General features: G+C 43.9%; 52 protein-coding genes and 1 tRNA gene (2 of these 53 cut by a window edge). 19 read left to right on the top strand and 34 right to left on the bottom strand.

Annotated elements, in window-relative coordinates:
• From ACTUJY_RS07960 to ACTUJY_RS07975, 4 genes are all read right to left on the bottom strand, one after another.
• Positions 1-539, bottom strand: the 5' portion of a protein-coding gene (locus ACTUJY_RS07960; protein WP_463615544.1) for a phosphoadenylyl-sulfate reductase. It extends 199 nt beyond the left edge of the window; the window shows 539 of its 738 coding nt (coding positions 1-539); the start codon lies at positions 537-539; its stop codon lies beyond the left edge, outside the window.
• Between the two features lie 33 nt (positions 540-572).
• The gene (cysI, locus tag ACTUJY_RS07965) at positions 573-2,309 is read right to left on the bottom strand and encodes an assimilatory sulfite reductase (NADPH) hemoprotein subunit (protein ID WP_463615545.1); all 1,737 of its coding nucleotides are present in this window, start codon (positions 2,307-2,309) and stop codon (positions 573-575) included.
• Positions 2,310-4,160 carry an assimilatory sulfite reductase (NADPH) flavoprotein subunit gene (locus tag ACTUJY_RS07970; protein WP_463615546.1) on the bottom strand — a complete coding sequence of 617 codons (1,851 nt, stop codon included), beginning with the start codon at positions 4,158-4,160 and terminating at the stop codon, positions 2,310-2,312.
• A gap of 120 nt (positions 4,161-4,280) precedes the next feature.
• A complete protein-coding gene (locus ACTUJY_RS07975; RefSeq protein ID WP_463615547.1) occupies positions 4,281-4,523 on the bottom strand; it encodes a hypothetical protein in 243 nt (80 codons plus the stop codon).
• A gap of 180 nt (positions 4,524-4,703) precedes the next feature.
• Between ACTUJY_RS07975 and ACTUJY_RS07980 the strand changes: the two genes are divergently transcribed.
• A complete protein-coding gene (locus tag ACTUJY_RS07980; RefSeq protein ID WP_463615548.1) occupies positions 4,704-5,807 on the top strand; it encodes a beta-ketoacyl-ACP synthase 3 in 1,104 nt (367 codons plus the stop codon).
• Here ACTUJY_RS07980 and ACTUJY_RS07985 read toward each other — a convergent pair whose 3' ends face one another.
• On the bottom strand, positions 5,808-6,599 hold the full coding sequence (locus ACTUJY_RS07985; protein ID WP_463615549.1) for a TSUP family transporter: 792 nt from the start codon (positions 6,597-6,599) through the stop codon (positions 5,808-5,810).
• Positions 6,600-6,778: 179 nt separating this feature from the next.
• Here ACTUJY_RS07985 and ACTUJY_RS07990 point away from each other — a divergent pair, with 179 nt between their 5' ends.
• Together ACTUJY_RS07990 and ACTUJY_RS07995 are read left to right on the top strand one after the other, a co-directional pair.
• Positions 6,779-7,936, top strand: a complete 1,158-nt coding sequence (locus tag ACTUJY_RS07990) for an IscS subfamily cysteine desulfurase (protein ID WP_463615550.1) — start codon at positions 6,779-6,781, stop codon at positions 7,934-7,936.
• A 180-nt stretch (positions 7,937-8,116) separates the two neighbouring features.
• Positions 8,117-8,192, top strand: a tRNA-Lys gene (locus ACTUJY_RS07995).
• A gap of 230 nt (positions 8,193-8,422) precedes the next feature.
• On the opposite strand, the gene cysE is transcribed toward ACTUJY_RS07995, so the two are convergent.
• Positions 8,423-9,259: a serine O-acetyltransferase gene (gene cysE, locus ACTUJY_RS08000; RefSeq protein ID WP_463615551.1), complete on the bottom strand. Its 837-nt coding sequence runs from the start codon at positions 9,257-9,259 to the stop codon at positions 8,423-8,425.
• A complete protein-coding gene (locus ACTUJY_RS08005) occupies positions 9,256-10,008 on the bottom strand; it encodes an RNA methyltransferase (protein WP_463615552.1) in 753 nt (250 codons plus the stop codon). The genes cysE and ACTUJY_RS08005 overlap by 4 nt, the downstream gene beginning before the upstream one ends.
• A 233-nt stretch (positions 10,009-10,241) precedes the next feature.
• Between ACTUJY_RS08005 and suhB the strand changes: the two genes are divergently transcribed.
• The 12 genes from suhB to ACTUJY_RS08065 all read left to right on the top strand — a co-directional run bounded on the left by suhB (position 10,242) and on the right by ACTUJY_RS08065 (position 21,817).
• Positions 10,242-11,012: an inositol-1-monophosphatase gene (suhB, locus tag ACTUJY_RS08010; RefSeq protein ID WP_463615553.1), complete on the top strand. Its 771-nt coding sequence runs from the start codon at positions 10,242-10,244 to the stop codon at positions 11,010-11,012.
• 132 nt (positions 11,013-11,144) lie between these two features.
• Complete coding sequence (gene iscR / locus ACTUJY_RS08015; protein ID WP_463615554.1) at positions 11,145-11,630, top strand: Fe-S cluster assembly transcriptional regulator IscR; 486 nt, start codon at positions 11,145-11,147, stop codon at positions 11,628-11,630.
• 112 nt (positions 11,631-11,742) lie between these two features.
• Positions 11,743-13,179, top strand: coding sequence for a Fe-S cluster assembly protein SufB (gene sufB, locus ACTUJY_RS08020; RefSeq protein ID WP_463615555.1), 1,437 nt, complete (start codon positions 11,743-11,745; stop codon positions 13,177-13,179).
• A gap of 82 nt (positions 13,180-13,261) precedes the next feature.
• Positions 13,262-14,011, top strand: a complete 750-nt coding sequence (gene sufC, locus ACTUJY_RS08025; protein WP_463615556.1) for a Fe-S cluster assembly ATPase SufC — start codon at positions 13,262-13,264, stop codon at positions 14,009-14,011.
• Positions 14,011-15,303 carry a Fe-S cluster assembly protein SufD gene (gene sufD, locus ACTUJY_RS08030; RefSeq protein ID WP_463615557.1) on the top strand — a complete coding sequence of 431 codons (1,293 nt, stop codon included), beginning with the start codon at positions 14,011-14,013 and terminating at the stop codon, positions 15,301-15,303. The genes sufC and sufD overlap by 1 nt, the downstream gene beginning before the upstream one ends.
• A 26-nt stretch (positions 15,304-15,329) precedes the next feature.
• Positions 15,330-16,577 carry an aminotransferase class V-fold PLP-dependent enzyme gene (locus ACTUJY_RS08035; RefSeq protein ID WP_463615558.1) on the top strand — a complete coding sequence of 416 codons (1,248 nt, stop codon included), beginning with the start codon at positions 15,330-15,332 and terminating at the stop codon, positions 16,575-16,577.
• Positions 16,578-16,597: 20 nt separating this feature from the next.
• Positions 16,598-16,948: a HesB/IscA family protein gene (locus tag ACTUJY_RS08040; RefSeq protein WP_463615559.1), complete on the top strand. Its 351-nt coding sequence runs from the start codon at positions 16,598-16,600 to the stop codon at positions 16,946-16,948.
• Between the two features lie 23 nt (positions 16,949-16,971).
• On the top strand, positions 16,972-17,505 hold the full coding sequence (sufT, locus tag ACTUJY_RS08045) for a putative Fe-S cluster assembly protein SufT (protein ID WP_463615560.1): 534 nt from the start codon (positions 16,972-16,974) through the stop codon (positions 17,503-17,505).
• 89 nt (positions 17,506-17,594) lie between these two features.
• Entirely contained in the window at positions 17,595-18,020 is a 426-nt protein-coding gene (locus tag ACTUJY_RS08050) for a SufE family protein (protein WP_463615561.1), read from the top strand.
• 208 nt (positions 18,021-18,228) lie between these two features.
• Positions 18,229-20,526: an efflux RND transporter permease subunit gene (locus ACTUJY_RS08055; RefSeq protein ID WP_463615562.1), complete on the top strand. Its 2,298-nt coding sequence runs from the start codon at positions 18,229-18,231 to the stop codon at positions 20,524-20,526.
• A 17-nt stretch (positions 20,527-20,543) separates the two neighbouring features.
• A complete protein-coding gene (locus tag ACTUJY_RS08060) occupies positions 20,544-21,020 on the top strand; it encodes a hypothetical protein (RefSeq protein WP_463615563.1) in 477 nt (158 codons plus the stop codon).
• A 23-nt stretch (positions 21,021-21,043) separates the two neighbouring features.
• Complete coding sequence (locus ACTUJY_RS08065) at positions 21,044-21,817, top strand: ferredoxin--NADP reductase (protein ID WP_463615564.1); 774 nt, start codon at positions 21,044-21,046, stop codon at positions 21,815-21,817.
• Between the two features lie 60 nt (positions 21,818-21,877).
• Here ACTUJY_RS08065 and ACTUJY_RS08070 read toward each other — a convergent pair whose 3' ends face one another.
• From ACTUJY_RS08070 to ppsA, 6 genes are all read right to left on the bottom strand, one after another.
• On the bottom strand, positions 21,878-22,657 hold the full coding sequence (locus ACTUJY_RS08070; RefSeq protein WP_463615565.1) for a DUF3050 domain-containing protein: 780 nt from the start codon (positions 22,655-22,657) through the stop codon (positions 21,878-21,880).
• A 77-nt stretch (positions 22,658-22,734) separates the two neighbouring features.
• Complete coding sequence (locus tag ACTUJY_RS08075; RefSeq protein ID WP_463615566.1) at positions 22,735-23,514, bottom strand: DUF3050 domain-containing protein; 780 nt, start codon at positions 23,512-23,514, stop codon at positions 22,735-22,737.
• 217 nt (positions 23,515-23,731) lie between these two features.
• The gene (locus ACTUJY_RS08080; RefSeq protein WP_463615567.1) at positions 23,732-25,783 is read right to left on the bottom strand and encodes an alpha/beta hydrolase family protein; all 2,052 of its coding nucleotides are present in this window, start codon (positions 25,781-25,783) and stop codon (positions 23,732-23,734) included.
• 23 nt (positions 25,784-25,806) lie between these two features.
• Positions 25,807-26,679: a DMT family transporter gene (locus ACTUJY_RS08085; protein ID WP_463615568.1), complete on the bottom strand. Its 873-nt coding sequence runs from the start codon at positions 26,677-26,679 to the stop codon at positions 25,807-25,809.
• Positions 26,680-26,739: 60 nt separating this feature from the next.
• Positions 26,740-28,377, bottom strand: a complete 1,638-nt coding sequence (locus tag ACTUJY_RS08090) for an AMP-binding protein (RefSeq protein ID WP_463615569.1) — start codon at positions 28,375-28,377, stop codon at positions 26,740-26,742.
• A 101-nt stretch (positions 28,378-28,478) separates the two neighbouring features.
• Entirely contained in the window at positions 28,479-30,854 is a 2,376-nt protein-coding gene (ppsA, locus tag ACTUJY_RS08095; protein WP_463615570.1) for a phosphoenolpyruvate synthase, read from the bottom strand.
• A 100-nt stretch (positions 30,855-30,954) separates the two neighbouring features.
• Here ppsA and ppsR point away from each other — a divergent pair, with 100 nt between their 5' ends.
• A complete protein-coding gene (ppsR, locus tag ACTUJY_RS08100) occupies positions 30,955-31,773 on the top strand; it encodes a posphoenolpyruvate synthetase regulatory kinase/phosphorylase PpsR (RefSeq protein WP_463615571.1) in 819 nt (272 codons plus the stop codon).
• A gap of 121 nt (positions 31,774-31,894) precedes the next feature.
• Here ppsR and secF read toward each other — a convergent pair whose 3' ends face one another.
• From secF to ACTUJY_RS08190, 18 genes are all read right to left on the bottom strand, one after another.
• On the bottom strand, positions 31,895-32,824 hold the full coding sequence (gene secF / locus ACTUJY_RS08105) for a protein translocase subunit SecF (RefSeq protein WP_463615572.1): 930 nt from the start codon (positions 32,822-32,824) through the stop codon (positions 31,895-31,897).
• 15 nt (positions 32,825-32,839) lie between these two features.
• Positions 32,840-34,777 carry a protein translocase subunit SecD gene (secD, locus tag ACTUJY_RS08110; RefSeq protein WP_463615573.1) on the bottom strand — a complete coding sequence of 646 codons (1,938 nt, stop codon included), beginning with the start codon at positions 34,775-34,777 and terminating at the stop codon, positions 32,840-32,842.
• A 12-nt stretch (positions 34,778-34,789) separates the two neighbouring features.
• Positions 34,790-35,098 carry a preprotein translocase subunit YajC gene (yajC, locus tag ACTUJY_RS08115; RefSeq protein WP_463615574.1) on the bottom strand — a complete coding sequence of 103 codons (309 nt, stop codon included), beginning with the start codon at positions 35,096-35,098 and terminating at the stop codon, positions 34,790-34,792.
• Positions 35,099-35,273: 175 nt separating this feature from the next.
• Entirely contained in the window at positions 35,274-36,395 is a 1,122-nt protein-coding gene (gene tgt / locus ACTUJY_RS08120; protein ID WP_463615575.1) for a tRNA guanosine(34) transglycosylase Tgt, read from the bottom strand.
• A gap of 1 nt (position 36,396) precedes the next feature.
• On the bottom strand, positions 36,397-37,434 hold the full coding sequence (gene queA / locus ACTUJY_RS08125) for a tRNA preQ1(34) S-adenosylmethionine ribosyltransferase-isomerase QueA (protein ID WP_463615576.1): 1,038 nt from the start codon (positions 37,432-37,434) through the stop codon (positions 36,397-36,399).
• 111 nt (positions 37,435-37,545) lie between these two features.
• Positions 37,546-37,974, bottom strand: coding sequence for a type IV pilin protein (locus tag ACTUJY_RS08130; RefSeq protein ID WP_463615577.1), 429 nt, complete (start codon positions 37,972-37,974; stop codon positions 37,546-37,548).
• Between the two features lie 14 nt (positions 37,975-37,988).
• Positions 37,989-42,140 carry a pilus assembly protein gene (locus ACTUJY_RS08135; RefSeq protein WP_463615578.1) on the bottom strand — a complete coding sequence of 1,384 codons (4,152 nt, stop codon included), beginning with the start codon at positions 42,138-42,140 and terminating at the stop codon, positions 37,989-37,991.
• A gap of 34 nt (positions 42,141-42,174) precedes the next feature.
• Complete coding sequence (locus ACTUJY_RS08140) at positions 42,175-42,702, bottom strand: pilus assembly PilX family protein (protein WP_463615579.1); 528 nt, start codon at positions 42,700-42,702, stop codon at positions 42,175-42,177.
• Between the two features lie 20 nt (positions 42,703-42,722).
• Positions 42,723-43,466, bottom strand: a complete 744-nt coding sequence (locus ACTUJY_RS08145; RefSeq protein ID WP_463615580.1) for a PilW family protein — start codon at positions 43,464-43,466, stop codon at positions 42,723-42,725.
• Positions 43,463-44,008, bottom strand: coding sequence for a type IV pilus modification protein PilV (pilV, locus tag ACTUJY_RS08150; RefSeq protein WP_463615581.1), 546 nt, complete (start codon positions 44,006-44,008; stop codon positions 43,463-43,465). Before pilV ends, ACTUJY_RS08145 begins: the two co-directional genes overlap by 4 nt.
• Positions 44,008-44,499, bottom strand: coding sequence for a GspH/FimT family pseudopilin (locus ACTUJY_RS08155; protein ID WP_463615582.1), 492 nt, complete (start codon positions 44,497-44,499; stop codon positions 44,008-44,010). The genes pilV and ACTUJY_RS08155 overlap by 1 nt, the downstream gene beginning before the upstream one ends.
• A gap of 151 nt (positions 44,500-44,650) precedes the next feature.
• Positions 44,651-45,583: a 4-hydroxy-3-methylbut-2-enyl diphosphate reductase gene (ispH, locus tag ACTUJY_RS08160; protein ID WP_463615583.1), complete on the bottom strand. Its 933-nt coding sequence runs from the start codon at positions 45,581-45,583 to the stop codon at positions 44,651-44,653.
• A gap of 1 nt (position 45,584) precedes the next feature.
• Positions 45,585-46,040: an FKBP-type peptidyl-prolyl cis-trans isomerase gene (gene fkpB, locus ACTUJY_RS08165; protein ID WP_463615584.1), complete on the bottom strand. Its 456-nt coding sequence runs from the start codon at positions 46,038-46,040 to the stop codon at positions 45,585-45,587.
• Positions 46,037-46,555 carry a signal peptidase II gene (lspA, locus tag ACTUJY_RS08170; protein WP_463615585.1) on the bottom strand — a complete coding sequence of 173 codons (519 nt, stop codon included), beginning with the start codon at positions 46,553-46,555 and terminating at the stop codon, positions 46,037-46,039. Before lspA ends, fkpB begins: the two co-directional genes overlap by 4 nt.
• Entirely contained in the window at positions 46,555-49,356 is a 2,802-nt protein-coding gene (gene ileS, locus ACTUJY_RS08175) for an isoleucine--tRNA ligase (RefSeq protein WP_463615586.1), read from the bottom strand. Before ileS ends, lspA begins: the two co-directional genes overlap by 1 nt.
• 26 nt (positions 49,357-49,382) lie before the next feature.
• A complete protein-coding gene (gene ribF, locus ACTUJY_RS08180) occupies positions 49,383-50,315 on the bottom strand; it encodes a bifunctional riboflavin kinase/FAD synthetase (RefSeq protein ID WP_463615587.1) in 933 nt (310 codons plus the stop codon).
• 87 nt (positions 50,316-50,402) lie between these two features.
• Positions 50,403-51,947, bottom strand: coding sequence for a murein biosynthesis integral membrane protein MurJ (murJ, locus tag ACTUJY_RS08185; protein WP_463615588.1), 1,545 nt, complete (start codon positions 51,945-51,947; stop codon positions 50,403-50,405).
• Between the two features lie 103 nt (positions 51,948-52,050).
• Positions 52,051-53,217 carry an OmpA family protein gene (locus ACTUJY_RS08190; RefSeq protein ID WP_463615589.1) on the bottom strand — a complete coding sequence of 389 codons (1,167 nt, stop codon included), beginning with the start codon at positions 53,215-53,217 and terminating at the stop codon, positions 52,051-52,053.
• 178 nt (positions 53,218-53,395) lie between these two features.
• Here ACTUJY_RS08190 and rpsT point away from each other — a divergent pair, with 178 nt between their 5' ends.
• Positions 53,396-53,659 carry a 30S ribosomal protein S20 gene (gene rpsT / locus ACTUJY_RS08195; protein WP_463615590.1) on the top strand — a complete coding sequence of 88 codons (264 nt, stop codon included), beginning with the start codon at positions 53,396-53,398 and terminating at the stop codon, positions 53,657-53,659.
• Positions 53,660-53,846: 187 nt separating this feature from the next.
• Here rpsT and cgtA read toward each other — a convergent pair whose 3' ends face one another.
• The 3 genes from cgtA to rplU form a co-directional block, all read right to left on the bottom strand.
• Positions 53,847-54,959 (bottom strand): Obg family GTPase CgtA, encoded by a 1,113-nt coding sequence (gene cgtA, locus ACTUJY_RS08200; protein WP_463615591.1) that lies wholly within the window; start codon positions 54,957-54,959, stop codon positions 53,847-53,849.
• Between the two features lie 135 nt (positions 54,960-55,094).
• Positions 55,095-55,352 (bottom strand): 50S ribosomal protein L27, encoded by a 258-nt coding sequence (rpmA, locus tag ACTUJY_RS08205; RefSeq protein WP_463615592.1) that lies wholly within the window; start codon positions 55,350-55,352, stop codon positions 55,095-55,097.
• Between the two features lie 19 nt (positions 55,353-55,371).
• Complete coding sequence (rplU, locus tag ACTUJY_RS08210; RefSeq protein WP_463615593.1) at positions 55,372-55,683, bottom strand: 50S ribosomal protein L21; 312 nt, start codon at positions 55,681-55,683, stop codon at positions 55,372-55,374.
• Between the two features lie 307 nt (positions 55,684-55,990).
• Between rplU and ispB the strand changes: the two genes are divergently transcribed.
• Both ispB and ACTUJY_RS08220 read left to right on the top strand, forming a co-directional pair.
• Positions 55,991-56,971, top strand: a complete 981-nt coding sequence (gene ispB, locus ACTUJY_RS08215; RefSeq protein ID WP_463615594.1) for an octaprenyl diphosphate synthase — start codon at positions 55,991-55,993, stop codon at positions 56,969-56,971.
• A gap of 255 nt (positions 56,972-57,226) precedes the next feature.
• Positions 57,227-57,671, top strand: the beginning of a protein-coding gene (locus ACTUJY_RS08220) for an FAD-dependent oxidoreductase (protein ID WP_463615595.1). It continues 1,349 nt past the right edge of the window; the window shows 445 of its 1,794 coding nt (coding positions 1-445); the start codon lies at positions 57,227-57,229; its stop codon lies beyond the right edge, outside the window.

Consider the following 57,671-nt stretch of genomic DNA (forward strand, 5'->3'; position numbering starts at 1 on the left):
ATTTTAAACCGGTGCTCTTGTCGCCTTAATATATCAATCGACTTTCGACTGCGCGATTGCTCTCGACGTAAGCCAGCGTACCAGGTTCCCGCATTTAATTCCTGCAATGCCAACTGCAAGGGTTCCACTTTATTCAAGCGATTGTACTGCTCAATTCCATCCAATCCTTTGTTCCATAACTCACCAAACCGGGCTTCTTGCCAAGCAGGGCTGAGGGGTGAGCGATACACTTTAAGGTTCAAGTTTAAACGCTGAGTCAGTTCGTCAATAAACTGATAGGTTTCTTTGAACAAATACCCAGTATCAACCAGCACAACAGGTATATTCGGTGCGACTTGACTAAACAAATGTAAGCTCACCGCAGATTGAGCCCCAAAACTCGACGTTAAAACATGTTCGCCTGGTAAGTGCTTTAACGACCAAGCCAATCGTTGCGGAGCGGTCATAGTTTCCAGCAACTGATTGGCTTCTTTAAAATCGAATGACTCGATCAACTCAGTCGAATGGCTCTCCGATTGTTTTACGCTGCATAAAGTCATGGTTCGTATCTGCTCAATGGCTACTTAATACACTCAACTCGCTTTCGCTTGTTGTAATTCAAAGTGAAAGTCACTCGCATCAAATTGATGCTTAATAACGCCCGTTCGAACGACAAAATCTCCAAAAAATTCTTCGGCCTGTTTTTCTTTGCTGTATCGTTCAAACAAGTCATCAAGTATGGATAAAATCTCATCTTCACCAATATTATCGCGATAAATAACGCCGAGTCGTTCACCATGATGACCTGCTCCTAAAAACAGGTTGTATTTTCCTGGGCCTTTCCCGACCAAACCAATTTCCGCAATGTAAGGCCGCGCACAACCGTTGGGACATCCTGTCATTCTCATTGTGATCGGTTGCTCAACCAATTGATGCTTTTGCATTAGTTGCTCTACTTTATCGAGCAACGATGGCATGTAGCGTTCTGCTTCGGCCATTCCTAAACTACAAGTGGGTAAACTGACACAAGCCATGGCGTGACGACGTAACTTGGAAACTTCGTCACCAATTTTTATGCCATGATCAGCCACCAGCTTTTCAATGTGCGCTTTATTGCATTCTTCGATGTTGGCAATGATCAAATTTTGATTGGCTGAAAGTCGAAAGTCTCCGTTATGAATTTTTGCAATCTCACGTAAACCGGTTCGCAATCGGTATTCACCTTCGTCTTTAATACGGCCGTTTTCGATGTACAGATTTAAATGCCATCGACCATCGTGTCCTTTGATCCAGCCGTAACGATCGCTGTTACTGATGAACTCAAAAGGTTGTGCGTCCAGTAGCTTCCAACCCAAGCGGTCGTTCAGCTCTTGCTTAAACCATTCGACGCCGTGTTTTGCAATGGTGTACTTAAAACGCGCCAATTTTCGTTGCACACGATTACCAAAGTCGCGCTGAATTTTTACCACTTGCTCGGCGACCGCCAATACTTGCTGTGGAAAACAAAAGCCAATGACATCCGCGGTACGAGGATGCGTTTCTGGATCACCGTGTGTCATCCCCATACCACCGCCGACGGTAACATTAAACCCTAATAATCGCCCTTCTTTGATGATCGCGATAAAGCCCAGATCATGAGCGTAAACATCCACATCGTTATACGGTGGAATGGCCACCACCGTTTTGAATTTACGCGGTAAGTAATGTTTGCCGTAAATAGGTTCATCCGTTTGCTCGAGTTCCGGATCGGCCTTGTACTTTTCGCCATTGAGCCAAATTTCGTAGTACGCCTTAGTTTTTGGTAACAGGTGCTCGCTGATACGAGCCGCCCATTGATACACTTCCTGATGTGCTTTCGATTCCACCGGATTTGGGTTACACATTACGTTTCGATTCACATCACCACACGCCGCAATGGAATCAAGCAACACTTCATCCATCGCCTGCATGGTCGGACGCAAATTATTTTTAATAATACCGTGCAACTGGAACGCTTGCCGCGTGGTCAAACGAATGGTGTCGTTACCAAAATCAGACGCAATTTTATCCATAGTTAACCATTGCGCAGGCGTTGAAATACCACCCGGTACTCGAGCCCTCAACATAAAGCTGTACAGTGGTTCGAGTTTTTGTTTGCGACGTTCATTACGCAGGTCACGATCGTCTTGCTGGTAAATGCCGTGAAATTTAATCAATTGCTGATCGTCTACTGCGACTTGCCCAGTCACAGGATTAGCCAAACTTTCCTTGATCGTACCGCGCAAATACGTGCTGCGATCTTTGATGTACTCATTTTCCGAAAGACCTGGTTTTAACGTGGAATCAGTCATTTAATATACATCCTTCTGGTAACGGCCCGCTTTACGTAATTCAGTTAATCGCTGTAGCGCTTGTTCTGGGGTTTGTTGCCCCTGCTCTTGCAAAATGTCCAGCAATGTTTGCTCAACCGATTTGCCTATGCGATCTTTATCACCACACAAATAGAGGTGCGCACCTTCTTCGATCCATTGGTATACCTGCTCGGCTTTTTCTTGCAATCGATTTTGCACGTACACCTTTTCAGCCTGATCGCGAGAAAAAGCCAAGTCAATATGGGTCAGTTCGCCTTTCTTTAAATATTGTTGCCACTCTAGCTGATACAAAAAGTCAGTTGCAAAATACGGATTGCCAAACACCAACCAACTTTCTCCTGTTGCATTATCCGCAGCGCGCTGTTGAATAAACCCCCGATAAGGCGCAATACCCGTTCCGGCACCAATCATTAAAATGTTGGTATGGTTATCTTTCGGTAATTTAAAGTGTTTGTTTTTTTCAACAAAAACCTTAACTTGGTCGCCGCTTTCTAATTGAGCTAACAAACTACTCGCAGCGCCTAATCGGTGTTCGCCTTCGCGAAGCTCATCTACCAGTCCGACGGTTAAGTGCACTTCGTCGTCTACTTCGGCTTGGCTGCTGGCAATCGAATATAATCTTGGCGTTATACGCCGTAATTGTTGCACAAGTTCTTGTGCCTCAATTTGTAAAGAATGAGGACGTAACAATTCAACCACCTGACTGCGACTGAGCAACGCATTCAATACAGATTTGTCGGTCACGCTTTGCAGTAACTTTTGATCTTGCGTTTTGTCGGCTAACCATTGCACAAAACCGGGTGCCACTTGTGTCAGTTCATAGTCATTGGTTAATGCATCGCGAATCGATTTTTCAACATCATCAACAACAATTTTTTCTGCACCACTGAAGCCCAGTTCAATCAGTGCTTCTTCTACCAATTGAGGGCGGTTGGTTGGCCAAATACCCAGTGCATCACCAGGTTCATAACTGAGCTGGCTGCCCGATAAATCCAGTTCTACATGATAGGTGAGTTTTTCACTCCCTCGACCGGTAATCGGCAGTACATCCACTATTTCAGCTTCAAATGGATTAAATTTATCAAAACGTGAAACACTCGGTGTGACCACACTCAAATGAGGTTTGTGTTCAGCCGATGAGTCGTCTTTCACCGAATCGCTCAGCTGTAATACCTGTTGTTGCCATAGCATTGATGACTGTTGGTAATCCACATCGCAATCGACACGGTCAAGAACACGAGATGCACCGAGTTGTTCGAGTTGTTCATCAAAATCTTTGCCGGTTTTGCAGAAAAATTCATAGGAAGAGTCACCGAGTGCAAGAACGGCAAATTCCAAACTATTCAGATCGGGTGCCTTTTTACTGTAAATAAATTCATGCAACTCGAGTGCATCATCCGGTGGCTCGCCTTCACCATGCGTACTCACCACCACAAATAACCGCTGTTCTTTCTTTAGTTGCTTGGGGTTGTAGTCGGCCATATCCACCAGTTGTGCTTCGGTGTTTTGCGATTGCAACTGTTGATAAAGATGTTCGGCGATACCGCGCGCATTACCGGTTTGAGAACCGTAAAGAACGGTTGCGGTTTGCACTTCTGCCGGCTTTGACTGCGACAAAGACGGACTGGACTGCGTTAAAGGCGAAGCTTTCTGCACGACAGAACTGATGTCTTTAAGCCCAACAGCAGAGCCTGTAGCTGCCAAGCCAGCAAGATAACCGCTTAACCAGTTCACCTGTTCCAACGACAAGTCACCGATTGCATCGCGTATTTTGTTGGCTTGTTCCGTGCTAAGTGGCGCAGCAAATTCCTGAAGAAGATTGGCTAACATGCCCATTTGTGCCTATATGAATTGCAAAGATGGGCCAAGAATAGAAAAGTCACCCGTTAAGCGGAACGAATGACCGGGAATGACTAACTAACTTTTAGGTATAACGTTTTGATTATCGGTTTAGAGCTGATATTTCACACTCATATTCATCATCCATTGATCGGTTTTTGAGTCGACCCCGGCAACGCGAGCGGTGTTAAAAATGTCAGCAAGCACTCTTTTCTCGTCAACATTTATGTCATTATCAGCCAAAGCCATGCTCAATAATTGTTCAAGCTCTTGCCGGTCGTATTTCCCATCATTAATCAGGTAATCGATTGATTGTTTTAGAATTTCCAAATGTGTCTCATCAAATTTCGTCAATTTAGTGCCTGCCCGAGTGGATTTTATGCTTACTTTAAGTACAATGCGCTGCGATCAATAGCGATTGCGTAAGATGTAATACCGGTTTTAATACCCCAGTTTCTACCGCATTGGTCGGAACAGCATTTAATTTCGAGTGGTTTAGAATACCACCCTTTTTCGAGAATGAGTAAATAGGCAATGACAAACGCGGTGATTACAGGTTGGGGTAAATGTTTACCTCCGGCAGTATTGTCGAATAAGGACTTAGCGTCCTTCTTAAATACTTCCGATGACTGGATCACCAGCCGAACGGGCATTCAAGAACGCCGTATTACCCATCAAAACATCTCAGATTTATGTGCCGTTGCGGGCGAACATGCCCTCGCCTGCGCTGGATTAGATGCAAATCAACTGGACGCCATATTCATTGCCACGTCAAGTGGGGACACCCTTATTCCCAACACCGCTGCTCGTGTGCAACAAAAACTGAGGGCTCACGGCTGCGCTGCGGTAGACGTTAACGCAGCATGTACCGGCTTTATCTATGCGCTGACACAGGCAGCCGCACAAATTAAAACCGGAATGATTCAACGCGCATTAATAGTTGGCTCCGATCGCCTCACTTATTATTGTGATTGGACCAAGCGCAATGTCGCTATTCTGTTTGGCGATGGTGCAGGTGCCGTTGTCATTGAAGCCACTGATGACGATGTCGGTTTTCAACACGCCCATTTAGGTTGTGACAGCGAGGGTTTATCAATTCTGGGCGTCGATAAAATGGGAACCAATGTTCCACGTTATCATGACCGACCAGGCTGTTTCGATGTACCTTTTGAGGGACAAGAAATTTACATGAACGCGATCGCTGAAATGAAACAGTCGTCGCAAGCGGTTATGGATAAGTCTGGGTGGCAAGTGGGCGATATTGATTTATTTATCGCCCATCAGGCGAACATTCGTATTGTGGACGCCATTAGTAAACACATGAAGCTGAAACCCGAGCAAGTTTTTATAAATATTGAAAAGTACGGCAATATGTCTGCTGCGACTGTCCCCGTTGCACTTTGCGAAGCGCTGGAAGCGGATCGAATGAAACCCTACGCAAACCTTATTCTCACCGCTTTTGGCGCTGGTTTAACGTTTGGCGCCTGCAGTATTCGGTGGAATGATCGGGTGACGCCAATTGGTTATTCCGATGCGAAGTTGAAACCCGGCCCTAGCGATGCAATGGCGTTATTAAAAGAAGATATAAAACGCTGTTTTATTGAGCGTAATGAACCTGTTCCCGATAGCTTACTGTGATTAAATGATTCCAGTGATCAAGCCTCCGCCAATCAAAATCAACAAACAACCGGTCACCCATCGTATCAGTGAAATTTTTGTTTTTTCCAACAGCTTTTTGCCGATATAGGTTCCCATAAACGCAGCCAAGGTGGCAAAGCTGACCAACGCCACATCAATTTTGGATACAAAGCTTTCGCCATTTGTAGCTGCAAAAAACGCAAAAAGATAAATGGAAAGTCGAATGATGTCGACTAATGATGCAATGATGGCTTGTGTTGCAACAAACTCTTTTGGCGTTAAGTTACACTTTAATAAAAACATCGATCGCAGTGCGCCCTGATGGCCAGAAAGTCCACCAAAAAAGCCCGATAATACGCCGCCTAACGGCAACCATGTTTGTGTGAATTGGAACTTGCTTTTCAAAGGCGATAAATCAAACAAAGCAAACCCCAAAATCAGCCCTCCCAATACGACTTTAAGCAAAGTTGAATGAAATTCGACATTGAGAATTTGCCAAGTGATGTCCATTTCATCGTGTGCCAGGTAATTTAAACTCATTGCACCAGCCACCGCAGCAATCATAGCTGGGATCCCAAAGCGCAAAAATACCTGACGATGAATTGAGTGATGTAATAGGCTCACTTTAAGAAAATTATTCGCACCATGCACAACCGCAGTCGAAGCAATCGCAACCGGTAAGGGAAAAAACAAAGCAAAAGCAGGCATCAGTAACGTGCCAAGACCAAAACCGGAAAACAATGTTAAAAATGCTGTCGCTAATGCCGTAAGGCCAATAATGAGGTAGGTCAATGCTGTATTCCCATTCACTCTTTCGCACAAATCCGCGTAGATTAATGAATATTGGACGACAATAAAAGTGAAGATTCTATGACTTAAATAGATGATTGAAAAACCGCATAAGACAGTTGGTTTGTCCCGATTACCCAATATCCGTTAAAATAAGACTTTTAGCATTACCTTAATCATTCATGAACAAACCCGTTTATCTCGATTACGCGGCTACAACCCCAGTCGATCCGGCAGTTGCCGAAAAAATGGCCCAATATTTAACGCTGGATGGCCAGTTCGGTAATCCTGCGTCTCGCTCCCATCGATACGGTTGGCAAGCGGAAGAAGCCGTAGACATTGCGCGAAATCAAATTGCACAATTGATCAATGCCGATCCTCGCGAAATTGTGTTTACCTCAGGTGCGACAGAGTCCGATAACCTGGCCATTAAAGGTGTTGCCTATAAGTATCAGGATAAAGGCAATCACATCATCACTTCCGCTACCGAACATAAAGCGGTGATCGACACTTGCCAATATTTAGAAACAAAAGGTTTTGAAATTACTTTTCTACAACCGGATTCAAAAGGCTTTATCACGCCGGAACAAATTGAGCAAGCCATTCGCCCAGACACCCTTCTTGTTTCGATTATGGCAGTGAATAACGAAACTGGTGTAGAGCAAGATATTGCCCAGATCGGTCAAGTTTGTCGTGATGCAAAAATACTCTTTCATGTGGATGCCGCTCAGGCAGCTGGAAAAACACCCTTTGATGTTAAGCAACTTCATGTGGATCTTGCTTCGTTTTCCAGTCACAAAATATATGGTCCTAAAGGAATGGGAGCTCTTTTCGTCCGCCGCAGTCCAGACGTGCAACTCGAAGCGTTAATCCACGGCGGTGGTCACGAGCGCGGTATACGCAGCGGTACTTTGGCGACTCATCAAATTGTTGGCATGGGTGAAGCCTTCGCACTCGCTAACGAAAAATTCAAACAAGAGTCGAAAATGCTTTCTCAATTCAAACAGCATTTTTGGCAAAATTTGTCGCAGCTTGAAGGCATTTATTTAAACGGAGATTTTGAACGCTCTGTATCCAGTATCTTAAATGTGAGTATTGAAGGTGTGGATGGCGAAACATTGCTAATGTCACTCTATAATCTCGCCGTTTCTTCCGGTTCTGCTTGCAACTCCGCCAGTGTAGAACCCTCTTACGTTTTAAAAGCAATGGGTGTTTCGGATGAATTAGCTCACAACGCCATTCGAATCAGTTTTGGTCGATTTAGTACTCAACAAGAAATCGACTATGCTTTATCTGAATTGACTCAAGTGATTGATCGATTACGCGCCATGAATGTATGAATTTTCGTCGAAAATAAGCGAATGCGATCACAATTTCGTCAACAATCGCCGATGAATCTTTTTTTTATAAAAAACGCTTGATTTAATTTTTAAAATCCGCATAATACGCGTCTCACCGAGCAGGGCACCCCAAAAATCTGAGAAATCAGTGAGTTGAATGCTCTCAAACGTGATAAAACTGGGTCGTTAGCTCAGCCGGTAGAGCAGCTGACTTTTAATCAGTTGGTCGCAGGTTCGATTCCTGCACGACCCACCAGCATTTCGAAAGGCCGCATTTTTATGTGGCCTTTTTTATTGCCTGTCTGTAACCTGCGATAACTTCCTTTTTGTTTGGTCGCAGGCCGATTCGTCGGACCGACGATTCCAGCTCAACCCACAGCATTCTGAAAGGCCGCATTTTTATGTAGCCTTTTTTATTGCCTGTATGTAACCTGCGATATCTTTTTTGTTAAAAAGTTTACTTTGTATGAGTATTTTTCAACATGTTTACCCTGCGTTTTCGCTTTTGTTTTCGGGATCCACTTTCGTTTCCGTTGACTTCAGATCAACAACTTGTCCTCCATTTTCCTTTGAAAAATCATCCAAAAAATCGGCGGCCTGAATGCCGGGAATATGAACAGAAGGCACATCTATTTTTGCCTGCTCTAGCGCTTCACGACACAATTTCAATTGCTGATCCACGGCTCGCGAATGCTGCAACATACTCGATATGACTTGCGCAACGGGATCATAACTTAACGAACTTTCACCGTAAGCTTCAAAACCTATCAACTGCTCAATGCGTTTTCGATGCTCTGGATTTTTTCCTTCTTTATCTCGCACAACATGTCCTGGAATACCAATCACCGTTGCCCCTGGGGGCACATCTTTAATGACGACTGAATTCGAACCAACCCGAGCGCCATGCCCTATGGTTATCGGCCCGAGAATTTTCGCACCGGCGCCAATAACAACATTATCCTCCAAGGTTGGGTGACGTTTACCAGGATTCCAAGTGGTACCACCCAGTGTTACGCCATGATAAAGCGTACAGTCATCACCAATCACCGCTGTTTCACCAATGACGACTCCCGTAGCATGATCAATGAAAAAACGTCGCCCAATTTGCGCTCCGGGATGAATTTCAACGCCAGTAAACCAACGTCCTAACATGCCTAAAAAGCGGGCCAACCACTTGATGTTTTTTTGCCACAACCAATGCGTAATTCGATAATTCCAAATCGCCTGCATTCCTGGATAACAGGTTAAAACCTCGAACCAGTTCCGAGCAGCAGGATCACGCTCAAATACGCTGTTGATATCTTCTTTGATTCGGTTTATCACGACTTATCCTCTACGTTAGGCGTGTATTTTTTTATCGAAGCAAGAAAGCCTCTAAATAACCGTATTTCTGCATCCGTAAATTGTGCTTTATTAAACAGTCTGCGCAAGCGCATTTGAATCAAACGAGGCTTTTGTGGATCGAAAAACTCAGTATGCACCATCACTTGCTGTAAATGTTGAAACATCTGCTCCATTTGTTCACCTGTGGCCGGAAGCTCCCCAGAGTCCATTTCATTTATAACGGCGTCAATAACATCGCCACAGTGTCTCGCTGCTAATCGCATCTCGTAAGCCATTAATTGAATGGCTGAAGCCACATTCAGCGAGGAGTATTCCGGGTTGGTTGGAATACACACATGATAATGACAAAGCTGTAACTCTTCATTGGTCAACCCAGAATTTTCTGTACCAAATAAAATCGCAACAGGACGTATTTTCTTATCGCTCGCTATTTTCTCTGCCAGTTCTCGTGGCTCTAACATGGGCCAAGGTAAAGTTCGGCTACGAGCGCTGGTCCCAACAATCAGCGCTTGATCAGCAATGGCTTCTTCAATGGACGAATACACTTTAGCTTTAGCTAAAATATCGTCCGCTCGAGAAGCCCGTTGTGTTGCTTCAGCGCTCGGAAACTGTTTGGGGTTGACCAGTCTAAGATGCTGCAACCCCATAGTTTTTAAAGCACGGGCAGCCGCACCAATATTGCCAGGGTGGGTGGTATGAGAAAGTACAAAATGAATGTCGTCGAGCATATCCGTTTCGATATTAAGTTAAGCATGCGGCGTTATTCTACCAGATGATACGCTAATGGTATGAATTCTCTCAGTTTATAGGAACATAAGTGTTCATTCTTAACCAGCTGGCGTCTGGTACAGGTGAATTTTTGGTTCAAAATTCGTTAAGCTTCTGCTAGAATCCGCCGCGTTTGAAAGTTCGATATCTCGAACCGCTGTTATAGCATCCGTTCTTATACAAGGTGATCTCTATGCATCCATTGCAAACCATTGCAGTCCGTGCGGCGCGCGCGGCTGGCGATACGATTATGCGCGCAACCGAAAACCTGGACAAGGTGAAGACTGAAGTTAAAGGACGCAACGATTTTGTAACCGACGTTGATCGAAAAGCCGAGCAACGCATTATAGAGACCATCTGTAAAACCCACCCCAACCACTCCTTTTTAGCCGAAGAAAGCGGCGCACAAGGCGAAGCTGATGTGCAGTGGATCATCGACCCTATTGATGGCACCACCAATTTTGTTCGCGGGATGCCGCACTTTTCAATTTCCATTGCCGCTCAAATTAAGGGCAAAGTGGAAATTGGCGTTGTTTACGACCCCGTTCGGGAAGAGTTGTTTACCGCTTCTCGAGGCAATGGCGCGCAACTCAATGGCAAGCGTATTCGTGTCAGCGAAGTACGCAATCTTGATCAGACCCTTTTAGCTACCGGATTTCCTTATCGCAGCATGAGTCAATTCGATCACTACATGACACTCTTCAGCAAACTCTACCCCAAATGCGGTGATATGCGCCGTGCCGGTTCAGCAGCGTTGGACCTGGCTTATGTGGCTGCGGGCCGCTTTGATGGGTTTTGGGAATTTGGTCTGAAATGGTGGGATATCGCCGCGGGATCACTGCTGGTTTCCGAAGCTGGCGGTATGATTGCTGATATGAAAGGTAACCCCAACTACAAACAGTCTGACTCAATTTTGGCCGCTAACCCCAAGATTTTTAAAACAATTTTGGGCAATATTGGATAAAAAGAGGTTTGTGAAGCTCGGGGCATCTTATTTTCACGTTTGGACATGGTATACTTGAGCATTCCAGTTGGTTATTTACCTGAGTTCTGCACTCAGGTATAATCGCCGCAAGCATCAAAGCGAGGTCTGGATATGAAGTTAACCACCAAAGGCCGCTACGCGGTAACCGCTATGCTGGATCTGGCGATCCACGCGGAAGAAAATCCCATTACGCTGCTGGAAATTTCCAACCGACAAGGCATATCGCTCTCTTATTTAGAGCAGTTATTTGCCAAATTACGGCGTAATCGCCTGGTAAAAAGCATACGCGGGCCTGGCGGTGGTTATCAATTACAAGATCCAGCCAATGTAATTACAATTGCCAGCGTGATCGATGCTGTTAACGAAACTACCGATGTCACGGCCTGTCATGGCAAAGGTAACTGCCATCAGGGTCAACAATGCATTACCCATGATCTTTGGTTCGAGTTGAGTCAGCAAATTCACCAGTTTTTATCCGGGATTTCGCTGCAAACGGTCATCGATCAACAACGTGCCAAACATCGTTTGAATTCCGTACCGGAAACGCAGCAATCGCCTTACGAAAGTAATACGTTTATCTTGTCAGAAGTGAGCTAACCGCTTGCGTTTCTGATATAATTTGCGCCCCTTCGAGCAGGGCTACACGTACAGATAAAGAGTAATTTCAGAAACTTCGACACAATGACAGAAGTTTCGGGAGCCAGGTAAAATGTCAGAAGTCATTCAAGAACGTATACAAAACGACTACAAAGCCGGTTTTGTAACGGAAGTTGATTCCGAAACCTTACCACCCGGATTAAACGAAGACGTAATCCGGGCCATTTCGGCGAAAAAAGGTGAACCGGAATGGATGTTGGAATGGCGTTTAAAAGCCTTTGAAATCTGGAAAACCATGGAAGAACCCACCTGGGCCCATGTGCATTATCCTAAAATCGATTACGAAGCGATTTCCTATTACTCGGCACCGAAAAGCATGGAAGACAAGCCGAAAAGTCTCGACGAAGTCGATCCTGAGCTGCTAAAAACCTACGAGAAACTCGGTATTCCTTTGCATGAGCAGGAAATTCTGGCCGGTGTTGCGGTGGATGCCGTATTTGATTCGGTTTCAGTCGCTACCACGTTCCGCGAAAAACTCGAAGAAGCGGGTGTTATCTTTTGCCCTATTTCCGAAGCGGTTCACAAATACCCTGAGCTGGTAAAAAAATACTTGGGCTCTGTGGTTCCGGTACGCGATAACTTTTTTGCCACATTAAATTGCGCTGTATTCAGTGATGGATCGTTTGTGTATATCCCCAAAGGCGTGCGTTGCCCAATGGAACTTTCCACCTACTTCCGTATTAACGAAGCAAAAACCGGCCAATTCGAACGCACTTTGATCATTGCCGAAGAAGGCAGTTACGTAAGTTACCTAGAAGGTTGTACCGCTCCTATGCGCGATGAAAACCAGTTACACGCTGCAGTGGTAGAACTGGTCGCCCTCGACAACGCAGAAATTAAATACTCGACCGTACAAAACTGGTATCCCGGTGATGAAAACGGCAAAGGCGGTATTTACAATTTTGTTACCAAACGCGGGCTTTGTCATACCAATTCAAAAATCAGCTGGACTCAAGTTGAAACCGGCTCTGCAATTACCTGGAAATACCCAAGCTGCATATTGAAAGGCGACAACAGTATCGGTGAATTTTATTCTGTTGCGCTAACCAATAATCTTCAACAGGCGGATACCGGCACCAAAATGATTCACCTGGGTAAAAACACCCGCTCAACCATCATAGCCAAAGGTATTTCTGCCGGAAAAAGTCAATCCGCTTACCGAGGTTTGGTGCGTATGAGTCCGATGGCCGAAGGTGCGCGAAATTACACACAGTGTGACTCTTTATTGATTGGAGATAAATGCGGTGCACATACGTTTCCGTATATAGAAAGTAAGCACCCTTCTGCCGTCATTGAACATGAGGCGACAACATCAAAAGTCAGTGACGATCAATTATTTTTGTGTCGTCAACGCGGCATTGATCCAGAAAAAGCGGTTTCTATGATCGTTAATGGTTTTTGTAAAGAAGTTTTCAAAGAGTTACCGATGGAGTTTGCCGTAGAAGCTGGCAAACTATTAGAAGTGAGCCTGGAAGGTTCCGTCGGTTAGTAAAGTTTTGATGGGTATATTCTCATCACTAAGGTGTCGAATTGTCGACAGTAAAAATGAGTTTTCGGAGTGAACACGTCATATGCTAAGCATTAACAACCTTTTCGCAAGGGTAGAAGAAAAAACCATTCTCAAAGGTTTGAGTCTTGAAGTGAAGCCTGGCGAAGTGCATGCCATTATGGGCCCAAACGGTGCAGGTAAAAGTACACTGGGTAACCTGTTGACAGGCCGAGAAGGTTATGAACACACCGAAGGCACTGTTACATTCGATGGCAAAGATCTTTTCGCACTGGAACCAGAAGAACGAGCTGCAGAAGGTTTATTTTTAGCGTTTCAGTATCCGGTTGAAATTCCAGGTGTCAGTAATCTTGAGTTTTTAAAAACATCCATGGATGCCATCCGCAAATATCACGGAAAGCCGGAGTTAGACGCCCCCAGTTTTATGAAAATGGCTCGTGAAGCATGCAAAGCGGTAAATCTCGACCAAAACTTTTTAAAGCGCGGTGTGAACGAAGGTTTTTCAGGTGGAGAGAAAAAGCGTAATGAAATTATGCAAATGATGCTATTGCAACCCAAGCTTTGCATTCTCGATGAAACCGATTCTGGCTTGGATATAGACGCATTGCAAGTCGTTGCAAAAGGCGTGAATGAACTTCGCGATCCAAACCGCGCATTTGTGGTGGTCACACACTATCAACGCTTATTGGATTATATTGTACCGGATTATGTCCACGTATTATCGAATGGTAAAATCGTAAAATCCGGTGGTAAAGAGTTGGCCTTGGAGCTCGAGGAAAAAGGATACAGCTGGTTAGAACAAGAGGTTGCGTAATGGAACAAGCCGTAGACTTTATTCGCGAAGCCTCCGAACTGGCACGCTCACTGGAACAACAAAGCCCTACTCCGTGGCTCGCTAATTTTCGTCAGTCTCAATTGGAGCGCTTTAACCACTCCGGTTGGCCGACACGCAAAACCGAACATTTTAAATATAATAATTTAACGGCATTAACACGTCAGTCGTTTAACCAGTTATCGCCAGCGGAAAGCATTGAGCCGTCGCTCGTGACTACCATTGATAATCTGAATGCCGAACGATTGGTGTTGGTTAACGGTCATTTCGATACAAACCTTTCGTCCTTCGAACACAAGGTTACTCAGTTTCGCAATGCCAACGCGGAACAACAAACGTTTATTCAGCAACAATTAGCGCTAAAGAACGACAGTAACAATCCGTTCAGTCTGTTAAATACAATAATGAGTCAGGACGGTATTCTGGTCGAGTTTGATCAAAACAGTGCAAACAAGCCTCTGCAAATTATTCATATCACCACTCACGCAGCGCAAGATAAAACATCCGCACAAAATTTACTGGTAAAATTGGAGCGTCATGCTCAAGCAACAGTAGTGGAGCATTTTATCAGTCAGGACTTCAACGAACACACTGCAGTGGTCAATCAAATGGCTCAGTTTGTGATTGAAGATAATGCCCGATTACATCACTACCGCCTGCATCTGGAAGATGAAAACATCATTCATTTGGGCGAGATTGATTTTTGGCTTAATCGTGATTCAAAACTGAATACCTTTCATGTTGGTCTGGGTGGAAAAATCAAGCGCTTAGATTTAAACGTCTACCATCAAAGTACTGGCTCACATGCCGATGTTAACGGTGTTTACTTAGCTAAAAATCAACAGCAAATCGATTACCACACCAATATTGAACATCGCAGTCCGCACTGTACAACACAAGAAGTTTTCCGCGGTATTGTTGGTGGATCAGCTAAAGCAGTATTTAATGGGCGAATTCATATTTATCCGGACGCACAAAAAACACTAGCGGAGTTGAGCAATAAAAATTTATTGTTATCCAATAAAGCTGAGGTAAACACGAAACCGGAGTTGGAAATTTACGCAGACGATGTACGCTGTGCTCATGGGGCTACCGTTGCACAAATGGATGAAAAAGCATTGTTCTATTTGCTGTCGCGTGGCATTCCAAAAGCACAAGCGGAATTGATGCTGAGTTTTGGTTTTATTAACGAGTTACTCGATAACCTTGAGCATGAAGCCATAGGTGAGTATTTGCGCCCTATTTTGGCAAAACTCTTCGAACAAACGATTTAGTCGAAAAGGTAATCCGAGGATTTGACATGAGCAATGTTGTCGCAGTTAACAGCCCGCACATTGACTTTGCCGCTCTACGCAAAGATTTCCCAATACTTCATCAGGAAGTGAATGGTATTCCTCTGGTATACCTGGACAACGCGGCGACAACTCAAAAACCGCAAAGTGTGATTGATGCCATCAATAATTATTATTGTGAAAATAACTCTAATGTTCATCGAGGCGCACATACGCTAAGTGATCGCGCTACCGCAGCTTTTGAACATGCACGAGAGAATGTTCAAAAGTTTATTCATGCGGAAAGCCGCGAGCAGATTATCTGGACGCGAGGCACTACCGAAAGCATAAACCTAATCGCTCAAAGTTATGCGCGTCCCTTATTAAAAGCTGGCGATGTTGTTCTGGTTTCAGCGATGGAACACCATTCCAATATTGTGCCCTGGCAAATGGTCTGTGAGCAAACTGGAGCGACGTTAAAAGTGATTCCCGTTAACGATGCCGGTGAAATCGAACAAAGTGCCTATCAGCAGTTATTAAGTGTCGATGTAAAGTTAGTTTCGGTCGGTCATGTGTCCAATGCACTAGGGTCTATCAACCCGATTAAGTCCATGGTTGCCGCCGCACATCAGGTTGGTGCCAAGTTTGTTGTCGATGGCGCGCAAGGTGCTCCACATTTAACCATTGATGTACAAGACCTCAATTGTGACTTTTATGCTTTTTCTGGTCATAAAATGTTTGCGCCAACGGGTATTGGCGTACTTTACGGCAAGCAGGAATTATTGGAGCAAATGCAGCCTTATCAAGGTGGTGGAGAAATGATTGAAGTGGTGAGTTTTGAAAAAACCACTTATAACCAACTGCCTTATAAGTTTGAAGCAGGCACACCTAACATTGCCGGCGCCATCGGACTGTCGGCAGCCATAGATTACTTGCAACAGTTTGATCGTTCGCAACTCTTTGCTTACGAAGATCAATTGTTAAACTTTGCCACTGATAAAGCTAAAAACTTTGGCAATATTCGCCTAGTGGGAACCGCAAAAGAAAAGACTGGCGTACTCAGCTTTTTATTGGAAGGCGCTCACCCACACGATGTGGGAACACTGCTGGATCAACAAGGTGTCGCGGTTAGAACGGGCCATCATTGTGCCATGCCCATTATGAAGCAGTACAATATTCCTGGAACCATTCGCGCATCTTTTTCATTTTATAACAATGAAGAAGATATCGAGCGTTTGTTTGCGGCATTAACCAAAGCGAAAACGTTTTTACTTTAACGCTGATTCTTGAGGGTAACATGACTGTAGCCACTTTCTCCACCAACGATATTGAACTGACGATGACCGAAAAGGCCGTGCGTCACTTTCAACGTCAATTGAGTAATCGTTCGGAAACCGCCGTGCGTCTCTGGGTAAAAGAGAGCGGATGTTCCGGTTATATGTACGAAATGGATTTTGTCAGCGAGCCACAACAAGACGACAAAACCTTCGCCTTTGGCACCATTACACTTTACGTTTCGAAAGATGCGCTCCCTTTATTGCAAGGTACAGAAATCGATTACGTAACCGAAGGTGTAAATAGCAACATACAATTTAATAACCCTAATGCTAAAGCCATGTGCGGCTGCGGTGAAAGCTTCACCCTGTAGTTAAATGTTTAAGAGGTTGTAACATGGAACGCAAAATGGTGGTAACGCTGCGTGAATGTCCGGCACGATTGGTTCCGGCAGGTACGCGAATTTCTATCCCTAAAGACACTTTTCTTACCGTTACCCAAGCACTCGGAGGTAATTACACGGTCGTTGTGAACGGAAATATGGCGCGTATTGACGGCACCGATGCCGATGCAATTGGTTACCAAGCACAGGAATTTAACTTTGAATCACCGGCCGATGGCAGTATTCACCAAGAGCAAGTTTGGCAGGCGTTAAAAACCATTTACGATCCAGAAATTCCAGTGAACTTGGTCGATCTTGGTCTTATTTATGAAGTTAATATCGACCAAAACAATAAGTCCGTACAAATTGTGATGACCCTTACTGCACCCAGCTGTGGCATGGGACCGGTGCTGGTCAGCGATATTAAATATCGCGTAGCCAAAGTACCCAATGTGACCGAAGTAAAAATTGAACTGGTATTCGACCCACCTTGGTCACGCGATATGATGACGGAAGAAGCCAAATTGGAAACCGGCCTTTTCTTTTAGAGTTCTTTTGAAACCCTTATTGCTCTAAATACCTTTGTGTCAGTAACCATGCTTAAACACCTATTTATATAAATGAAGTTGACGAACTGATGAATACACCTTTTGGCATAACTGTTTTTAGTGACGACATTATCGAAGACTTGAGCTTTTTTGATAGCTGGGAAGATCGCTATCGTTACATTATTGACTTGGGAAAACAGCTCCCCAGTATCGATGAAAGCCTTAAAACGGAAGATCGACTGGTTCCGGGTTGTCAAAGTCAAGTTTGGCTCGAGCCAGAATATCAAAACAATATTCTTTCTTTTCAGGTTGATAGCGACGCTCATATTGTCAAAGGGCTTCTGGCAATGGTGATGTGCGCTTATAACAACAAATCTCCCGCCGATATTCTTGCTTTTGATATTGAAAATTTTTTTGCCAAAATCGATTTAGTCAAACACTTGAGTCCAACTAGAGGCAATGGATTGCGTGCCATGGTTCAGCGAATTCAATCGATTGCCCAAGAGTATAATTAACCCCAACTTGGTACCACAACGCAACAAGTCAAAAGTAGATAATTGCAATATTTCAAGCCGGGATACACCTATCTTGCGTTTGTATTTTGCAATAACCATATCTTATGTTTTCATCTTCGTACCTCTCAACTAAACTAGTTAAACATTTCTGAGGTGTATAAGCGCATCCTCTTAAAAATACTCATGACAACAACAAACGAGAACGGTCATGGATTTAACCGACTCACGCCTATTTAGCCTAAAGTGGATACTGTTACTGTTATTGCTCAGTTGTGGTTTTGCCAGTCATCAACTGGGCAACTTACATTTAAGTAACGACTTTCGTGTTTATTTCAGTGAAGAGAACCCGGAACTGAAAGCTTTTGATCGATTCGAAAAAAACTTTGCTTCACACGATACTATATCGTTAGTTGCGTTACGCACTCATGGTAGCTGGCTCGAGCAAGATGCCATCACTACTATCGAAAAATTCACGCAAGCGTTCTGGCAATTACCGAAAGTGACTCGCGTTAATTCCATTAGCAATACGCCCTACACTTACGCCGAAGGAGATACTTTAATCACCACCAATTTGCTGGAATTAACACAATATCCATTACAACGACGGCAAGCCATTAACAGCGATATTCAACTCCGCCACACTTACCTTTCTGAAGATGAAAGCTTGACCATTGTTCACGCCGAGCTCAAGCTGGATCCAACACAGTCCGACAGCGCAAAACAGGTTTACCAAGCAGCAAAAAAATTAATCCTACCATGGCAAAACACCAACCCTGAGGTTCGTTTTTATTTAATAGGCTCTGTAGTTTCGAACGTCACACTTGAACAAGCGGTTCAAGGGGATCTGGCACTGCTGGTCCCCATCAGTTACCTTATCATCACGCTGGGCTTGCTATTTTTTCTACGGAGTATAAAAGCAACATTACTCACATTACTGGTTGTTTCACTCAGTATTATTTTCACTTTTTCTTTGCATTCATTGGTGAAATTAGAGCTGACACCGGTTGCTGGTTTTGTTCCTTCCGTTGTGCTTACTTTAGCCGTTGCTGATTGCGTACACTACCTGACCAGTTATCGTTATTTGATTCGTGTAAAAGCGATGGAACATCGCGCTGCTAACCGTGAAGCGTTTCGAATTAATTTTACCCCCATCACCATCACCAGCGTAACAACCGCATTAGGAGTATTATTTTTAAACTTTAGTGACTCTCCACCCTATCGTGATTTGGGAAACATGGTAGCCATTGGCGTCACACTGGCTTGGCTGTTTACCGTTACTTTGTTACCACTGGTATTGAGCCGATTTCCAATTCGTTATTTACCACAACAAACCAAGAGCACAGACATTTTATTAGCTTACTCGACTTGGTTACGTAAGCACCGAATAATTTTAATGGTGGCATTAATTAGTGTATTGATCAGCTCGGTCATCGGTATCACTCAAATTCGAGTGACTGAAAACTGGAGCAAATATTTTTCCACCCGCTTTGAATTAGCACAAGCCATAGAATTAATAAAGGAAAAGTTTAATCGTCTGCATCGTTACGAACTGGAGCTGTTTAGTCCAAATGAGAATCAAGTTAATCGCCCCGAATATTTACAAACATTGGACAAACTACTGCACTACCTTGAGCGCCACCCTTCTGTCGGTCACATTCAAAGTTACGGTTATATCTTAAAGCGATTAAATCAGAATATGCATGAAGACGCATCCGACTACTTTAAAATGCCAGAGAATCAACAACTGGCCGCACAATATTTGCTGTTGTACGAACTTTCATTACCAGAAGGGCTCGGAACCGATGCTTTTGTTACCTTTGATCGCAACGCGTCACGCACCAGCTTATTGTTACGACCTATGGCATCGGAACAGCTAATCCAATTTGAAAATGATCTTCGCGCTTATTTCAATTCAATTAACCAGGAGCCTGAGTTGGAATTGCATATCTCTGGTCTCGACCATATATTTTCTCATATTGCGGAGCGAAATATTTTGCAAATGATCATCAGCAGTGCCATCGCCCTTTTCATTATCAGTTTATTGATGAGTATTGTTCTTAAATCGATAAAATACGGCGCTGTCAGTTTAGTCCCTAATTTATTTCCGGCTCTAATTGCTTACGGGTTGTGGGGGTTTCTAGAAGGTTATATCGACTTGGCGTTGTCAGTCGTGATATGCATGAGCATCGGCATAATTGTTGATGACAGCGTGCACTTTATAACCAAGTATTTGCGCGCCAAGCAGGAACATCAACTCAGTAGTGAACAATCTCTCGACTATGCCTTTCATATTGTCGGTAAAGCGCTCGTTACAACAACCGTCATTCTTGTTGCAGGTTTTGCCACGTTAATCTCATCACCGTTATTACCCACCAGCAGTACGGGTGCTTTAATCAGCATTACTTTATTGGCGGCACTGTTAATAGACTTTACCTTATTACCTTTAATTTTATATTGGTTGGATCGAAATAAGCTGACACCTCAAAAAGTGAATGACTTAACTTGACAACCGACAGCACCTTTATGATAATGATTATCATTACCAATGATAGAGTGCGCAGTATGGATCTTTGGCAACAGATAACTTTACAAGGCAACCGTCAATTTCAAACAGGTCATTTTGACAGTGCCAGCCAACATTACCAACGTGCACTCCAGCGCGCCCACTACTTACTAAAACTACGCACGCTCAATGCAGAATTAGTCAGCTATCTGGTGATTTCTCATCAGAACCTATCGGACTGCCTAATCATGCAACAGAAAGTAGAAGATGCAGGCCGATTGCTGTTAGATTGTCACAGCTTTATAATACGCTTAATCGAAAGTTCACGTTTATTCGATGACACTTATGAGGCCTGTTTAAGGGGTTGTACCGAAATCTCACAATCCATCGCTAATTTGTTACAAAGTTACCCAGACGTAACCATTTGTGACCATTGTTTGAGCCGCGTTTTCGGTGAACAGCCTATTGTAAGCAATAAAGTCGTCAGTATTCATTAACCCGTTGTTTAGTGTTGTAGAAAATGACCCATTTAAATTTTGAAACCGTACTTGATGTTCATCACTGGAATGACAAATTATTCAGTTTTAAAACCACACGTCATCAAAGCCTAAAGTTTCGCAATGGTGAATTTGTCATGATCGGATTACAACAAGAAAATAAACCGTTAATTCGTGCTTACAGCATTGCCAGTCCAAATTATGAAGAGCATTTGGAGTTTTTCAGCATCAAGGTGCCCAATGGCGCTCTCACCTCTCAATTGCAGCATTTAACCCCGGGCAGTCAAATTGTTGTCAGTAAAAAGCCGACTGGAACACTGGTCATTGATGATTTAAAACCCGGTAAACGATTGTTTTTATTTGCCACCGGAACGGGATTGGCACCTTTTATTAGCATCATTCAAGATCCTCACACCTACGAAAAATTTGAACAGGTCATTTTATGCCATGGTGTCCGACACGTAAGTGAGTTAGCTTATCGAGATTTCATCACACAAGAATTGCCTAAACACGAATACATTGGTGATTTCGTCCAGCAGCAAATGATTTATTTTCCAACCGTGACAAGAGAACCTTTTGATAACAATGGTCGTATTACTGACGCCATTGAAGATGGCAGTCTGTTTACCAAATTAGGTATCGAGCCATTGGCTCCATCCGAAGATCGCGCCATGATTTGTGGTAACCCAGAAATGCTAAAAGAGATTTCTGCACTGCTCGATCACCATGGTTTTCATATCAGCCCAAAAACGGGTGTTCAAGGCGACTATGTCATTGAGCGTGCCTTTGTTGAGTAGCCTCCCTGAAGGCCGATCCTTCGGCCTGAAACTCCTCTTTGTTGTTTCCTTTAATTCTGTTTAGCAAACAGACCTCTTCAACGCTTTTTTCGTTTTAATGATGTCACTGTAAGCGCCATCCCAGAGTAAATACCGGCTTTCTAAAACACTGACCGCAATATCAATGCATCGATGGTAAATCCGTTTGTTATTACCGCACATGCGAGTTAGCATTTGAATGGCCAATGGACCATGCCCCTTGCCGTCGACTTCACTATGTCGTTGTAAGTAACGTTGAAGCCTCGCAACACACTCTGTTTTTTGCGAAGCGAGCTGTGGCAATAACGCCATAAACACGGGTGGTATTAGGCTCTCTCTGCCTAAACTAAATGCCGCAGCAATTTCATAATCTTCTCCACTCATTGCAATAGTGAGTGACTTGTCAACAAACTGCTGAATTGAGTAAGACAAAGTATCGAGAACTAACTTAGGACTTTCACCCTCTTGAACGCAATGCAGTAACCGATCAATATTTTTTGATTCTGCACCGCATTCATCCATGGCAAGCAAGTACCACTCGAAGTGCGATAATCCGCCGACTACCTCATCAGACTCTTCACCCAAAACAATCTCATTGATCATTTGCCTTAATGCGGGCTCTCCCTTTGGGAACCAAGGTATTTGAATGTTGGTCAATTTTGACTGTAGCGCTTTGAGTAAAGTCATATAGTCCCAAACGGCAAAAACGTGGTATTGCATAAAAACTCTGAGATCATCAAGGTTTTCAATATTTTGATACAACGGATGGGTTAACAATAATGATTTAAGAGAAGCGACCTCTTTGGTTTCAAAGTTCAGCATGATCTGCTCTCCTTAACGGTGGTTAAATTGGCCCCTTCCCTTTTGAGGTTAACAATAATGGTTACTTTACTCAGAACTCAATGCTGCAGATAAGCTTGCTCCGATGATTTTTCGATAATTTGATAGTAAATTCCATCCCATAACATGTGTTTCAACTCCAGTATTTTTGCAGCAACATGAATACAACGCGCTACATTTTTTGAGTCGTTATTACATAAACGCGTCATAATATTGAGCGCAATGGCCTTATGCTCTTCATTAAATGACTGTGCTTTTTGTTCCAGATAAAAAAGAAAAGAGCCTGCCATACTCGAAAATTGATATCTTAAATGCGATAACATTTTTTTTGCCATAGCGGGTTCGCTACTCCATCGCCCCAAAAAAAATGCAGCCATGATGTCCAAAGTGCTGTCTCCCGACGCAATATCAATGACATTATGTACAAAGCGCTGCGTCGCAAAATCCATCGAATCAACAATCGATTGGTAATTTTTGTATTGCTCCAAGTTATCGAGCATACACTCCAAATAAGCCGTATCAAATCCGCACTCCTTCATCGCTTGTAAATACCATTCGATATAAGACAGACCTCCAACCGCTTCATTAGATTCATATTCCAAAATTAAGTCATTAATGAGTTTTCTACCAATTGGATCTTTCGTAGGAAACCAGAGCACATTTAAATTGGTATATTTTCGCTGCAAAGACTTTAACAGCGTCATGTAACTCCACTCAGCGAAAATGTGTTGTTGGGTAAAAATATCCAGATCGTCAAGTGTATGAATGGATGAAAGAAGCGGATGCTCGGTAAGTAGTTGGCTCAACGATATCAGGCGCTCGTCTTCAAAGGTCAGCATAAAAAACACCTCTACAAGCTCATAAATATAAGCTTATGGTGAATTTTTGTATTCGCAAGAAAAAGGGGCTGAATGGATGACCGAGTTCATTATTTCGACAAATTAATATCGAGGATGAGATTAAGAAAAAGCGGCAGTAAGCATACTTACTTTAGCCACTTTTTCTTTGATTGCAAACGAAATGATTGCGTTTAACCTTTAAAGGTTATTGTACAAATTACTCCTTCTCTTCTTTCATTTCCGGTTTGATTTGATTGGCATGATCCAGTTCATAAGGTGGTAATGTGTCTTTTTTGTTTTTTCCTGTCAGATAGAAAGTCATCCAACGCATTAATCGTTGAGCGTAATCCAGTTGCGCCGCAACTTTTTTGTTGCCATGTCCTTCGTCGGGATAATATACCAATCTTACCGGAGTCTTGGTACGGGTTTTGATGTACCGATACAGTTCCATCGATTGAGCTGGATGCACTCTCGTATCGTCTTTACCATGCATAATTAAAAGCGGCGTTTTCGCTTTATCTGTGTGATAAATTGGGCTCCTTTCCAGCATCCATTCCCACTTATCCCATGGGTAATTACGCGCATGAACGTTGTACATTTCTTTCGGAATATCGGTGGTTCCGAATTTGGAAAGTTGATTGGAAATTCCAACAAACATAACGCTCGCAGCAAAATGTTCACTTAATGCTGTAGCTGCCCACGCTGACGCATAACCACCGTAAGATCCACCGGTAATACCGACGCGTTTTTTATCGATGATACGCAGTTGATCCAAATGATTAATGGCGTCAACCAAGTCATTAAATTCAGCACCCGCGTAATCGGCTTGCCCCATTTTACTGAACTCAACACCGCGACCGGTACTGCCTCGATAGTTTGGCAAAAATACGGCAAACCCATTACCTGCAGCGTGTTTGATCGGATAGGAGTATCGATCCAACCACTCGTTACTGATATGACTTTCCGGACCACCGTGTACCATCATAATTAAAGGGTAACGTTTACCTTTTCGATAATTGGTTGGATAAATTAAGATGCCTTCAAGTTCAAGACCGTCGCGCGCTTTATAGGTTATGGATTCTTGCTTCGGCAGAATAATATTATTAAGCCAGTCATTGGAGTACGTCAGCCTTTTTAATTGTCCTTGATTTAATGCATAGACCTCGCGTGGATGATCAGCAGTACTCATCGTTGCTACAATTTTCGTTCCGGATGTATCCGCATCAATACTGCGTAATGTTGCTTGCCCTACTGGTAATAATGTTTGAGTTGTTTCTGAATCCAAATCAATCACTACTACTTCGCTGGACGTTCCCAAGTGACCCAGATACGCCAATTTGGAATTGCTCAACCAGCGGATATCGCGCACATGACCAGGGTAGTTTTTTAAAATGTTTTGTAGGTTACCACTTTTAGTCCTAGCAACAAAAAGACGCCCGCTAGCGGGATCGTGTTTGTCTTCTGCACCGATGATTGCAACTCGAGCACCATTAGGTGACCAACGCGCAATATCTAACTTTCCCTCCGTTTCAAACTTTTGAGTATAAAGCCCTTTGTTGTTAAGAATTCGGTACTGCGCTTCTGTATATTTATCATCAATATGAGGTGTCGGCGTGATCTTTGCCAAGATTGAATTTTTATTCGCGTGGTATTCTGCCGATATTACATGTCCTTCAACCGCTAATTTTACCGGCGCTTTTTTAAGATCGGTTAAGTCAACTCGGTATAGAAAGTTAAACGCTTTGTCTTCTTCATAAATTTCAGCTTTAAAACCTTTCTTTTTTAACTTTTCTTCATTTTTGTCTTTTGGCTCTTGAGCGATGTACACAAGCGCATTAGCATCTCCACTTAACGAAAAGCCCCTTATGTGATTGCCATGCGTTATAAATGGTGTCGACTCACCTCCATCGATCGGGATTCGATAAATTGCCGTATATTTATCGTCATTGCGTTTAGCTAAATAATAAAGATATTGACTGTCACTGCTCCAACGAATGTGTGAAACAGACACCTTACCACTTACAAACGCACGAGATTTTCCATTACCATCGACAACATGCAGTTCGACATAATCCGCGCCATCATCATCTTTGTAAGGTGCGCGAGGCTTATTTAAAGTATAGGCCGTGTATTTTCCGTCCGGAGAAATATAGCTATCTTCAACTTGCGCCACACTCACTGTTTCTTTTAATGTCATCACATGCTTTTTTTCTGCAAAGCTTGCTTTCGAAAATGAAGCCAAAAAAATCATCAATAACCAGTATTTCATAATACCCTCATTTACTTACCAAATTACTCTGTTGCCAGAAACCCTTTACTTCTGTACCAGCGATCATACAAGGTGACCAAATTAGCCGCAATCACCGCACTCGCTCCAACCATCATTGTCCATGAAATATCTTCTCCATAAAAGATCAGGCTCAATACCATTGCAATTGGAATGTACAAATAGTAAATCATACTAGTAATCACACCTGAGAGTTCTGTTGTTGCCTTCACCCACAACGTATGCGCAAGCAGTGTTGACACAACGCCAAGAAACAAGAGCCCACCCCAATCAAAATAATTGAATGTCCAGGTTTGATTGAAACTAAATGGTATAAATACCATTAAAGCAAAAGAAAACTGCCCCCAAGCTCGCACATTATTTGGTATATCTGATGCTTTTTGGTGAATAATGGGCAAACACGCGTAAAGAAAACCACTGAGTACAGAAACCAGAAGTCCCAAGAAATAGTCTGAATGCCAACTTATCTCCGGACTCACCCAGTAAAGTCCAACTAAGGCTAAACTTAATGCCATGACGTCGATTCTATTAATCGATTGCTTTAAAAAAGCGGCACTTAAAATGACCAAGTGTATTCCATAAGTGGAAACACCAATGGCAGCAATAGCAGGCGTCGATAATTTGATACTTTTAAAATACGCATACCAATGTAGGGCAAAGGTAATACCCAAAATCAATAAGACACGCCACTGCTTTACACTCAGATTCCACCGAAACCGCCTCCAGCCGAGCAGCAGCGACATGCCAATCGCTGCGATAACCAGTCGAATCACTCCAATTTCAATTTCACTGGCAGATATGAGTTTAACCAATACCGGTACACAGGCCATCATAATCACGGCTGAAACCGCAGATGTGACTGCTCCAGTACTCGACATTACGATAAATCCCCAATTGGTTTATTTGACACAATTATAAATTGCTCGTTGCAAACAACTCTAATTTTCCCAAATAATTTTTTTGTTACTCGTTGAATGTTTTTGGATAAAGTTAGCGTATCGGTTTTCAATTGCCTGCCTACGTAATTTCATTGTCGGTGTTAACAATTCGTTTTCTGTGTTCCAGTCTTCATTAACCACAAACAATTGCGCAATGCGTTCATGTTTCTCCAGTTGTTGATTAATACTTTGAATACATTGCCAAGCACTGCGTTCAAACTTTATGCGCTCTTCATTATTCAATTCATCTAATATCACCGCAATCGCAACAGGCTGCGGTAAGTCTGATCCCATGACACATAGATGCTCTACATTCAGCGCAGGCCCTATTAGATTTTCAATAGGTACCGGTGAAACGTATTTTCCTTTTGACGTTTTGAATATTTCTTTCACTCGTCCAGTAATGGTTAAGTAGCCATCCGCATCGACTTTTCCTAAGTCTCCGGTTCGAAGCCACCCGTCTTGAATGACTTGTGCGCTAAGCTCTGATTGTTTGAAATAACCTTCCATTATACTGGCATTTCGTAAAAGCACCTCTCCGTTTTCAGCAATGATGCATTCCGCGCCAGGAAAAGGCTGGCCAACCGTGCCGGGTTTTCGTTTGCCAGGCAAATTGATATGGGAAAAACCGCTCGTTTCGCTCAATCCATAAGCCTCACAAATATCAATGCCTAGCGTTTCAAACCAGTCCAAAATGTGCTCCGGTAAACTGGCTGCCGCAGACAATGCCAAACGTGTTTCTGACAAGCCGAGCAGCTTACGCAACGTTTTCTTGATCCAGTTACCGAAAATTGGCACTTTAAATAAAATAAGAAGTACTTTAGGACCGCCGAGTTTTGCTTCTATTCCTGCCTTTAACTTAAACCATATTCTGGGTACAGCGAAAAATATTGTCGGTTTAACCGCTCTGAGATTTTTTGCAAAATGATCCAGCGACTCTACAAAGCTGACACTGGCGCCAAAATATACGGAGGCCATTTCTACTGCCATGCGTTCAGCGACATGCGCTAGTGGCAAATAAGAAAAAAATCGATCATTCTGATCAATGGCAATAACTTGCTCAACAGAAGTAATGGCAGAGCCAATAGCACGATATGATAACATTACGCCTTTTGGCTCTCCCGTTGTGCCACTGGTATAGATAACAGTTGCAAGATCATTGAGCTCGGGTTGGAAAATAGTTTCAAGTTCTGTTTTTTGTTCAATTACTTCGTCAATAAAACTCATGTCAGATTTACGATTGAACATTGCGATGCATTCTACATCGAAGAAGCAATCTTTCTTGTCATTCCAGTCAAAAAGCTTTCCAATAAAAACCAAAGGTGCTTCGCTGTGTTTGAGTATAAAGCGAATGGTATGCGAGCCAGCTGTCGGATAAATAGGTACGGATACGTGACCCGCCATTAAAATGGCCATATCGGCAATGAACCAGTCAGCACAGTTGAGTGAATAAATAGCAATCTTGCTACGTGCCGGAAATTTTTTTAAATAATGTGCTAAACGAGCTGACTTTTTCCACGCTTCGGCGAAAGTTATCTCGTTCCAATGTCGCCCACTAGGCTGACGCAAAAATGGACGATCAGGCGTTTCGTTAGCCCAATGCAGGAACCGGTCTATTGGTGATTGAATCGAGGCCATTGTCTTTTATTTTTGTTGGTTGTTTGAGCGCGTTGAGCTTTGAATCTAGCACAGTTTAAAAGTTAAAAAAAATCCTGCAATTTTGCAGGATTTTTTTATGCTCAGTCTTGTTCTTCTGCCAAGTAAAGCCAGGTTTCAATAACCGTATCGGGGTTTAAGGAAACACTATCAATCCCCTGTTCCATTAACCAACGCGCTAAGTCGGGATGGTCGGACGGCCCTTGGCCACAAATACCAATGTATTTATCCGCATCGTTGCAGGCTTTAATTGCTCGAGCTAACAACACTTTAACGGCTTCATTACGCTCATCAAACAGATGCGAAATAATACCGGAATCACGATCCAGCCCCAATGTTAGTTGAGTCAAATCGTTCGAACCGATTGAAAAACCGTCAAAGTGCTGTAGAAACTCATCCGCTAATAACGCATTTGATGGCAGTTCACACATCATGATCACACGCAGGCCATTTTCACCTCGTTTTAAGCCGTGCTCAGCCAATAACTCAATAACACGCTCAGCTTCACTTGTCGTACGTACAAACGGGATCATAATTTCTACATTAGAAAATCCCATTTCGTTACGTACTCGTTTTATTGCTTCACACTCTAACTTGAAACATTCTCGAAATTCTTCTGATATGTAACGCGATGCACCCCGAAAGCCGAGCATTGGGTTTTCTTCTTCTGGCTCATATAAATGACCACCAACCAAATTTGCGTATTCATTCGACTTGAAATCTGACATGCGCACAATGACTTTTTCCGGTGAAAAAGCGCAAGCTAATGTCGCAATACCTTCAGTTAACTTACCTATATAAAATTCTCGTGGAGAAGCGTAACCTGCCATGTGATCTTCGATTTGCTCTTTCAAATCGTCATCGTCTAAGTCATCAAACTCCAACAGGGCTTTGGGATGTACGCCAATCATTCGGTTAATGATAAATTCGAGACGAGCCAGGCCAATGCCAGCGTGTGGTAACCGCGCAAAGTCAAACGCTCGATCCGGATTACCCACGTTCATCATTATTTTGAATGCCAAATCGGGCATATTATCCACTTCGTTTTGGCTGATTTCGAAGTCGAGTAAACCTTTATAAATATTACCGGTATCGCCTTCTGCACAGGACACGGTCACTTCTTGACCACTCTGAATGTGATCGGTAGCATCGCCGCAGCCAACAACTGCAGGAATACCAAGCTCACGAGCGATAATGGCCGCGTGACAAGTACGTCCACCGCGATTGGTCACAATGGCCGACGCCCGTTTCATGATAGGCTCCCAATCAGGATCGGTCATATCAGTCACCAACACATCACCCGGTTTCACGCTCGACATTTGACTGATATCGCTGATAACTGCCGCAGGGCCCTTTCCAATACGCTGACCAATTGCGCGTCCAGTGGTTAAAACTTCTCCCTGCTGCTTTAACAAATAACGTTCAATGACATTGTGTGCATCACGGCTTTTCACTGTTTCGGGACGAGCCTGAACGATATAAAGCTGGCCATCGGCTCCGTCTTTCGCCCATTCAATATCCATTGGTCGCTGATAATGTTTTTCGATAATTAATGCCTGACGCGCTAGCTCTTCAACTTCGGCATCGGTAATACAAAACTGCTGACGCTCAGACATAGGCACATTAACGGTTTCAACGGTTTTACCGTGTTCGCTGGAGTCACCGTAAATCATTTTAATGGCTTTACCACCTAAATTACGACGTACTACTGCGGGCCGGTTGGCTTGTAAAGTAGGCTTATGGACGTAAAACTCATCGGGGTTGACTGCACCTTGCACAACGGTTTCTCCGAGACCGAAAGCGCCAGTAATAAACACCACGTCATTGAAGCCCGACTCAGTATCCATAGTGAACATAACACCACTGGCAGCGATATCACTGCGAATCATTTTCTGAACGCCTGCTGACAGAGCAACCAATTTGTGATCAAACCCTTTGTGTACTCGATAAGCGATGGCGCGATCATTAAACAACGAAGCAAACACTTCTTTTAACGCCAACTTTACGTTGTCAAAACCACGAACATTGAGAAAGGTTTCTTGCTGCCCTGCAAAAGAGGCATCAGGTAAGTCTTCCGCTGTTGCCGAAGAGCGAACCGCTACGGCGAATTCTTCATTGGCGCCAGCTTTTAATTTCTGATAGGCAGACTCTATTGCCTGCTCCAACTCTGGCATAAAAGGCGTGTCGATAATCCACTGACGAATTTTGGCCCCAGTTTTTGCCAACGTGTCGACGTCATCCACATCAAGCGTCTCTAACTCAGCGTGAATTCTATCATCGAGCCCACTTTGGCTAAGAAAGCTGCGAAACGCTGATGCCGTCGTCGCAAAGCCATTTGGAACGCTCACACCGGCATTTGCCAAATTGCTGATCATCTCTCCAAGTGATGCGTTTTTACCACCCACCACTTCCACATCGTCCATGCCTAAGCCGTCATACCAGAGCACATAGTCTTGCACTTTCTTGTCTCCTGAGTTTTGATCCGTGCGCCAGAGTTGTTTTCTTGGTTGGTTCTGGCGATACTTTGTGAAACATTATTGTACTTGATGACCGCCAATTATGAAACGTACCGTATTTTTTATTTCTGATCGAACCGGAATAACTGCCGAAATGCTCGGCCAATCACTTCTCAGCCAGTTTGAAGACGCTGAGTTTGAAAAAGTAGCATTACCTTTTACCGATACTGAGAAAAAGGCGATACAGGCACGCGATAAAATTGATCAGGCCGCTGCTGCAAATGGTCATCAGCCCCTGGTGTTTGACACAATTGTCACACCCGAAATTCGCAAAATTATTATGGAAAGTAAAGGGTTGGTATTCGACTTTTTTCAAACCTTTATTGGCCCACTTGAGCAGGCACTCGATATGAAGTCGGGATTTCGCGTTGGAAAAACGCACGCATACGATGAAAAAGGAAAATACGACTCTCGCATTGATGCTGTGAATTTTGCACTGAATAACGATGACGGTGCAACCACACGATATTACGATAAAGCTGAATTAATACTGATAGGCGTGTCTCGTTGCGGCAAAACGCCAACTTCATTGTATATGGCCATGCAGTTTGGGATCCAATGTGCGAACTACCCGTTTACCGATGATGATATGGAAGACTTAAAGCTGCCAACTATGCTCAAAAAGTATAAACATAAATTGTTTGGTTTAACGATTAATGCGCATCGATTGCATGAAATACGCACTGAACGTCGAGCTAACAGTCAGTATGCATCACTAAAACAATGTCAACTGGAAGTTCGTGAAGTAGAAGCACTGTTTCGAAAAGAGCGCATTCCGTATATCACAACCACCAGCAAGTCGATCGAAGAAATAGCGACAAAAATAATGATTAAGACGGGTTTAAAACGGATTTCTTTTTAGATTGCGAGTTGCGAGTTGCGAGTTGCGAGTTGCGAGTAAAAGGATAACTACCTGAGCTCGGCTGTAAAACCGAAACTTGTTTTTACTCGAAACTCGTCACTCGAAGCTCTTGACTGATTATCTAAGGCATCAACGCGTCTTGATCGGCCCCTTCTTTTTCAATTTCTGGGGGCATTAAGTCTTCTTTCGAAACACCCAGAGCTAACGCAGCCGCACTCGCCACATAAATCGAAGAGTAAGTACCAATAATCACACCAACGATTAACGCAATTGAAAAGCCATGAATTAACTCACCACCCAGGAAGAACAATGCGATTAATACCAGTAATGTGGTTAACGATGTAATCAAAGTTCGTGTAAACGTTTGATTCAATGAGCGGTTCATCACTTCCATTGCCGAACCTTTACGCATTTTTAAAAAGTTCTCACGAATGCGATCATAAACAACAATGGTATCGTTCAGCGAGTAACCAATAACCGCTAATATTGCTGCGAGTACGGTCAAATCAAACTCGATTTGGGTAATAGAGAAAAAACCGCTAACGATAATCACATCGTGCGCTAATGCAGCCACCGAACCGAGCGCAAACTTCCATTCGAACCGGATGGCAACGTAGACCATGATGCAAAACAAGGCGGTCATTAATGCCAGGCCACCGTCATCTCTTAATTCTTCGCCAACTGCGGGACCAACAAAAGCTCGACGTATTTTAGTCACATCGGGCCGATCGGCTTTTAATGCAGTCATTACTGCATTATCAAGTTTTTCGTTCTCAACACCAATATCAGCAGGTAATCGAATGGTAACATCTGATGACGAACCAAAATACTGAACGACTCCACCACCTAAGTTGTTTTTTTCCAGTGCATCGCGCACAACACTTAACTCAATCGGTTGTTTGTATTTTACTTGGATGGTTGTTCCACCGGCAAAATCTAAACCAACGTTTAAACCTCGAGAAAACAATGAAACAAGAGATGCAATAATGAGCAGTGCAGACAAAATCACCGCTATATTTTTAAACTTCAAAAAAGGTATATTTAAATTCATCAGTAGTCCCTCGTGTTACACAGCTAATTTTTTCACGGTTTTTCCACCGTAAATCAGATTCACTAAAGCTCGACTACCAACAATAGCAGTGAACATAGAGGTTAGAATTCCAAACAGTAACGTAATTGCGAATCCGGCGATAGGACCAGTTCCAATAGCAAAAAGAATCAGTGCTGCAATTGCCGTTGTTATATTGGCATCCGCAATGGTTGATAACGCAGCATCGTAACCGTTATGTATCGCTTGTGCAGGCGAGACGCCATCGTTAAGCTCCTCGCGTATACGTTCAAAAATCAATACGTTTGCGTCTACGGCCATACCTACTGTAAGAACAATACCGGCCATGCCTGGCAAAGTAAGTACCGCTCCAATTAAACTCATCATGCCGACAATTAAGATCAAGTTACACATCAATGCGAGATTAGCAACCACACCGAAAACTTTATAGCGAACCAACATAAATGCCAGCACAAGTACAAAGCCGATAATGATCGAATACAGGCCTTTTTCTACGTTTTCTTGTCCTAAGCTTGGACCAATGGTTCCATCTTCTACAATGTAAATAGGTGCTTTTAGTGATCCAGACTTTAACGTTAAAGCCAAATTGCTGGCGTATTGTTGTGTAAACTGCCCTGTGATTCGAAAGCTTTTACCTAATGTTGTTGTGATACGAGCAACACTCACTGCCTCTTTATTGATACGCTCATCAATTTTTATTAGTTCACCTTGCTCGTTTTTAACAAAATCACCGTATTCGTTTTTCTTAAAAATAGGCGTAACTTCCGTTAAAACAATGGCCATCATTTTGCCAACATTATCGCCAGACTCTTTCGCCATGATGGAGCCACCGGCACCATCCAGTTGGATGTTTATTTGAGGTAAGCCTCGTTCATCTAAACTGGTGCCCGCACCGGTAACATGTTCACCGTCAAGCATTGCTTTTTTATAAATCAGAACGGGAGTACCGTCGGTTTCATATAACAGTTCGGAGTCATAAGGTACTCGACCAGCAATTGCATCGGCAACGCTGCGTCGATCATTAACCATACGAAACTCTAAAGTTCGAGTATCGCCGATAATACTTCTTGCAGACGCAGTGTCTTGAATACCTGGCAGTTGAACAATAATTCGATCACTTCCCTGACGTTGAACTAACGGCTCAGCCACACCAATAGCATTAATTCGATTATTTAACGTTGTGATATTTTGCTTGATAGCAAAATCTTTAATTTCTCGAATTTTTTCATCGGTCAATGTGAAGAGCAATTGGTATACCCCGCCAACTTCACGATCGCTAATGGTAAAACCTTGCAAGCTATTATTCACTTCACTGAAAGCTCGCTCTTGCAACTCTTCTGTTTTAAATTTTGCAAGTACGGTAAATTGGTCTTTTACTTCAATGCCTTCGTGGTAAATCTTTTTTTCGTAAAGTGATGACTTGATATTGGTAATGGCTTTTTCCTGCTCTTTTTCGAACAACTTATCCATATCAACTTCTAACAAGAAATGCACTCCACCTCGCAAATCAAGCCCTAACTTCATTGGACTCAACCCAAGATTGTCTAGCCACTCCGGTGTTGCCGCTGCCAAATTTGCGGCGACGATGGCATTGTTCTTTATATTTTCATCTTCATGATTTTCAACATATTGAAATGCGATTCGCTTTGCTTCGTTTTGCTGATCCGGATGAACCAGTCGAATCAAACCACGACTGCCCTCTACCTCATGGCTTTTTACTTCGATATTTTCAGCAACAATCGCTTTTTCTATATTTTGAATAAGCTCTATAGGAATATCGTTGCCATTTTTATCGGATATTTGTACGGCGTGATCTTCACCAAAAATATTTGGTAATGCCAGAAATGCGCCAATAAAGATGATGAAGACCACCATTAAATACTTCCATGTTGGAAAAGTATTTAACGGCAGCTGACGTGGTTGACCCAAAATCATGAGGATTCCTTTTTATTCTTTAATGGATTTCAAAGTGCCTTTAGGCAAAGAGGCAGTCACGGAATGTTTTTGCACGCTGATGTTCACATTCTCTGCGATGGTGATCACAATATAATTATCCGTCACTTTATTAACCTTACCCAAAATACCACCAGCAGTAACGACCTCGTCACCTTTATCGATGGCTTCGATCATTTTCTTATGCTCTTTTTGACGCTTTGATTGAGGACGGATGATCAAAAAGTAAAAAATCACCACAAACAATCCCATCATGATCCAAAAGCCCATAGGACTTTGCCCAGCACCTGCAGTTAATAACATAATTTATCCCCTAAACTTTCTATTGGTTATTGTGCCCCTCTAAAAATTGCCTTTTCCGCGATGGCCTCGTTAGCGCTACGCTCGAATCCTCATGTAGCTCTTGTACACTTTGGTTCTCCGCGCAGTACCTCCTTGCTTTCACGAAAAAATCTAATTTTTAGAGGTGCCCTATTGATTATTCATTAGCCAAGGGTGGTACTTCCATCCCTCGACGTTGGTAAAAATCAGTCACAAAGTCGGCTAATGTACCTGTTTCAATGGCCGCTCGCAAACTTGCCATCAGTCGTTGGTAATAGCGTAAATTGTGAATGGTAGTCAGTCGTGCTCCCAGAATTTCGCTGCATTTATCCAGATGGTGTAAATAGGAGCGACTGTAATTCTGACAGGTGTAACAATCACACTCTTCTTCAATTGGACCCGTGTCCCTTTTATGGGGACTGTTACGCAGCCTTACAACGCCATCAGCTGTAAATAAATGTCCGTTACGAGCATTTCGTGTTGGCATGACACAGTCGAACATATCAACACCCCGCCGCACCGCTTCCACAATGTCTTCTGGTTTTCCCACCCCCATCAAGTATCGTGGTTTGTCGGTAGGCAACAACGGTGCGGTAAAATCCAAAACTTTTTTCATTTCTTCTTTGGTTTCGCCTACAGAAAGCCCGCCCAGCGCATAACCATCAAACCCGATATCTTTCAATCCGGTTGCTGAAACCTGACGCAAGTCTTCATACATACCGCCCTGAACAATTCCGAACAGAGCATTGGGATTATCGCCATGGGCAACTTTAGATCGTTCCGCCCATCGCAATGACAGCTCCATTGAGTCTTTCGCTTGCTCCCAAGTAGCGGGGTACGGCGTACATTCATCGAAAATCATGACAATGTCGGAACCTAACTCTCGTTGAACTTGCATGGATTCTTCTGGCCCTAAAAAGACTTTAGAACCATTGATTGGCGAACGGAATTCCACACCTTGCTCAGTGATTTTGCGAAGTTCGCCCAAACTGAACACCTGAAAGCCACCTGAATCCGTCAAAATTGGACCTTGCCAATGCATAAAGTCGTGTAGATCGCCGTGCAGACGAACGATTTCCGTTCCTGGTCGTAACATCAAGTGAAAGGTATTGCCCAGTACGATTTCTGCACCGATGTTTTTAACGTCATCGGGCGACATGGCTTTCACCGTGCCGTATGTCCCAACGGGCATAAATGCCGGAGTTTGAACCGTACCACGATCAAAAGTGAGTTGACCTCGACGAGCCTGGCCGTCTGTTGCAAATAATGAAAACTGCACACTAAACCTCGGGTATTTCGCGGCGCTCAAGAAACATGGCGTCGCCGTAACTGAAAAATCGATAGCGCTGCTCAACCGCATGCCGATAAGCGTCTAGAATGGCCTCTTTTCCAGAAAATGCACTGACCAGCATCATTAAGGTTGATTCAGGTAAATGAAAATTAGTGACCAACGCATCAACTGAGCGGAATGAATAGCCGGGATAGATAAAAATGTTGGTTTCACCTGAAAGGGGCTTTAGTTGCCCGCAAGTGGATGCGGACTCCAAGCAGCGTACACTGGTCGTCCCAACCGCAACCACTCGCCCGCCTTTTTTGCGAGTAGAATTCACCAGTTCAACCACCGATGGAGGAACTTCAAACCACTCGCTGTGCATTTCGTGATCTTCGATATTATCCACTCGCACTGGAGCAAACGTTCCAGAGCCCACATGCAAAGTAACAAAGTCCCACACAATGCCTTTCGCTTTTAACGCAGAAAACACTTCTTCGGAAAAATGCAGTCCAGCGGTCGGTGCCGCTACGGCACCTTCTTTCTCCGCGTAAACGGTTTGGTAGCGCTCTTGATCGAATGAAGTGTCTGCACGATCGATATAAGGTGGCAGTGGTATATGGCCTTGATCCTCAAGTACGTTTAAAACAGGAGTACCAGAAGGCAGCGTAGTTAATACATAAAATGGGGACCGTCGCTCGATCACTTCCAAACAATAATCACCGACAAAGACTTTAACCCCCTCTTTTAAAGGGTTACTTGACTTTACCTGCGCCAGCACCTGATGTTCGTCCAAAATACGCTCAATCATCACCTCAACGCGACCACCTGAGTCGCGACTCCCTAAAAGTCTTGCCGGTATGACACGAGTGTTATTAAAAATAAGACAATCTTCCGGTCGGAGTAAGTCAACCAAGTCAGTGAATTGACGATCGAAGATTTGCGCATCAGCATCGAGATGCAACAAACGGCTGGCATGCCGCTGCTCCGCAGGGAAGCGTGCGATCAGTTCATCGGGTAAATCGAAATGAAAATCAGACAGTTGCATCAGGTTTATGAGCCAGCTAAAAGTGGCGCAATTCTACCTGAAATGGCTTAAGATGACGAGTAGAAGGATAAGAGAAATGTGGCCGCTTTGCGGCCACTTACTTTGTTTGAATTAGCAGCTGCTACCACTTTCAGGCCAGCAGTTGTGTAATGTTCCTGAGTCGTCTGTCCAGGTTTTTTGGCCGGCTTGGTTGATGGTTAAAGGCCCGTCTCTTCCCGCCATTCTGCCTACTGGATTTGCAGTAATGGTATAGGTCGTACGACCTAAGTTACCGAGAACCAAATTATAATATGGTGTACCGCCTTCCATTGGTACATTGGCAGCAAAGGTGGTTCCAGTTTGAGCACCAACATAGGTCATATTAACCGATCTATGACGCTCCAAAGCATTTGAAGCGTTCATTAAAGCCCCCATTGCATCCGCTCTCATGCTCTTGGTAATGTAGCGATCATAGGATGGTACAGCAAATGCGGCAATGACTCCTAAAATGGCGATCACAATCATTAACTCAATTAATGTAAACCCCGATTTAAATTTCATGTTGAACCTCTCGCTTAATTTTGAATATGACGCCACTTAACCGGTATCATTCGAGTAGGAGGGGCGCGTAACAGTTCATCCAAGTCACAGGTTCGGCCTACGCACAGGTTATTACGTGCACCTCCACTACTTGAATCAACCGTTATAATCACTTGAGGCTCTGGAGCAATACCTGAACCGGGTAAGTCAACGTATATATCCCGAGCATCAATTTCACCATCAAAGTTCGTATCGACATAAGGTGAGCCATCGAGAATAGACATCGCGTATATCCGAGAGCTTCCCGCAGGCGGCGCACAACTACCATTATTGTTGGCTCCTGTTGAAGGCGTATAGGTGGTAAATAAAACGGCGTTGTTAAAAGTTAATGAATCCGCTAACACCTTTTCACCTGCGACTGAAAAGTCATAGTACCAACCGTGTTTATTGCTATTGGTGTCAGACAACTGCTCTGTCGCATCGTAAACTCCATCTCCATTTGTGTCAGTAAAGTTTTGCTCGACCAAGTCAGACAAAGAGATATCTCGCGCAAACGTTTTACTTAACACACCGTAATCACGCAATACAAACATGTGTTCGGCAATCTCAGTGTCTAAAGGATGTGCTCTATAACCCGAGCCTATGGCAACAGAAACAAATACTTGACCAGTATTTCCATCCCGTATCACCGCTACATCAGGAGCGTTATAGAACCGACGATTTTCAACAGCAGAGCTTCCCGACTGAAGGCGTGCGATTCGACCCCCGACGATTGAGCCGTTTTCATTATCAACATCAAACCGGAATATTTGCCCGCCTGCATCAGCAACATAAAAATGATCCACCAAATTATCCTGGTTTAAATCAATGGCTGTGATATTAGCAGGTACGGCGTTCATACTTGAAATAGGACCAGCTCCCGTTGCTTGAGTTGCAGAGGAAGAGTCCCATATATGTGCCCCCGTTAACGCATCGGCAATATACACCACATTTCCACTTCCCGCAGCTTGCGATGCTACACCTGCAGTATCATGCACTGTATCGTATCCACCACCAAAAATAAGCACCAATCGGTTTTGGACATTTCCAATATTCATCCGAGCCACAATTGGCTTAGACCAAGTCTCTCCTAAACGAGAAAAGCCTGACGAACTAGAATTAATAGGTTGAAACAACATTTCTGGAGAGCCTGGGCTAGAAATATCAAACCCATAATACGATCCACCTCCGCGTCTCATGCCAACAAACAGGTATGCTTTTTCCTGTTCGGCAGTATCTAAAGCCCCATTACCGTTTGTATCATCTAAGTAAATAGTAATTTCACCATCCAGTCCATAAGAGTGAGTTGGCGTTGCAGCGTTATCTTTTTTTATTTTTAATAGATCAAGCTTTTCTTGAGGAATGAACGACCAAAGCTCACTACCGGAGTTTCCATCAAAAACATGGAGGTACCCATTATTTGTACCAACATATGCGTAAGTTTTAGTACTTGTATCACTTAAATTATAAGTCAGTAGTGTTGGCCTTGAGTGTAAAGGATCACCAATCAATTGATGAGGTGTAGTCCTCCCCGGATCAGCAGTATCGTATCCCAGTGCCCACTCAATGACTTCAGATTTTTCTGCGTCGTTGGCTGTGCCTAGCATCGCATTCGTAATAAGTGCATTATTTGTAGCAATTCGATTACTTGCTGAAGTTAAACTAACTCCTGAATTAAGATTTGAATAAAGCGTTCTTCCGATAGTTTGTTCTCCGGCTACCCCACCTTCCGCAACTTCATTACCGTCGACAGTATCGGACCACCAGCTCGTTGATGTTGCTCTAAATTCGCCTGTTAATGGATCAACAGCCGAGTTACCGTTAACATCAACAACCACGCCATCAACCAATCGGTACCGCTTTAAGTTCCCGTCCCAACGAGCCGTGGCTCCAGGTTGGAACAATGAATAATAAAGTTCATCATTATGGGTCAGACGGTTGTATTGATTCACCGTTAAGCCCGCTGAAACGAACGTGGTATTGGTTTTTAAAATCGAGTCTGCAATTTCATTTAAGGTTGCCAACAAGGTTTCTTTATCGTTCGCCGTTGCGTATACACCGCCACCAGCTGAAGCAAGGCTGCTTAAAAAGGATGACGAGTGATCAAAACCAATAACATGCGTTGTAATACTCTGATTTCCAGGAATACTGCTATTTTGATCGTTTTCAGTATCCGAAAGAAAACCTGCAATTTTTATTGCACAATCCCGACCACTGTTACTGCCACTGCACGTACTACCAGACCATGTGTTATAAGTTGATGCTGTTTGAGTATCATGACTGGTCGGTTCACCATCCGTTAACAATACGATGTGGTTTTTTTGGCAGCCATCGACAATCGGCGAAATGTAGTTTGGGTTTCCTCGAACTTCTTCATTACGACAATTATTACTGTTTGGATCGGTACTTGAGCAACCCGGAGGTGTGTAAACAACCCCGTTATTGTCAAAACTATTGGGGTTACTGATACGATTGTATCGGCTTGGAGGGCTTCCTCGTTGCAAACCATAAAGTACCGGTTCGCCTCTAAAATAAAGTCCTGCTTCCAATAAGGTATCACTGATGGGTGTATTGCCTTGCGCTTGGAAATCTTGCACGACTTGTTTCATTTCATCTCGTTTGGTGTACCCAGTTCCATCATAAGAACCTTGATACTCAACGACCAAACGTGGTGCCCTTACCGGGCTTTGATCAAAGCTGACCGCATCGCGATTGCCTGATGTTGAACGAATAAACACCGACATTGCATTGCCAGAATCCCATCCTCCCAGATTCACAATTTGCTGAACCTGGCTGGTCAATGAGGGTGTTTCATAAATGATATTGTCAACAAAGTTGGGTGGAGACCAGTTAACCCCAGACAGTTTCGGTGCATTCCATATCGTTGCAGGGTCAGGACTTGCATTATCGGAGTTCACAAAATAAATGGTAGAGTTGGCATTGCCATTATCATCGGCGTCTGCCACAAACTCGATATACGCATTGGTAACGGTAACGCCACTTGGAATCAATACATTGTCAAAGTGTAAACCGATTGCACGGTTGGTTTGTCCGCCGATTCTGTAAAAATCCAAAATGGTTCCTGTGTAAAATACGCCACCGCTGCTTGGGTACTCAAAGTCATAATCACTGCGACTGATTTGTCTGAACGTTCTGTTAGTAAAACAACCAACTGGGTTGCCTGCTGCTGTGGCATTGTTAACTGCGGTAGTGTTATTAGCAATGCTACTAGGGTCAGCATCAAATTCAATGCGAATGGTCGGTGCGTATAGGCTGTCACCATCGTGAGAAATAGCGCTCCGTATCGCTGATTGCACAGCCGACGCTTCAATAAAAAACGCCATACTATTACTGCCGCACCAATTTCCATGATTGACAATTTCCTGAATCACAGGCGTCAAATCAGGCGTCGAGTAAAAGTTAGGAGGGACACGATCCCCATTTGCGTCAAACATCGGGTTCGGCGCTCGCCACTCTTCAGGTAACCACTTAATTTCATTGATGGTACTGTTGGCTGCCATACGATCCGACAAACGAACACCTGAAAAGGACGCCGCATCTCCCACGTTTTCACCTCTAATAATATAAGCAGGATTACCCAAACTGGTATCATAGGTTGCAAACGTAATCTTTGCGGAGGTGATAACGGCCCCTTGCGGAATATCCAAGTCGTTAAAGCGCAAGCCTAATAAGTCAGTATCTTTATCGGTGTTAAAGTCCAGTGTGTTCGCAGAATAATCCATTTGGCCATTCGTAGTGTTTTGCGTCGCATCGTCACTATTGTCATTGATTTGAGAAATGGCAACGGGATCGATAGCCGCATCCACATCAACGACAGCGCTTAAAATAGGGCCTCCAGGAACACTGAAACGTGCCATACCGATATTTATACCTTGGATATCGGTTAAAAACTCAAACATAACATCGCGCATCACATCAATTCGAGCTGAGTTGCTGTTACTTCCGGATGCATTTCGGTTCATACTTCCTGAAGTATCAAAAATAAAAAGCACATTCGGCGTCGTGCTTGAGCTCGTATTTCCGTTAAAAAATATTTCCGTATCATCTGCGTACCCGGTGCCCATAGTGCAAAAACTATATAGCGCAACCAAGCAGATTAATTTCAACTGATTAGAAAAATACTTCATTACTGCCTCCCGCCTCTAAGACGAATTCAATAAATTACTTGCACTGTGCGCTAAGTTGATACGCAGACCACTCTACCTGCTCTTGCATTTCAAAACCGGAACCAAAAGCATCAACTCGATAACCCTGACATTTAACGGTTTGCTTCCCTACTCCTGCACTAAACCCAGTACAGCTTTGAGGAGGAAGACAGCCGTTATTAAGAACGGTGACTTGTGCCATCACTGCATTTCCGTCAAGAAATGTACCTTCGCAACCGGTTTGTTCGCTATAAGCCGCTTCATTTCCGTTGCTATCCACACAAAAATTAACGGTTCCTTGCGTACGTGTTCGAAAAAGTATATGGTTCGCATCGCTTACATCATCGCCAGAATTAGCCATCTCATTAAATGCATTGAGCCCGGATTCAGCAGCACCAAACACCCAGTTATTTTGATGGACATTAGCGGCCATTTTTTCTTGAAAACTACTGTTTCTAACCGCGGTCACTCCAACTACCATAAGTACGGCAAGAAAAATTAAAGCAACAAACAACGCTGCACCGTTTTGATTAGAAAAGTTCATACATCTCGTCTCACTAAACATTAACTGCTCTTTGCAGAATTCACCAACACATAGGCTTGATTTGGTATCATAATGGTTTTGGAAAACAATCGACGTACTCGACGATCTTCAAAGTTCATTACTCTGTCCAAAACTTGAAAACTACTCTGTTGATTTTCATCTAATACGTTTTCTTGTGTACTTATCAATACGGCAATTTGTACAGCGATTACACTATTTCGCAGACTGCCTGAAGTCAAACCAGAAGCGGTAAAATATCGATCGATAACAAAATCACCATTAGAGTCCACACCGTACAAAACTTGAAAAGATTCAACGTTTTCGATAACAGGCTGTGCAACTGCACCACCATTCCCCTGGCATAATAAAGTGGTTCCATTAACAAAAAATTGATTTAAAACAATTTCATCTGCAACGACGCTGCCGTTGCAATCAACTCCTGTTCCGTTCAGCGTTTGAAACTGAACCGCGATACTGTCACTCCCAGCCCCACCTTCGGCTGAACCATTAAAGTCTATCGCGGACGCCATCTTTGGCGTCACTTCATCATGATACCAGCCGGCATTTTCAATAATGCGTTCCATAAACATTAAGGCAAACCGTCCATCCGTTTGTACGTTCCCAAGCTCTTGTTGCACTAGATAGGTCTTTTTAGATCCTATAAATAGAGATATCACACCCGCAAGCAATAGCAGACCAAGAAACCCGGCAATCATTAACTCCACTAAGCTAAAGCCCGACTGTTTTTTAAAGCTTAACTTCATGGAATAACCTCCAAAATAACACAGTCTTGCTCAGCAGTGATTGCGTTATTGATTCCTCTGCACTGCTGGTTCACTATTTGAGTTGACTGCCCTAAATCTTGCCTAGCCACAGTCGGGGTCCATACAACCGCAACGCGAGAGCGAACACCACTAACATTCACCACATAAACCTGGCCATCAGGCAACTCTCGATTTGCCATATCACATACTTCCCATTGATCATAAGCGACAACTTCCGCTGGTGAGCAACTACCACTTTGACAAGTGTTTCCAGCACCACCACACGCATATGGAGCTCCTGCATAGGAATCAATAACTTGCTGCAATGAAGTCGTGCCATCATAAACGGCCATACGGGCAGCTCGCATTTTAGAAGCAAGATTTTCAGCAATTTCGGTAGCCTGACTTCTAAAGTATCCTTCTTGATTACTGTTAATACTGGTCATTTGAAGAGCCGCAACGCCCAATAGCCCAACCGCCAAAACAAGTACCGTGACAAGAACTTCGATTAAGGAAACACCTTGACTCTTTTCAAACTTCATCAGCAGCTCCCCTCCGGTGCATCATCCGTAGATATACCACCACCGGTTGTTACCGTCATGTTTTTACCATACCCTACTGAGTTACACGTTAAGAACTGAATCTGCCCTTGTCCATCCGCACGAAAACCGGTAGGACCAAATGATAAAAAGCTAATATTGGGTGTAGGTGTAATCGACAAGCCATCTCCTGAACAAGCAAAAACTTGATTGATATGAGCATCGTCGACAACATTATTGCCGTCAGGATCAAGCCCCACCCTGAAAGCAGGCTGCTGAGCGGAAGCAGCGTCGGCCGCAACGATGACCCTTTGACGATTGGTAACAGCTTCCGATTTTGCCAATTGAATTGCGGCAATCAATTTATTTGCACAGGAAGAAAGTTGGTTTCGTTGAACAGTCGCTTGAAAGGAAGGAATTGCAAAGGAAGCTAAAATCGCTACCAGCGCTACCGCAACCAAAAGCTCCACAAGTGTAAAACCAGAATGTTTCATAACCCAACTTCATTTTGAGAATTTCTAGGTTAATACTAGCGGCAGTTTTGAGACATACAACCGCTTAGCGATAAGCGCCGATTGGCTTCCGATAAGCGGTTAAGTGATTGATATTAAATGCGAAGGTTGTCACAGTTTAATATTAAAGTGTTTATTCTCTGAGTTCTGGTGGCAATACAAATACGATATCTTCTGGTTTTCCATTAAGTTCTTCCGCTGCTTTTCCGCCTAAAGACTTAAGCTTATCAATGACCTGCTTTACCAGTACTTCCGGAGCGGAGGCACCGGCTGTAATGCCAACCTTTTCAATATCTTGCACCCATGCTTGTTGGATTTCTTCAGCATTATCAATGAGATAAGCGTTGGTTCCTTGCTTTTCGGCCAATTCACGTAAACGATTAGAATTAGAACTGTTTTGCGAGCCTACAACCAACACCAAATCAACTTGTTGAGCAATGGTTTTTACCGCATCTTGACGATTTTGAGTTGCGTAACAAATATCGTCTTTACGAGGTCCCTGGATTTCCGGATATTTTATCTGTAATTGCGCAATGATTTGCTTAGTATCATCGACTGAAAGCGTGGTTTGAGTAACAAAGTGCAGGTTTTGAGGATTTTTTACTTGTAAACTTTCAACGTCTTCAACGGTTTCAACCAAATAGATGCCGGCCTCACGGTTATTGTATTGCCCCATTGTACCTTCGACTTCTGGATGACCTTTGTGCCCAATCAAAATACACTCTTGCCCTTTATTACTGGCTCGAGCAACCTCCATATGCACTTTAGTGACTAATGGGCAAGTCGCATCAAAAACCTTCAGGTTTCTCGACTTTGCATCTTCTCGTACTTGCTGAGAAACACCATGCGCACTAAAGATACAAATTGAGTCTGAAGGTATTTCTGAAACATGCTCAACAAATACCGCTCCTTTATCACGTAATCCGTCAACCACAAACTTATTATGCACAACTTCATGACGAACATAGATAGGAGCGCCGAACACCTCCAGTGCTCGATTTACAATTTCGATGGCTCGATCGACCCCCGCACAAAAGCCTCGAGGATTGGCTAGCAATATTTCCATGTTATTTCTCCTCCGGAGGTTGGTCGACGGATAAAACTTCAATATCGAAAGTGATCGACTGTCCAGCTAATGGATGATTGAAATCCACTTTTACGGAGTGCCCACGGATTTCCTTTAAAATACCGGGCATGCTACTACCATTGGGCTGCTCAAACGAAACAACCGTCCCTTCTTTCAACTCGATGTCTTCCGGAAATTGATGCATATCCATAAAGTGAATCAAGTCGGGAATGGGTTTTCCGAAGGCATCCTCAGCATCTAAAGTAAACTTTTTGCTTTCACCAACTTTCATTCCTACCAAATGCTGCTCCATGGCTTCGCTGACTGAGTTTGACCCCATAACGATAACTGCGGGTTTACCATTGGCTCGGCTTGAATCGGCAACACTCCCATCTTCCAGCATAAGTGTCATGTGGGTATAAACCGTGGAACCTTGCGATACAACTTCATTAATCATTTTGACTCTACAGCTTTATCATTCTTAGTAGGTTGCATAAATGAACTTTCGATCACCAACATCACAGCACCAATAAAAATAGCCGAGTCGGCAATATTAAAGGCTGGCCAGTGATAGCCGTTTTTGGATACGTACCAGTCTATAAAGTCGATGACATACCCGTAATTAATGCGATCGAATGCATTACCGATGGCTCCACTCAAAACTAAAGACAACGCAACACCCAGCCAACGCTCAGAAGACTTTAATCGACTCAACCAAACCACTAACACCACACTGATCACGATAGCGAAAATCGATAGTGCCCATTTTTGCCAACCTCCAGCATCAGCCAAAAAGCTGAAAGCAGCGCCATAATTATACGCCAGCCGCAAGTCAAAGTGTGGCAGCACCTCGATGATTCGACCACCGGCCAGGGCCTCATCCGCCCATAACTTGGTCCATTGATCAACCACAAAGACAACCAGAGTTATCCATAACCAGCGCAAACCGCTTCCGGTTATTTTAGCCAGCATCAACCAATCTCCCTTATTTCGCCTTCCCCCTCAACATTGTCCACACAACGTCCACACAATGTTGCGTGTGAATTGTGGGTGCCAACATCTTCTCGCCGGTGCCAGCACCGATCACACTTTGGGTGAACAGAAGCGGTGATTGAAAGCCCGATCTCTTCAATGTCTGTGGCTTCACCGCCCTTATCACTCACAACAACAGCTTGAGAAGTAATAAGAATGAAGCGCAATTCGTCGTTTAATTTATTCAAACTTTCGAAATAATCGCCTCGAGCAAAAACAGTCACTTCGGCTTCTAAAGAACCGCCGATTGTTTTTGCAACGCGCATGGCTTCGATTGACTTATTGACCGCTTCTTTAACACGTGCGATCTTTTCCCAGTCGTTTTTGGTTAAAAGACCGTCTTCATATTCAAATAATCCGTCATACCAGGTTTCAATAAAAATCGTGTCACCCTTGTACCCTGGCAAGTATGCCCAGGCCTCTTCCGCCGTAAAACTTAACACCGGAGCCATCCATCGGACCAAAGCTTGTACGATATGGTACATGGCCGTTTGACAAGAGCGGTGCGCAAGACTGCCCTGTTTGGCCGTGTATTGACGGTCTTTAATGATATCCAGATAAAAACCGCCCATTTCCATAGAGCAGAAGTTCTGTATTAACTGAACCACTTGCCAAAACGTATAGGTTTCATAGGCATTTTTAATGGCATTCTGGACTTGCAGTGCGCAGTCTACCGCCCAACGATCCAGTGGCAACATTTCCTCTGGCGTCACCTGATCAGTTTCTGGATTAAAGCCGTCGATATTGGAAAGCAAGAATCGAGTGGTGTTTCGTATACGCCGATAAGTATCACTGGTTCGCTTTAAAATTTCGTTGGATACCGCTATTTCACCGCGATAATCCGAAGCCGCCACCCAAAGTCGCAACACATCGGCACCTAATTGATTGATCACTTCTTGAGGAGCAACCACATTGCCTTTCGATTTCGACATCTTTTCGCCTTTTTCATCGACGGTAAAGCCATGCGTTAACACCGCTTTGTAAGGCGCATGATTATTAATCGCAACACCTGTCAGTAAGGATGATTGAAACCACCCTCGATGTTGATCGCTTCCTTCAAGATAAATATCAGCAGGCTCTTGCAACTCTTCTCGCACCGCCAAAACACAAGCATGCGTCACACCAGAATCGAACCAAACATCCAAAGTGTCATCAATTTTCATGTATTGATCGACATTCTCTTCAATCAAATCCGTAATCGGCAAATCGAACCAAGCTTGAATGCCACTCTTTTCAATCGCTTGTGCAGCTTTCTCCATAATGTTTTGTGAATCAGGGTGCAGTTCACCGGTGTCCTTATCAATTAACAAACACAGCGGAACACCCCAAGTACGTTGACGAGAAATACACCAGTCTGGCCGACCGTCAACCATACCTTCAATACGCTCTTGACCCCACTCGGGTACCCATTGAACATTTTTGATTTCTTTTAATGCTTGCTCACGTAATCCACTTTTTTCCATGCTAACAAACCATTGCGGTGTCGTGCGGAAGATGAGCGGTGTTTTGGTGCGCCAACAGTGTGGGTAGCTGTGAGTTAGCTTAGTTTTACGAAGTAAAGCTCCCTTTTCAGCGAGCAAATCACAAACTTTGTCTTCCACTTTGTATACATGCTCTCCCGCAAACACAGGAGTGGCGTCTGAATATACGCCATCGGCACCCACATAATTTAAGATCTCGAGGCCGTATTTTTTACCGACAGCAAAATCGTCTGCACCGTGATCCGGCGCAGTGTGCACCAATCCGGTACCCGCCTCAGTGGTCACGTGTTCTCCGCAAATCAAAGGAACACGCTTTTCATAAAACGGATGCTGTACGGTTAAGTTTTCCAGCTCGTGTCCTGTCGCAGTCGCAACGACTTCATACCGCTCAATGTCATAGCGCGACATAATTGACTCAACCATTTCACGCGCAAATACCAACAGTTCTTCCCCTTGGCCCGCATCAGCTTTAACCAAGGCGTAATCCAATTCAGGATGCACAGAAACCGCTTGATTGGCAGGCAAAGTCCAAGGTGTGGTTGTCCAGATCACTACGGAAACAGGTAAATGATGACCGTTAACATAATTGAACGATTCTAATAATGCGGAGTCTGCAACGAAACGAACATCAATCGAAGCCGAGGTTTTATCATGGTACTCTACTTCAGCCTCTGCCAATGCTGAACCACCTACGACACTCCAATAAACCGGCTTAACACCTTTGTGCAAATGACCATTGGCAACGATTTTTGAAAGTGCGCGTACGATATTGGCTTCAAACTTATAATCCATCGTGAGGTAAGGTTTCTCCCAATCACCAAAAACACCCAGTCGGATAAAATCTTGTTTTTGACCATCGACTTGTTTAGCAGCATATTCACGACACTTTTCTCGAAACTTATCAAACGGTACTTTAACGCCCGCTTTACCGATTTTCTTTTCCACATTATGTTCGATGGGCAAGCCATGACAATCCCACCCAGGTACATAAGGTGCGTCAAAACCACTTAAACTGCGCGATTTGATGACCACATCTTTCAGTACTTTATTTACAGCATGGCCGATATGAATATTGCCGTTGGCATAAGGAGGGCCATCGTGCAAAATGAATTTTGGTCGACCTGCACACGCGTTGCGAATTTGTTGATAAATACCTTGCTTTTGCCATTTTTTCAGCATTTCTGGCTCGCGTTGAGCCAATGACGCTTTCATCGGAAAGTCAGTTTTTGGTAAGTTCAGCGTATGCTTGTAATCAGCCATAGTTTTGTCCAAGTATTAACCTAAATTTATTTCGTATATTGCGAAAACATTGCTTTTGCTTGAGCGACATCTGCCGCAATTTGCTTTTTCAATTCTGCTAAAGATTCAAACTTTTTTTCTTCACGAATTTTCTCTAAAAATGAGACCTGTAACATTTTGCCGTAACAATCTCCCTCGAAATCAAATAAGTAAACTTCGAGTCTTGGCTTTACCTGGTTCAGAGTAGGTCGATGACCAACATTAGCAACACCATAAAGCGCTTTATCTCCAATACCCTCAACCCGGACTAAGTAAACACCTCGAACAGGAGACACTTTACGCAACAGCGGAATATTCAAAGTCGGAAAACCGATCGTTCGACCCACTTTGTCGCCATGTGCAACTCGCCCACAAATACTGTAATCTCGACCTAACAACAGTCGTGCTTCTTGCAACTGATTATTAGCCAGCTTTTCACGGATCAAGGTGCTGCTGATACGAGCTGAGCCTTGCCGGATAGATTCAGTTGGTTGAACCGTAAAGTGGTTTCGACCATAGGCCTTGAGTAAGTCAAAATCCCCTTTACGCTCGCTTCCAAAACGAAAATCATCACCAACTATCAAATGATTCACTTTTAATTGCCGAATCAATACTTCATCAATAAACGCTTCCGCCGCCATCGTCGCCAACTTTTGTCCAAATCGCAAACAAATGACTTTATCCACCCCCCGTTTCTTCAATTGCTCCCACTTTTCACGAAAGCGAGTTAATCTTGCGGGTGCTTTTTCGCCTGCGAAATATTCTTGTGGATCCGGCTCAAATAAAATCACCACGGAAGAGAGGCTTCTTTCTCGTGCCTGGTTGGTGACCGCTTCCAAGATTTGCTGATGCCCTAAATGGATACCATCAAACTTGCCAATCGTTGCAACACAACCTGCCGACTGACACTTTAAATTTTGCAGTCCCCGGATCAGCTCCATAACCAACCGTTCATGATATTATCGAATACCCACCATACTTGCGAAAAGCGCCGGATTATAACTCATTGCCCTAACTCACAACAGAGCTCATTGAGAACGTAAATCACTAAGCCGCAGCCCAAGCAACACTAATGCAACCAGATAAACGCCTCCACCACCCAGAATCAACAGGGTTAACTGTTGAATTCGCTCAATAGTAGATGCATTACGCCAATCACCCATGTCCCCCATGATTAGAATGAGAAAAGCCATCATCACTCCAGCTGCCAAAAGTCCGCGTATCAACCACCACAACCACCGTTGATCCATCTTTAACGTTTGATCGCGCACAAGCCCTAACCATAAAAGTGCCGCATTAACGGTTGCCGAAATAGCCGTTGCCGTTGCCAGTCCAACGTGCCCGAAAGGCTTAAATAACAACAAGTTAAATGCCATATTGACGACCATTGCAATAATCCCTATTTTCACCGGCGTTCGCATATTTTGCTTTGAAAAATAGCCTGTTGCCAGCACCTTGATAAACATAAAACTCATAAGACCGACCACATAGGCCTGCAGGCTCAAAGAGGAACAATAAGCATCGCTTAATGAGTATTGGCCATGCTGAAAAACCGTCAGCATAACCGGCTCTGCCAATACAAACAGCCCAATAGCAGCGGGTAATCCAATCAAAAAGACGGAATGCAGTGACCAGTTCAATAGCTGGTTCATACGTTGAGGATTCTTGGCAGCGTGCTCCCGCGACAAGCTCGGTAAAATAACGGTCGCGATCGCAATACCAAATATACCAAGCGGAAATTCCAGCATACGATCCGACAAATACAGCCAGGTAATGCTTCCCGTCACTAAAAATGAAGCAATCATAGTGTCGAGCAACAGGTTTATTTGTGACACAGACACACCAAACATTGCGGGTGCCATTAACTTCAATATTTTTCGGACTCCCGAGTCTTTCCACCCCCAGCTCGGTTTAACCAAATAGCCTTCTTGCCAAAGAAAAGGTAGATGCAGCAACAACTGTAACACTCCAGCAACAAAAATCGCCCACGCAAGCGCTTCAACAGGCTCATTCAACATCGGTGAAACCCAGATGGCTGCAGCAATAATACAAAGGTTTAATAAAACCGGCGCAAACGCAGGAACAGCAAATCGTCCAAGTGAATTGAGAACACTACCGGCAAACGCGGTTAAGCTGATAAAAAATAGATAGGGGAACGTAATTTTGATTAGATCCGATACCAGATAAAACTTTTCCGTCTGACCATCTTGTAAAAAACCCATTCCAAAAGTTGCCCCCAGCACTGGAGAGCCCACCACACCGATTATCGTAACCAGCAGCAATACACCACCGAGTGTCCCGGCTACACGACTCACCAATTGCAATACAGCTTGTCGATCAGCTGATTGCTGATACTCTGTCAGTACCGGTATGAACGCTTGAGCGAAAGCCCCCTCAGCAAAAAGACGCCGTAAAAAGTTAGGGATCTTTTGTGCTACTAGAAACACATCGGTTGCGGCCTGCGCTCCTAACACATTGGCTATTACTATGTCGCGCACCAAACCCAACACTCGTGACAATAATGTCATGGTACTGACGACAATTCCGGACCTAAGTAAGCTGCCTTTTTTCAAGAATATTTCCTATCTTTATCCACTAGCCAAATAAAAAGGGCCTCGATAATATCAGAGGCCCTTGAGCTTGTTTAGCTTTCCGCGTAAAAGCGAAAAGTTTTACTTATTGAGGCTTGGCAACCGTCGCTTCTATCACCGCCTCTACACGGCGATTCAATGCACGACCCGAAGCGGTATTGTTATCCGCAACGGGCTTTGACTCACCATAACCAATGGCTGACACTCGGCCAGAATCGATACCGTATCGGTTTACCAACTCATTGGCGACCGTTTGTGCCCTTTTTTCCGAAAGCCACTGATTGTAGCTGTCTTTACCAATGCTGTCGGAGTGCCCTTCAACGACCACACTGGTATCGGGGTACTCTGTCATAAACTTGGCCAAACGAGAAATATCAGCACTAAACTCGGGCAGTAGTGAACTACTGTTATTTTGGAACTTCACTTCCAGGGTCATGCGCACCGTTTCTTCAAGCACTAAACGGCAACCTCTTTTATCGACTTTGGCTCCAACCGGCGTTGCCGGGCAGGCATCGACCGAATTCAGTACGCCATCACCGTCACTGTCCAGCTCGCAACCACGAGAATCCACCGATACACCAGCACGGCTGCTCGGACATTGATCGACATCATCAAATACGCCATCGTTATCGGCGTCACCACGTGCATGCGTTTTCACTTCTGCGACTTCAACCGGCGCCACCACCACCGGTTTGAAATCGTTGGAGCCGCCACCAAAATTGACACTGAATCCAACCAACAACTGCGTATCGTAACGCTCAGTTGTATCGTCACGAATCACCCCAATTTCACCTCGCCAACTGAAGGCATCCGATAAAGCAGACTCAAACCCCAAACCTAATCGACCAATATCCGACTCTTTCCAACCACCGCCGGCAGACTCATCTTCAAACTCATATTTACCAATTCCGAGCCGAAGGAAAGGCCCGCCGTCGCTATCTGTTTTAAAGTAATACATATAATCTAACGATTGCATTGTCATGTCTTCATTACCAAATGCGGTCGCATCATTCGGGTTAAGCTTCGTATAACTGAGTTGAAAAGCAGCATGATCGGTGATCATAAATCCCAATTCGGCAGCTATAGCGTCGCTTTCATCAAGCGAATTACTCATTATGTTGCCATTATTGGTGTTACTGGAATGGAAGTCCTGCATACCTCCGAGAATGGAAAAGTACACATTGCGATCAATATCAGCGGATGACACGGTACTAAACGACAGTAAAGCAGCACTTATTACGGCATTTTTCATTGTTTGCTCCCGATTTTTATTAACAGCCTTGATGTTTTGACTCATCATACCACTAGAAAATATTCACTGCTATTTTTCAAACGCAACGGCCCTAGTTAGACTTGACAATCACATACAAAACAGGCATAGTTCGCGGCCTCAAATTTCTGGATCGCAATCTATTTGCAGGAGTATAACCTTGGCTAACATCAAATCTGCCAAAAAACGTGCCCGTCAGGCTGAAGGTCGTCGTCAGCACAACGCGAGCCGTCGCTCTATGATGCGCACTCATCTGAAAAAAGCCATTGCTGCAATTAGCGGCGGTGACAAAGAAGCAGCGCAAACTGCTTTCACAAGCGTTTCTGGTGTTTTAGACCGAATGGCAAACAAAGGTCTGATCCACAAAAACAAAGCTGCGCGTCATAAAAGTCGTCTGGCTGCAAAAATCAAAGCGATGGCTTAATTCTTTGATCGCTTGAAATAAGCCTTTAAAGAAACAAAAACCGGCTGCTGCCGGTTTTTTTGTATCTGTAAGTTTTTACAATGGTTCGCTTTACGCAAGCTTTTCAGCGGGGTTTGTACTTAAGGCTTTTTCGCCCTGCCTTCGCAAACTTAGCTTCACGTAGCTTTACCTTCCCACGCTCCTTGATTTACTCAGGTCGCTCATCTTCAGTCATAAAAGGGGGTGGCTCAATTGCAGCCTCTGGATCGACATTGTTCTGCTGATCTATCTTCAACTGACGCTGCTTTTCAACGTGCTCCATAATTGCCCATACGAGTTCCCGTGTCCCTTCACCAGTCGCGGCTGAAATATAAAAGACCGGCCCTTGCCATTGTACTGACTCAACAAACGAGCGGCACTTATCTTCTCGCTCAGTTTCATCGTTTAGCAAATCCATTTTATTCAGTACTAACCAGCGTGGTTTTTCAGCCAATTCAGGCTCACTGGAATCTGCAAACTTGGCCACTTCTTCTTCAATCGCTTTAAAGTTGCTTACCGGATCGGATTCGTCAAACGGCATCAAGTCAACCAAGTGAAGTAATAATTCGGTTCGAGCCAAATGCTTTAAAAAACGCACGCCTAAACCAGCACCTTCCGATGCTCCTTCAATCACTCCAGGGATATCCGCAATAACAAAACTGCGATGCGACTCCGGACGCACTACTCCCAAATTTGGTACTAACGTGGTAAACGGATAATCGGCAACTTTCGGCTTGGCAGCAGAAACCTGACGGATAAACGTCGATTTACCGGCATTCGGTAAACCCAACAACCCTACATCGGCCAAAACTTTAAGCTCTAAGCAAAGCTCACGACGTTCCCCTTCCGAGCCATGCGTTGTTTGGCGAGGCGCACGATTCACACTGCTTTTAAATCGAGTATTACCCAACCCATGCCAACCGCCGCGAGCCACCATTAAGGTTTGTCCTTGCTCTTTCAAATCACCAATAACTTCATCGGTATTCACATCCTTTACCTGAGTTCCGATTGGCACTTTCAATATACGGTCGGCTCCTTTTGCACCAGTACAATTACCGCCGCGACCATTTTCACCACGCTCGGCTTGGTAAAATCGTTCGTAACGATAGTCAACCAAGGTATTGATTTCATTATCTGCAACCAGGTAAACACTGCCACCATCGCCACCGTCACCGCCATCTGGCCCACCCTTAGGAATGTATTTTTCACGACGAAAGCTGCAACAACCGTTACCACCATCGCCTGCCGCTACTTTTATGGTGACTTCATCAACAAATTTCATATCATTCAGTTTCCAAGATCTTCGGAGACTTTGACTGCGAAACGACTATTCATTTCACCCCTCGCTCCAACGATGTAATCGGAACACAAAAAAGCCCCGCAATTGCGAGGCTTCAGTATAAGCGATAACCGCAAATTACGCAGGAATCACACTTACCATTCTTCTATTCAATCGGCCTTTTACATCAAATTTGATTTGACCGTCAATCTTGGCAAACAAAGTATGGTCACGACCGATACCGACATTATCGCCAGGATGGAACTGAGTGCCACGTTGACGTACAATAATGCTGCCCGCAGAAACGGTTTCACCGCCAAAACGTTTCACACCCAAGCGTTTCGATTCTGAATCGCGACCGTTACGGGTACTACCACCAGCCTTCTTATGAGCCATGAGTATTCTCCTACGTTAATTAACCGTTAATGCCAGTAATTTTCACTTCAGTGAACCACTGACGATGCCCCATTTGCTTCATATGGTGCTTGCGGCGTTTGAACTTAATGATCTTTACTTTCTTGTGACGACCATGCGACACAACTTCAGCAGTCACTTTGGCACCGTCCAAATAAGGTGCGCCAACTTTAATGTCTTCGCCACTGCCGACCAATAATACTTTGTCAAAATCAAACGAAGCGCCAGTCTCAACATTCAGTTTTTCCAGCTTGATTGTTTGACCTTCTTTAACTCGGTGTTGTTTACCACCGCTTTGAATCACTGCGTACATGTCGTACTTCTCCAGTCTTACCCCAAAATGTGGTGAAATTCGTCAAACTAACTGAATCTCGCTTAAAACCACTTTCGTGGGCGTTGTTAATATTCAATTCGATACACATCGAAGGGCGCGAATTGTACGGGATTTAACAGTATAGCGCAAGCTAATCGCCTCATTTACCCCACTTGTGGAGCGGCTTTTAGAGCGGCTTTGCGCTACCTAAAAAGCGATCCTTCGGAATTTAAACTTGACCTGCCTACGCCTTACACCTAGGATGCGGTGCCATTCAATCGACCAAAAAACAAAAAAATTGCCTGAAATGTCAGCTCAAGCCCCTTCCTTCGACTTTATCAAACGCTTATTAAAATCCGATATAGAAGCTACTAACCAATTGATTTTAAAAGAACTTAAGTCGGATGTCGCGCTGATCAATCAACTTGGTTTTTATATCGTTAACAGTGGTGGCAAACGATTACGTCCACTGCTCGTATTAATGGCGGCGAACGCTCTCAACTATAAAGGAGAGGCCCATCATACACTCGCTGCGGTGATAGAGTTTATTCATACCGCGACTTTGCTACACGATGATGTAGTCGATGCATCCGATCTTCGCCGAGGGAAAGAAACGGCAAACGCGATGTTCGGCAATGAAGCCAGTGTTCTCACTGGTGACTTTCTATACTCTCGTGCTTTTCAGATGATGGTTTGTGTCAATTCCATGCCAGTAATGAATCTGCTTGCCAATACCACCAATTTGATTGCTGAAGGTGAAGTTTTGCAGCTTATGAACTGCAATGAGCCCGACATTTCTGAACAAGACTATTTCGAAGTCATTCGTCGCAAAACCGCGATATTGTTCGCTGCCGCTTGTGAGCTTGGTGCCATCATTGCTGGTCAAGAAAGCGCACGTCAAGCGATGCACAACTACGGGCTCAACTTAGGAATGGCGTTTCAAGTGGTCGATGATTTATTGGATTATGTTTCCACAGCCGAAGAAATGGGCAAAAATGTAGGGGATGATCTGGCAGAAGGCAAACCCACGTTACCAATCATGTACGCGATGATGCATGGTAACGAAGGCCAGGCATCAACCATTCGACAGGCGATTAGCAAGGGAGATACCAGCGAAATCAATAGTATTCTAAAGACCATTAAAGAAACTGGCGCATTGGATTACTGTCGACAAATCGCACAAACATTCACTGAGAAAGCATTAGATGCCATTCGAAACATTCCAGAATCGGAGTTTAAGCAAGCTTTTGTTCAGTTGGCTCAGTTAGCCTTACTCAGAAAACATTAAGCAACAACAACGTTTATAGTGATGATTGTTTTTTAAACGGTTTCCATTTTACATAACGTTTAATCCACTGGTCGGAATATTCTTTACCCGGAAAATATGATACAACGTGCACAGCGTCAATGGCATACTCATTGTTCATTGACTGAAGGATCAGCAAGCGTCGGAAACAACACGTATAAAAGTCCGGCGCTGCATAACAACCAAGACAGACAATACCAATAATAAACGCTACACAGTGTAAGGAAGAAGGTACGAGTGAAACCAACAGATACCCAAAATCCAGAGTATTTTCATAAGGTCGTTGATTGCCAATACGCCTGTCCAGCCCATACCCCGGTTCCAGAATACATTCGCCTGATTGCGCGCGGACGGTATTCCGACGCCTATATGATCAACTGGGAATCAAATGTGTTTCCAGGCGTTTTAGGTCGAACTTGCGATCGCCCTTGTGAACCAGCCTGTCGTCGAGGGCGCGTTGACGAAGAGCCGGTTGCCATTTGTCGACTGAAACGGGTCGCTGCTGACTTTAAAGATGAAGTAAAAAGTCGCATGCCGAAAATTCCTGAGCAGAAAAACGGAAAGCGTATTGCCTTAATAGGCGCGGGCCCAGCATCACTCACGGTAGCGCGAGACTTAGCACCTTTGGGTTATGAAATCGATTTATACGATGCCCAATACAAAGGCGGCGGTTTTATGCGCA

Source organism: Pleionea sp. WD8-19 (assembly GCF_055326765.1).

What these genes read in the sequence shown, in the direction of transcription:
- cysI (WP_463615545.1), bottom strand. Translation starts at nt 2,309, where the DNA reads ATGACTGATTCCACGTTAAAACCAGGTCTTTCGGAAAATGAGTACATC.
- ACTUJY_RS07970 (WP_463615546.1), bottom strand. Translation starts at nt 4,160, where the DNA reads ATGTTAGCCAATCTTCTTCAGGAATTTGCTGCGCCACTTAGCACGGAA.
- ACTUJY_RS07980 (WP_463615548.1), top strand. Translation starts at nt 4,704, where the DNA reads ATGACAAACGCGGTGATTACAGGTTGGGGTAAATGTTTACCTCCGGCA.
- ACTUJY_RS07990 (WP_463615550.1), top strand. Translation starts at nt 6,779, where the DNA reads ATGAACAAACCCGTTTATCTCGATTACGCGGCTACAACCCCAGTCGAT.
- ACTUJY_RS08005 (WP_463615552.1), bottom strand. Translation starts at nt 10,008, where the DNA reads ATGCTCGACGACATTCATTTTGTACTTTCTCATACCACCCACCCTGGC.
- suhB (WP_463615553.1), top strand. Translation starts at nt 10,242, where the DNA reads ATGCATCCATTGCAAACCATTGCAGTCCGTGCGGCGCGCGCGGCTGGC.
- iscR (WP_463615554.1), top strand. Translation starts at nt 11,145, where the DNA reads ATGAAGTTAACCACCAAAGGCCGCTACGCGGTAACCGCTATGCTGGAT.
- sufB (WP_463615555.1), top strand. Translation starts at nt 11,743, where the DNA reads ATGTCAGAAGTCATTCAAGAACGTATACAAAACGACTACAAAGCCGGT.
- sufC (WP_463615556.1), top strand. Translation starts at nt 13,262, where the DNA reads ATGCTAAGCATTAACAACCTTTTCGCAAGGGTAGAAGAAAAAACCATT.
- sufD (WP_463615557.1), top strand. Translation starts at nt 14,011, where the DNA reads ATGGAACAAGCCGTAGACTTTATTCGCGAAGCCTCCGAACTGGCACGC.
- ACTUJY_RS08035 (WP_463615558.1), top strand. Translation starts at nt 15,330, where the DNA reads ATGAGCAATGTTGTCGCAGTTAACAGCCCGCACATTGACTTTGCCGCT.
- ACTUJY_RS08040 (WP_463615559.1), top strand. Translation starts at nt 16,598, where the DNA reads ATGACTGTAGCCACTTTCTCCACCAACGATATTGAACTGACGATGACC.
- sufT (WP_463615560.1), top strand. Translation starts at nt 16,972, where the DNA reads ATGGAACGCAAAATGGTGGTAACGCTGCGTGAATGTCCGGCACGATTG.
- ACTUJY_RS08050 (WP_463615561.1), top strand. Translation starts at nt 17,595, where the DNA reads ATGAATACACCTTTTGGCATAACTGTTTTTAGTGACGACATTATCGAA.
- ACTUJY_RS08055 (WP_463615562.1), top strand. Translation starts at nt 18,229, where the DNA reads ATGGATTTAACCGACTCACGCCTATTTAGCCTAAAGTGGATACTGTTA.
- ACTUJY_RS08060 (WP_463615563.1), top strand. Translation starts at nt 20,544, where the DNA reads ATGATAATGATTATCATTACCAATGATAGAGTGCGCAGTATGGATCTT.
- ACTUJY_RS08065 (WP_463615564.1), top strand. Translation starts at nt 21,044, where the DNA reads ATGACCCATTTAAATTTTGAAACCGTACTTGATGTTCATCACTGGAAT.
- ACTUJY_RS08070 (WP_463615565.1), bottom strand. Translation starts at nt 22,657, where the DNA reads ATGCTGAACTTTGAAACCAAAGAGGTCGCTTCTCTTAAATCATTATTG.
- ACTUJY_RS08075 (WP_463615566.1), bottom strand. Translation starts at nt 23,514, where the DNA reads ATGCTGACCTTTGAAGACGAGCGCCTGATATCGTTGAGCCAACTACTT.
- ACTUJY_RS08080 (WP_463615567.1), bottom strand. Translation starts at nt 25,783, where the DNA reads ATGAAATACTGGTTATTGATGATTTTTTTGGCTTCATTTTCGAAAGCA.
- ACTUJY_RS08085 (WP_463615568.1), bottom strand. Translation starts at nt 26,679, where the DNA reads ATGTCGAGTACTGGAGCAGTCACATCTGCGGTTTCAGCCGTGATTATG.
- ACTUJY_RS08090 (WP_463615569.1), bottom strand. Translation starts at nt 28,377, where the DNA reads ATGGCCTCGATTCAATCACCAATAGACCGGTTCCTGCATTGGGCTAAC.
- ppsR (WP_463615571.1), top strand. Translation starts at nt 30,955, where the DNA reads ATGAAACGTACCGTATTTTTTATTTCTGATCGAACCGGAATAACTGCC.
- secF (WP_463615572.1), bottom strand. Translation starts at nt 32,824, where the DNA reads ATGAATTTAAATATACCTTTTTTGAAGTTTAAAAATATAGCGGTGATT.
- secD (WP_463615573.1), bottom strand. Translation starts at nt 34,777, where the DNA reads ATGATTTTGGGTCAACCACGTCAGCTGCCGTTAAATACTTTTCCAACA.
- yajC (WP_463615574.1), bottom strand. Translation starts at nt 35,098, where the DNA reads ATGTTATTAACTGCAGGTGCTGGGCAAAGTCCTATGGGCTTTTGGATC.
- queA (WP_463615576.1), bottom strand. Translation starts at nt 37,434, where the DNA reads ATGCAACTGTCTGATTTTCATTTCGATTTACCCGATGAACTGATCGCA.
- ACTUJY_RS08130 (WP_463615577.1), bottom strand. Translation starts at nt 37,974, where the DNA reads ATGAAATTTAAATCGGGGTTTACATTAATTGAGTTAATGATTGTGATC.
- ACTUJY_RS08135 (WP_463615578.1), bottom strand. Translation starts at nt 42,140, where the DNA reads ATGAAGTATTTTTCTAATCAGTTGAAATTAATCTGCTTGGTTGCGCTA.
- ACTUJY_RS08140 (WP_463615579.1), bottom strand. Translation starts at nt 42,702, where the DNA reads ATGAACTTTTCTAATCAAAACGGTGCAGCGTTGTTTGTTGCTTTAATT.
- ACTUJY_RS08145 (WP_463615580.1), bottom strand. Translation starts at nt 43,466, where the DNA reads ATGAAGTTAAGCTTTAAAAAACAGTCGGGCTTTAGCTTAGTGGAGTTA.
- pilV (WP_463615581.1), bottom strand. Translation starts at nt 44,008, where the DNA reads ATGAAGTTTGAAAAGAGTCAAGGTGTTTCCTTAATCGAAGTTCTTGTC.
- ACTUJY_RS08155 (WP_463615582.1), bottom strand. Translation starts at nt 44,499, where the DNA reads ATGAAACATTCTGGTTTTACACTTGTGGAGCTTTTGGTTGCGGTAGCG.
- ispH (WP_463615583.1), bottom strand. Translation starts at nt 45,583, where the DNA reads ATGGAAATATTGCTAGCCAATCCTCGAGGCTTTTGTGCGGGGGTCGAT.
- fkpB (WP_463615584.1), bottom strand. Translation starts at nt 46,040, where the DNA reads ATGATTAATGAAGTTGTATCGCAAGGTTCCACGGTTTATACCCACATG.
- lspA (WP_463615585.1), bottom strand. Translation starts at nt 46,555, where the DNA reads ATGCTGGCTAAAATAACCGGAAGCGGTTTGCGCTGGTTATGGATAACT.
- ileS (WP_463615586.1), bottom strand. Translation starts at nt 49,356, where the DNA reads ATGGCTGATTACAAGCATACGCTGAACTTACCAAAAACTGACTTTCCG.
- ribF (WP_463615587.1), bottom strand. Translation starts at nt 50,315, where the DNA reads ATGGAGCTGATCCGGGGACTGCAAAATTTAAAGTGTCAGTCGGCAGGT.
- ACTUJY_RS08190 (WP_463615589.1), bottom strand. Translation starts at nt 53,217, where the DNA reads ATGAAAAATGCCGTAATAAGTGCTGCTTTACTGTCGTTTAGTACCGTG.
- cgtA (WP_463615591.1), bottom strand. Translation starts at nt 54,959, where the DNA reads ATGAAATTTGTTGATGAAGTCACCATAAAAGTAGCGGCAGGCGATGGT.
- rpmA (WP_463615592.1), bottom strand. Translation starts at nt 55,352, where the DNA reads ATGGCTCATAAGAAGGCTGGTGGTAGTACCCGTAACGGTCGCGATTCA.
- rplU (WP_463615593.1), bottom strand. Translation starts at nt 55,683, where the DNA reads ATGTACGCAGTGATTCAAAGCGGTGGTAAACAACACCGAGTTAAAGAA.
- ispB (WP_463615594.1), top strand. Translation starts at nt 55,991, where the DNA reads ATGTCAGCTCAAGCCCCTTCCTTCGACTTTATCAAACGCTTATTAAAA.